The organism is Streptomyces sp. NPDC018263 (assembly GCF_055562575.1).
Window position 1 is genome coordinate 1 of sequence record NZ_JBVHFA010000007.1, and the last position, 56271, is coordinate 56271.

The 56271-nt window shown below is 71.2% G+C and carries 49 protein-coding genes and 4 pseudogenes (1 of these 53 only partly in view); 20 read left to right on the top strand and 33 right to left on the bottom strand.

Features of this window, described 5'->3' with window-relative positions; all coding sequences use genetic code 11:
• From ACZ3HQ_RS20465 to ACZ3HQ_RS20505, 9 genes and pseudogenes are all read right to left on the bottom strand, one after another.
• Nucleotides 1–212: pseudogene (locus ACZ3HQ_RS20465) on the bottom strand (hypothetical protein); the annotation flags it as partial.
• A 1924-nt stretch (nt 213–2136) separates the two neighbouring features.
• Nucleotides 2137–2295 (bottom strand): DUF6760 family protein, encoded by a 159-nt coding sequence (locus ACZ3HQ_RS20470; protein ID WP_467512834.1) that lies wholly within the window; start codon nt 2293–2295, stop codon nt 2137–2139.
• Complete coding sequence (locus ACZ3HQ_RS20475) at nt 2292–2789, bottom strand: zinc-ribbon domain-containing protein (protein WP_031183844.1); 498 nt, start codon at nt 2787–2789, stop codon at nt 2292–2294. Before ACZ3HQ_RS20475 ends, ACZ3HQ_RS20470 begins: the two co-directional genes overlap by 4 nt.
• Nucleotides 2786–3226 carry a phage tail protein gene (locus ACZ3HQ_RS20480; protein ID WP_030803419.1) on the bottom strand — a complete coding sequence of 147 codons (441 nt, stop codon included), beginning with the start codon at nt 3224–3226 and terminating at the stop codon, nt 2786–2788. Before ACZ3HQ_RS20480 ends, ACZ3HQ_RS20475 begins: the two co-directional genes overlap by 4 nt.
• A gap of 48 nt (nt 3227–3274) precedes the next feature.
• The gene (locus ACZ3HQ_RS20485; RefSeq protein WP_467512836.1) at nt 3275–4834 is read right to left on the bottom strand and encodes a phage tail sheath family protein; all 1560 of its coding nucleotides are present in this window, start codon (nt 4832–4834) and stop codon (nt 3275–3277) included.
• Between the two features lie 141 nt (nt 4835–4975).
• On the bottom strand, nt 4976–7021 hold the full coding sequence (locus ACZ3HQ_RS20490; RefSeq protein WP_467512837.1) for an ATP-binding protein: 2046 nt from the start codon (nt 7019–7021) through the stop codon (nt 4976–4978).
• On the bottom strand, nt 7018–7725 hold the full coding sequence (locus ACZ3HQ_RS20495; RefSeq protein WP_467512838.1) for a Pvc16 family protein: 708 nt from the start codon (nt 7723–7725) through the stop codon (nt 7018–7020). Before ACZ3HQ_RS20495 ends, ACZ3HQ_RS20490 begins: the two co-directional genes overlap by 4 nt.
• Entirely contained in the window at nt 7722–10934 is a 3213-nt protein-coding gene (locus tag ACZ3HQ_RS20500; protein WP_467512840.1) for a hypothetical protein, read from the bottom strand. The genes ACZ3HQ_RS20495 and ACZ3HQ_RS20500 overlap by 4 nt, the downstream gene beginning before the upstream one ends.
• A gap of 155 nt (nt 10935–11089) precedes the next feature.
• A complete protein-coding gene (locus ACZ3HQ_RS20505) occupies nt 11090–11800 on the bottom strand; it encodes a helix-turn-helix transcriptional regulator (RefSeq protein ID WP_467512841.1) in 711 nt (236 codons plus the stop codon).
• 216 nt (nt 11801–12016) lie between these two features.
• Between ACZ3HQ_RS20505 and ACZ3HQ_RS20510 the strand changes: the two genes are divergently transcribed.
• Nucleotides 12017–13375, top strand: a complete 1359-nt coding sequence (locus ACZ3HQ_RS20510) for a COG1470 family protein (RefSeq protein ID WP_467512843.1) — start codon at nt 12017–12019, stop codon at nt 13373–13375.
• A 287-nt stretch (nt 13376–13662) separates the two neighbouring features.
• Here the strand turns inward: ACZ3HQ_RS20510 and ACZ3HQ_RS20515 are convergent, their stop codons facing one another.
• Together ACZ3HQ_RS20515 and ACZ3HQ_RS20520 are read right to left on the bottom strand one after the other, a co-directional pair.
• Nucleotides 13663–15336, bottom strand: a complete 1674-nt coding sequence (locus tag ACZ3HQ_RS20515) for an eCIS core domain-containing protein (RefSeq protein WP_467512845.1) — start codon at nt 15334–15336, stop codon at nt 13663–13665.
• 196 nt (nt 15337–15532) lie between these two features.
• Nucleotides 15533–16156 (bottom strand): TetR/AcrR family transcriptional regulator, encoded by a 624-nt coding sequence (locus ACZ3HQ_RS20520; protein WP_467512847.1) that lies wholly within the window; start codon nt 16154–16156, stop codon nt 15533–15535.
• Nucleotides 16157–16301: 145 nt separating this feature from the next.
• Here ACZ3HQ_RS20520 and ACZ3HQ_RS20525 point away from each other — a divergent pair, with 145 nt between their 5' ends.
• Nucleotides 16302–16880 carry a hypothetical protein gene (locus ACZ3HQ_RS20525; protein ID WP_467512849.1) on the top strand — a complete coding sequence of 193 codons (579 nt, stop codon included), beginning with the start codon at nt 16302–16304 and terminating at the stop codon, nt 16878–16880.
• 214 nt (nt 16881–17094) lie between these two features.
• Here the strand turns inward: ACZ3HQ_RS20525 and ACZ3HQ_RS20530 are convergent, their stop codons facing one another.
• The 3 genes from ACZ3HQ_RS20530 to ACZ3HQ_RS20540 all read right to left on the bottom strand — a co-directional run bounded on the left by ACZ3HQ_RS20530 (nt 17095) and on the right by ACZ3HQ_RS20540 (nt 18684).
• A complete protein-coding gene (locus ACZ3HQ_RS20530) occupies nt 17095–17448 on the bottom strand; it encodes a hypothetical protein (RefSeq protein WP_467512851.1) in 354 nt (117 codons plus the stop codon).
• A 62-nt stretch (nt 17449–17510) separates the two neighbouring features.
• On the bottom strand, nt 17511–17915 hold the full coding sequence (locus ACZ3HQ_RS20535) for an FKBP-type peptidyl-prolyl cis-trans isomerase (RefSeq protein WP_467512853.1): 405 nt from the start codon (nt 17913–17915) through the stop codon (nt 17511–17513).
• A gap of 241 nt (nt 17916–18156) precedes the next feature.
• Complete coding sequence (locus ACZ3HQ_RS20540; RefSeq protein ID WP_467512855.1) at nt 18157–18684, bottom strand: 2'-5' RNA ligase family protein; 528 nt, start codon at nt 18682–18684, stop codon at nt 18157–18159.
• A gap of 207 nt (nt 18685–18891) precedes the next feature.
• Here ACZ3HQ_RS20540 and ACZ3HQ_RS20545 point away from each other — a divergent pair, with 207 nt between their 5' ends.
• Together ACZ3HQ_RS20545 and ACZ3HQ_RS20550 are read left to right on the top strand one after the other, a co-directional pair.
• Nucleotides 18892–20385, top strand: a complete 1494-nt coding sequence (locus ACZ3HQ_RS20545) for a purine-cytosine permease family protein (RefSeq protein ID WP_467512857.1) — start codon at nt 18892–18894, stop codon at nt 20383–20385.
• Between the two features lie 142 nt (nt 20386–20527).
• Nucleotides 20528–21016, top strand: coding sequence for a GNAT family N-acetyltransferase (locus ACZ3HQ_RS20550; RefSeq protein ID WP_467512859.1), 489 nt, complete (start codon nt 20528–20530; stop codon nt 21014–21016).
• Nucleotides 21017–21181: 165 nt separating this feature from the next.
• On the opposite strand, the gene ACZ3HQ_RS20555 is transcribed toward ACZ3HQ_RS20550, so the two are convergent.
• On the bottom strand, nt 21182–21691 hold the full coding sequence (locus ACZ3HQ_RS20555) for an alpha/beta hydrolase (RefSeq protein WP_467512861.1): 510 nt from the start codon (nt 21689–21691) through the stop codon (nt 21182–21184).
• A gap of 199 nt (nt 21692–21890) precedes the next feature.
• On the opposite strand from ACZ3HQ_RS20555, the pseudogene ACZ3HQ_RS20560 reads away from it, so the two are divergent.
• Nucleotides 21891–22734, top strand: a pseudogene (locus ACZ3HQ_RS20560) (helix-turn-helix domain-containing protein).
• Nucleotides 22724–23400, top strand: a pseudogene (locus tag ACZ3HQ_RS20565) (IS5 family transposase); the annotation flags it as partial. The pseudogenes ACZ3HQ_RS20560 and ACZ3HQ_RS20565, both read left to right, overlap by 11 nt.
• 103 nt (nt 23401–23503) lie before the next feature.
• On the opposite strand, the gene ACZ3HQ_RS20570 reads toward ACZ3HQ_RS20565, so the two are convergent.
• Entirely contained in the window at nt 23504–23965 is a 462-nt protein-coding gene (locus ACZ3HQ_RS20570; RefSeq protein WP_467512863.1) for a hypothetical protein, read from the bottom strand.
• A gap of 666 nt (nt 23966–24631) precedes the next feature.
• Between ACZ3HQ_RS20570 and ACZ3HQ_RS20575 the strand changes: the two genes are divergently transcribed.
• Nucleotides 24632–25195 (top strand): dihydrofolate reductase family protein, encoded by a 564-nt coding sequence (locus ACZ3HQ_RS20575; RefSeq protein ID WP_467512865.1) that lies wholly within the window; start codon nt 24632–24634, stop codon nt 25193–25195.
• A gap of 473 nt (nt 25196–25668) precedes the next feature.
• Here the strand turns inward: ACZ3HQ_RS20575 and ACZ3HQ_RS20580 are convergent, their stop codons facing one another.
• Nucleotides 25669–26289, bottom strand: coding sequence for a LysE family translocator (locus ACZ3HQ_RS20580; protein WP_467513534.1), 621 nt, complete (start codon nt 26287–26289; stop codon nt 25669–25671).
• Nucleotides 26290–26421: 132 nt separating this feature from the next.
• Here ACZ3HQ_RS20580 and ACZ3HQ_RS20585 point away from each other — a divergent pair.
• Nucleotides 26422–26679 (top strand): annotated as a pseudogene (locus ACZ3HQ_RS20585) (GNAT family N-acetyltransferase); the annotation flags it as partial.
• A gap of 72 nt (nt 26680–26751) precedes the next feature.
• On the opposite strand, the gene adh reads toward ACZ3HQ_RS20585, so the two are convergent.
• The 5 genes from adh to xylB form a co-directional block, all read right to left on the bottom strand.
• Complete coding sequence (gene adh / locus ACZ3HQ_RS20590) at nt 26752–28275, bottom strand: aldehyde dehydrogenase (protein WP_467512867.1); 1524 nt, start codon at nt 28273–28275, stop codon at nt 26752–26754.
• Between the two features lie 57 nt (nt 28276–28332).
• Nucleotides 28333–29667, bottom strand: a complete 1335-nt coding sequence (locus ACZ3HQ_RS20595; RefSeq protein ID WP_467512869.1) for a GAF domain-containing protein — start codon at nt 29665–29667, stop codon at nt 28333–28335.
• Nucleotides 29668–29744: 77 nt separating this feature from the next.
• Complete coding sequence (locus ACZ3HQ_RS20600) at nt 29745–30347, bottom strand: N-acetylmuramoyl-L-alanine amidase (RefSeq protein ID WP_467512871.1); 603 nt, start codon at nt 30345–30347, stop codon at nt 29745–29747.
• A 461-nt stretch (nt 30348–30808) separates the two neighbouring features.
• Nucleotides 30809–32017: an ROK family protein gene (locus ACZ3HQ_RS20605; RefSeq protein ID WP_467512873.1), complete on the bottom strand. Its 1209-nt coding sequence runs from the start codon at nt 32015–32017 to the stop codon at nt 30809–30811.
• Between the two features lie 104 nt (nt 32018–32121).
• Nucleotides 32122–33567 (bottom strand): xylulokinase, encoded by a 1446-nt coding sequence (xylB, locus tag ACZ3HQ_RS20610; protein ID WP_467512875.1) that lies wholly within the window; start codon nt 33565–33567, stop codon nt 32122–32124.
• A 159-nt stretch (nt 33568–33726) separates the two neighbouring features.
• Here xylB and xylA point away from each other — a divergent pair, with 159 nt between their 5' ends.
• Both xylA and ACZ3HQ_RS20620 read left to right on the top strand, forming a co-directional pair.
• The gene (xylA, locus tag ACZ3HQ_RS20615) at nt 33727–34893 is read left to right on the top strand and encodes a xylose isomerase (protein WP_130335433.1); all 1167 of its coding nucleotides are present in this window, start codon (nt 33727–33729) and stop codon (nt 34891–34893) included.
• Between the two features lie 190 nt (nt 34894–35083).
• The gene (locus tag ACZ3HQ_RS20620; protein ID WP_467512877.1) at nt 35084–35266 is read left to right on the top strand and encodes a hypothetical protein; all 183 of its coding nucleotides are present in this window, start codon (nt 35084–35086) and stop codon (nt 35264–35266) included.
• Nucleotides 35267–35293: 27 nt separating this feature from the next.
• On the opposite strand, the gene ACZ3HQ_RS20625 is transcribed toward ACZ3HQ_RS20620, so the two are convergent.
• Both ACZ3HQ_RS20625 and ACZ3HQ_RS20630 read right to left on the bottom strand, forming a co-directional pair.
• Entirely contained in the window at nt 35294–36163 is an 870-nt protein-coding gene (locus tag ACZ3HQ_RS20625; protein WP_467512878.1) for a hypothetical protein, read from the bottom strand.
• A gap of 128 nt (nt 36164–36291) precedes the next feature.
• Complete coding sequence (locus ACZ3HQ_RS20630; RefSeq protein ID WP_467512880.1) at nt 36292–36600, bottom strand: hypothetical protein; 309 nt, start codon at nt 36598–36600, stop codon at nt 36292–36294.
• 94 nt (nt 36601–36694) lie between these two features.
• On the opposite strand from ACZ3HQ_RS20630, the gene ACZ3HQ_RS20635 reads away from it, so the two are divergent.
• A complete protein-coding gene (locus ACZ3HQ_RS20635) occupies nt 36695–37594 on the top strand; it encodes an oxygenase MpaB family protein (RefSeq protein WP_467512882.1) in 900 nt (299 codons plus the stop codon).
• A 26-nt stretch (nt 37595–37620) separates the two neighbouring features.
• On the opposite strand, the gene ACZ3HQ_RS20640 is transcribed toward ACZ3HQ_RS20635, so the two are convergent.
• Nucleotides 37621–38220: a class I SAM-dependent methyltransferase gene (locus tag ACZ3HQ_RS20640; RefSeq protein WP_467512883.1), complete on the bottom strand. Its 600-nt coding sequence runs from the start codon at nt 38218–38220 to the stop codon at nt 37621–37623.
• A 173-nt stretch (nt 38221–38393) separates the two neighbouring features.
• Between ACZ3HQ_RS20640 and ACZ3HQ_RS20645 the strand changes: the two genes are divergently transcribed.
• From ACZ3HQ_RS20645 to ACZ3HQ_RS20665, 5 genes are all read left to right on the top strand, one after another.
• The gene (locus ACZ3HQ_RS20645; protein ID WP_467512884.1) at nt 38394–39167 is read left to right on the top strand and encodes an MHYT domain-containing protein; all 774 of its coding nucleotides are present in this window, start codon (nt 38394–38396) and stop codon (nt 39165–39167) included.
• A gap of 48 nt (nt 39168–39215) precedes the next feature.
• Nucleotides 39216–41729, top strand: a complete 2514-nt coding sequence (locus ACZ3HQ_RS20650; RefSeq protein ID WP_467512886.1) for a sensor histidine kinase — start codon at nt 39216–39218, stop codon at nt 41727–41729.
• Nucleotides 41726–42163, top strand: coding sequence for a roadblock/LC7 domain-containing protein (locus ACZ3HQ_RS20655; protein WP_467512887.1), 438 nt, complete (start codon nt 41726–41728; stop codon nt 42161–42163). Before ACZ3HQ_RS20650 ends, ACZ3HQ_RS20655 begins: the two co-directional genes overlap by 4 nt.
• A gap of 18 nt (nt 42164–42181) precedes the next feature.
• Nucleotides 42182–42595, top strand: coding sequence for a DUF742 domain-containing protein (locus ACZ3HQ_RS20660; protein WP_467512888.1), 414 nt, complete (start codon nt 42182–42184; stop codon nt 42593–42595).
• A 190-nt stretch (nt 42596–42785) separates the two neighbouring features.
• On the top strand, nt 42786–43388 hold the full coding sequence (locus ACZ3HQ_RS20665) for a GTP-binding protein (protein ID WP_031180290.1): 603 nt from the start codon (nt 42786–42788) through the stop codon (nt 43386–43388).
• Nucleotides 43389–43395: 7 nt separating this feature from the next.
• Here ACZ3HQ_RS20665 and ACZ3HQ_RS20670 read toward each other — a convergent pair whose 3' ends face one another.
• The gene (locus ACZ3HQ_RS20670) at nt 43396–43824 is read right to left on the bottom strand and encodes a PPOX class F420-dependent oxidoreductase (RefSeq protein ID WP_467512890.1); all 429 of its coding nucleotides are present in this window, start codon (nt 43822–43824) and stop codon (nt 43396–43398) included.
• A gap of 92 nt (nt 43825–43916) precedes the next feature.
• On the opposite strand from ACZ3HQ_RS20670, the gene ACZ3HQ_RS20675 reads away from it, so the two are divergent.
• Nucleotides 43917–44330 carry a roadblock/LC7 domain-containing protein gene (locus ACZ3HQ_RS20675; RefSeq protein WP_030803533.1) on the top strand — a complete coding sequence of 138 codons (414 nt, stop codon included), beginning with the start codon at nt 43917–43919 and terminating at the stop codon, nt 44328–44330.
• 124 nt (nt 44331–44454) lie between these two features.
• Nucleotides 44455–45393 (top strand): DUF6397 family protein, encoded by a 939-nt coding sequence (locus ACZ3HQ_RS20680; RefSeq protein ID WP_467512892.1) that lies wholly within the window; start codon nt 44455–44457, stop codon nt 45391–45393.
• Here ACZ3HQ_RS20680 and ACZ3HQ_RS20685 read toward each other — a convergent pair.
• Together ACZ3HQ_RS20685 and ACZ3HQ_RS20690 are read right to left on the bottom strand one after the other, a co-directional pair.
• Complete coding sequence (locus ACZ3HQ_RS20685) at nt 45380–46246, bottom strand: acyl-CoA thioesterase (protein ID WP_467512894.1); 867 nt, start codon at nt 46244–46246, stop codon at nt 45380–45382. The two genes, ACZ3HQ_RS20680 and ACZ3HQ_RS20685, sit on opposite strands and share 14 nt — an antisense overlap.
• Before the next feature lie 19 nt (nt 46247–46265).
• Nucleotides 46266–48779, bottom strand: coding sequence for a DEAD/DEAH box helicase (locus ACZ3HQ_RS20690; protein WP_467512895.1), 2514 nt, complete (start codon nt 48777–48779; stop codon nt 46266–46268).
• A gap of 145 nt (nt 48780–48924) precedes the next feature.
• Between ACZ3HQ_RS20690 and ACZ3HQ_RS20695 the strand changes: the two genes are divergently transcribed.
• The gene (locus ACZ3HQ_RS20695) at nt 48925–49719 is read left to right on the top strand and encodes a metal-dependent hydrolase (RefSeq protein ID WP_467512896.1); all 795 of its coding nucleotides are present in this window, start codon (nt 48925–48927) and stop codon (nt 49717–49719) included.
• A gap of 41 nt (nt 49720–49760) precedes the next feature.
• Here the strand turns inward: ACZ3HQ_RS20695 and ACZ3HQ_RS20700 are convergent, their stop codons facing one another.
• From ACZ3HQ_RS20700 to ACZ3HQ_RS20720, 5 genes are all read right to left on the bottom strand, one after another.
• Nucleotides 49761–50024, bottom strand: a complete 264-nt coding sequence (locus ACZ3HQ_RS20700; RefSeq protein ID WP_467512898.1) for a type B 50S ribosomal protein L31 — start codon at nt 50022–50024, stop codon at nt 49761–49763.
• Between the two features lie 42 nt (nt 50025–50066).
• Nucleotides 50067–50537 carry a DUF5709 domain-containing protein gene (locus ACZ3HQ_RS20705; RefSeq protein ID WP_467512900.1) on the bottom strand — a complete coding sequence of 157 codons (471 nt, stop codon included), beginning with the start codon at nt 50535–50537 and terminating at the stop codon, nt 50067–50069.
• 243 nt (nt 50538–50780) lie between these two features.
• On the bottom strand, nt 50781–52562 hold the full coding sequence (locus ACZ3HQ_RS20710; protein WP_467512902.1) for an ABC transporter ATP-binding protein: 1782 nt from the start codon (nt 52560–52562) through the stop codon (nt 50781–50783).
• On the bottom strand, nt 52559–54418 hold the full coding sequence (locus ACZ3HQ_RS20715; RefSeq protein ID WP_467513536.1) for an ABC transporter transmembrane domain-containing protein: 1860 nt from the start codon (nt 54416–54418) through the stop codon (nt 52559–52561). The genes ACZ3HQ_RS20710 and ACZ3HQ_RS20715 overlap by 4 nt, the downstream gene beginning before the upstream one ends.
• 208 nt (nt 54419–54626) lie before the next feature.
• Entirely contained in the window at nt 54627–55058 is a 432-nt protein-coding gene (locus tag ACZ3HQ_RS20720) for a MarR family winged helix-turn-helix transcriptional regulator (RefSeq protein ID WP_467512903.1), read from the bottom strand.
• 178 nt (nt 55059–55236) lie between these two features.
• Between ACZ3HQ_RS20720 and ACZ3HQ_RS20725 the strand changes: the two genes are divergently transcribed.
• On the top strand, nt 55237–56271 hold the 5' portion of the coding sequence (locus ACZ3HQ_RS20725) for an ABC transporter ATP-binding protein (protein ID WP_467513538.1). The gene runs 744 nt beyond the window's last position; the window shows 1035 of its 1779 coding nt (coding positions 1–1035); it begins with the start codon at nt 55237–55239; the stop codon falls past the right edge of the window.

Genomic DNA, 56271 nt, shown 5'->3' on the forward strand with positions numbered 1-56271 from the left:
GAGGTCGGGGTGGTGCCGGGGGTACGGGGGGCCGAGGTCGGGGTGGTGCCGGGGGTACGGGGGGCCGAGGTCGGGGTGGTGCCGGGGGTACGGGGCGTCGAAGTCGGGGCGGTGACGGGGGTGCGGGGTGCCGGGGCCGATGTGTTGCCGGGGGTGCGCGGTGCCGAAGTCTCCGTGGTGCCGGGTGCGCTGGGCGCCTGCCGGGTGGGCATGCCGGGGTGCGTCGAGGCTGCCGGGGGCTGGGCGGTACCGGGTGCGGGGGTTGGGGCGCCGGGACGTGCCGGGTTCTGATCGGTACGGGAGGTCTGGACGGTGGGCGTGACCGGGCGGGCGGGGATCAGGGGGACCGAGCCTTGGCCGGTGCCGGATGCGTCGCCGGGTGCGCTCGGACGTGCCGAAGCCGGGGACGCGGAGCCTTGGTCGGCGCCGGACGCCCGAGGGGTTGACGTGCCTGGACGCGCCGGGGTCAGGGGTACCGGGTTCTGGCTGACGCCGGGGGAGGCGGCCGGGCGGGCGGAACCCTGGTCGCTCGGCGCCGTGGCTGGGGATACGGCACTCCGCCGCTCCGGCGCTCCGAGGGTCGGCCGCTTGGAGGTGCGGGGCGTGGCCGGGGTCGCCGGGGCGCGCTGTGCCGTACGAGGCGTGTCGTCGGGTGCCGACGTACGGCGTGCGGGGGTGCCCTGGGGGCCGGTACCGGGTGCCTCGTGCGCGGGGGTGCTGGTCCGGGCCACGGTCAGGGGCGCCGAGTCGGCGGAGCCCCCGGCCGACGCGGATTCCGTGGTCGTACGGCGCTGGACCAGGGGGTCGGCAGGGGTGGGGGCGTGAGGCGTCGGCCCGCTGGAGGCGTCCGGCTGCCCGTCGCCCAACAACGGCTTCTGTGAGGGCGGTTGAGGTCTCGATGTGCTGGACCGCTGCACCGGGGCCCGGCCAGGCCGCTGCCGGCCGCCGGGCACATCGGCCGTGGGCGGCAGCTCCGCCAGCGGTGCGCCCAGACCCGTCCGGGTACGCGGAGCCGAGGGTGCGGCCCGGCGCTGGACGGCCTCGGTGGACGGCGCCTGCCGCTCCCCGGTCGAGGCTTCCGCCCGACTCTGGACCACAGGAAGCGCGGGCCCCGGAGTGTCCCCCTCCACCGCACCCTGCTTCATCGGCACAGCGGTGGGCGGGAGTTGGGACAGAGGCTCACCCAACGGCGGACGGCTCCCCTCGCGCCGCTGAACCGTGGCCTGCTCCGCCTGAGTGACCCGATCAGCCTGCCCTCGCGACTCAGGCGCGGCCACCTCGGGAGCGGCCATCGGTACAGGAGTCACCCGCCGCACAGGACCGACCGGCCGCCGGGCGACGACCAGCGAGCGGCCCACGGGAAGCGGACGCACGGAAGGGGCAATCGCGCGCCGACTCTCCGTACCGGAAGAAGCCGAACCGCTCTCGGTGCGCGAGCCGGTGCGGGTCGGCGTGACAGCCGGTGCCGCCCCGCCCGTACGCGGATCCACCACCGCGACGCGCCGCACCACGGGGAGCGCCTTCGGAGCCGCTGCGGCCGTCGCCCGCTGCACCGCAGGGAAAGCCGTCGATGTGAGCCCCCGCTGCTCCTCGGCCGAGTCGGCGCTCCCCCGCCGCCGTACCGCGGGCACGCCAGACGCCCCGGACTCGGCGCCCTTGCCGGACGGAGAGCCGGGACCCGCCGTACGCGCCGTCTGCCGGGGACGGCCGGCCACGACCCGCTCCCGCCGTTCTCCGGCCTCGGGCCCGGCCTCCTCGGGTTCCTCCCGCCGCACCGCACGCAACAGCAGTGGCCCGCCCCCGCTGAACGTCTCCCCGGACCCCGAAGCCGGCCGCGCGACACCCCGCACCAGACCGGCCGGAGCCGAAGGCAGCACCCCGTGCGCGAGCCCCGTGTCGAAGGACGGGTCGCGCCAGGCGGCCAGCCCCGCACGGAAGCCGAGCCCGTCGCTGACCGCCAACGGGGCGCGGGAAACCGTCAGTTCGGGCGTGGCAGCCGCACGCCAGCCGCCGTCCCAGCCTTCGGGCACGCCGACGCCGGCAGGCGCCCGCTCCACTGGTGCGGAGCCGGCGCTGCCGACGTTCCCGGCGGCGGGCGGTCGGGAACGACGTACCCTGTCTCGCCATCCCATGCGGTCAACCGCCTTCGTTCACGCGGGTGTTGATGCGGGCGATCTCGGTGACCCACTCCCGGCGCTCGGCATGGGTGAGGTCGAGGATCTCCTCACGGGTCCAGTGGAAGTGGTAGGCGACGTACGCGATCTCCTCCCGCAGCCGGGGGAGCGCGTACGTCACGATTCCCCCAGGCGCCCACCCGAGAGGTCCACCTCGAAGCCGCCCTCGCAGTGCGGGCAGGTGACAGCCGCGCGCGTGTGGCCCTCGCTGTTGACACGCCGGTAGAAGTCCTGGAGGAACGCGACGTCGGTCGCGTACATCCGCTCCACGATCCCCGCGTGCACATCGGTGACCGTGCCGATCCGGGTGATCACCTGGCTGAGCAGCACGACACTGAGGTACGCGGGGTTCTCCTTGACCCGCAGGTCGATCTGCGGGCGCAACTCGTCGCGGGCCGTGGCCAGCCGCATCGAGCCGTGCCGGTGCACGGTGCCCGCCTCGTCGACGTACCCGCGCGGCAGCTCGAACTCGAACTCCGTGCGCAGCGCGGGTTCCTGGCGCGGCGGCGCCGCGGGCGTGAACGGCTTGGACACCGCCTCCGCCTCGTCCTTCGCGGGAGCCGTCGCCTGGAGGATCTCGTCCAGGTTGCCCGCGGTCACCGTACGGCGCCTCATTCGACGATGATCTCCTCGAACACGATGGTCACGGACTCGGTGGCGGCCGACGACTCGCCCGCCTTGAGGGACGGGCCCTCCCACTTGGACGCCCAGCCCTGCATGAGCTGGATGCGCCGCACGGTCTCACCCGTGGAGTCCTTGATCTCGATGGTGAGGTTCTGCCGCGCCGTGTCCACCGCGCCGTTGTTCAGCGTCTCCTTGATCCAGGAGGTGAACTCGCTGCTCTGGTCGAGTCCCCGGGTGATCGTGATCTCGCCGGCCTGGCGGGCGCCCGGCTGCTTGCGGATGATCTGCTTGCCCTCGGAGCTGACCTGCCGGACCTCGACCACCTCCTCCTCGACGCTCAGGCCGCTGATCTCCTGGATGGATTCGACCAGGTAGCCGCCGAGCTGGACGCCGAAGATATGGGTGGAAAGAGCATCGCCCTCAGCCATGACTGTCTGTCACCTTTCTGGGTGGATAAGTGCCGGAAGCGACGGGGGTCACTCGTCGACGAGGCTGGTGCTGTCGGAGAACTGCGCCAGCCGGAACACCACGAACTCGGCCGGCTTGACCGGCGAGACACCGATCTCGCAGACCACGCGTCCCTGGTCGATGGACTCCTGCGGATTGTTGTCCCGGTCGCACTTGACGTAGAACGCCTCGGCGGCCGTCCGCCCGAACAGCGCGCCCCGGCGCCACTCCTCGGTGAGGAAGGCGCTGACGTTGCGCCGGATGCTCGACCAGAGCCGGTCGTCGTTCGGCTCGAAGACCACCCACTGGGTGCCGAGCAGGATCGACTCCTCCAGGTAGTTGAAGAGCCGGCGCACGTTCAGGTACCGCCACGCCGGGTCGGAGGAGAGGGTGCGCGCACCCCAGACCCGCACACCCCGGCCGGGGAAGGTACGGATGCAGTTCACGCCGATCGGGTTGAGCAGGTCCTGCTCGCCCTTGCTCAGCCGCAGCTCCAGGTCGACCGCGCCGCGGATCACCTCGTTCGCGGGCGCCTTGTGCACCCCGCGCTCGGCGTCGCTGCGGGCCCACAGGCCGGCGACGTGGCCGCTCGGCGGAACGGTGATGTTGCGCCCCGCGGCCGGGTCCAGCACCCGGACCCAGGGGTAGTACAGGGTGGCGTAGCGGGAGTCGTAACCCGCCTCGTCGTTGCGCCAGTTGCGGACCGCCTGCGCGGAGAGGCCGGGCGGGGCGTCCAGGACGGCGACGCGGTCGCCCATCTGCTCGCAGTGCGAGATGACGGCGAGCTGCACCGTGCGCAGGCCCTCGGCGTCGATGTCACCGCGCTGGTAGGCGCTCATCAGGTCGGGGACGGCGACCATCGTGATCTCGTCCACGCTCTCCAGGCCGGCGAAGCCGGTGCGCGCGTCGGCGTCACCGACGTACTCGGCCGGGTCCAGCCGGGCCACCTGGCCGGAGCCGGAAGGGGCGGGCGCGGCCGGGGCGTCCGGCACGGCGATCGTCTGCGCGGCCGGCCGGGTCTGGTTCCCGCCGCGCTGCTCGGTCACCTCGATCAGCTTCGAGTTGCGGGCCTGGGTGGGCAGGTAGCCCTTGACGTTCCGGCGGGTCGAGGCGTCGTAGGTCTCGGCCACCTGCTCGCCCTGGCGGACCAGGACGCGGAAGCGGTCCTCCGGCGGGTTCTCGCCCTCCGGGTCGGCGATCTCGATGGACACGCCGGTCACGCCGGGCTTGGCCGCGATCTGGAAGCCGCCCACCTCGACGGCGAGCGCCGCCTGCTCGCGCCGCGCGCCGTCACCGTTCCCGGCCGGGGCGGAGGAGTCCTCGGCGGAGCCGCCGATGCGCACCACGTAGGCGGAGCCGCCGCCGTTGGCGAAGTAGCCGTAGACGGAGTGCGGCAGATACGCGCCCTGCACGAAACCGCCGAAGATCCGGCTGTACTGGTCCCAGCTCGTCACCAGCGTGGGCTCGTGGAACGGGCCGTCCTCGGCGAAGCCGACGAACGCGGCGACCGCGGTGCCCACACCCTCGATCGGGCGAGCACCGGACTGCACCTCCTCCACGTAAACACCTGGGGTGAGGTACGTCGGCATGCTCGCTCCTTCACGGGTCCTGCGGTCCGGGTCTGCTTCACCCTTTCCCCGGACCCTGACCGGCGGCAGGGGACATCGGGCCCTGACCGGGGGCAGCCCGCCTGCCCGCACGGACGGACAGGCCGCACCGCGCGTGCACGGTCAGGCGGCCGTGACCTGCGCGAGCCAGGGACCGAACTCGGCGGCCAGCACCAGCCGGCCGAGCTTGCGGTACTCCTGCGCGACCGACTCCACGACCTGCCGCATCGTCAGCTCGTTCCCCGAATCCGCCGCGAGATACGCGGCCGTCACCGCACACGACCGGATCGAGCCGCCCGCCAGCTCGAAGCGGTCGGCGCAGAACTTCAGGTCGACGTCCGCCGCGCGCGGCAGCCGCCCGCCCAGACACCGCTCCCACAGCGCGAGCCGCTGCGCCGCGTCCGGGATCGGGAAGTCGGCCACCACGTCGAGCCGCCGGGTGAACGCCTCGTCCAGGTTGGCCCGGAGGTTGGTGGTCAGCACGGCGATGCCGTCGAAGGACTCCATGCGCTGGAGCAGGTACGCCGACTCGATGTTGGCGTGCCGGTCGCGGGCGTCCTTCACCTCGGAGCGCTTGCCGAAGATCGCGTCGGCCTCGTCGAACAGCAGCACCGCGTTGACCGCCGACGCCTCGGTGAAGATCCGCTCCAGGTTCTTCTCGGTCTCCCCGATGTACTTGTCCACCACGGTCGACAGATCGACAACGTAGAGATCCATGCCCAGGTCGGTGGCGACCACCTCGGCGGACATCGTCTTGCCGGTGCCGGACTCCCCGGCGAACAGTGCGATCACGCCCCGCCCCCGGCCCCCGCCCGGCCGCATCCCCCACTGGCCGAGCACCTGGTCGCGGTGGCGGGCACGTACCGCGAGTTCGTGCAGGCCGCGCAGGGTCCTCGGCGGCAGCACCAGGTCGTCCCAGCCGACCGCCGGTTCCACCCGGCGCGCCAGCCGGGCGAGCCCCGCGCCGTTCTGCGCCCGTACGGCGGCCCGTACGTCCTCCGCGCCCACCGGGCGCCCGGCCAGCACGGCCGTGCGTACCGCGGCGTCGGCCGCGCGTCGGAGCTGGCCCGAGTCGAGCCGGTGCGCGGCCACGGCACGCGCCAGGTCCGCACTCGCCGAGCCGTCCGGGGCCCCGGCCGCCTCCAGCGCGAACCGCCAGCGCACGGCCTGCTGTTCGGGCGAGGAGATGCCCACCGTGCAGGACACCGGGGTACGGGCGGCCCACGCCGGGTCCCACACCTGCGCGCCGTAGGTGAACAGCGGGATGCCGGACAGCGCCGCGCACACCGTGCGCAGCACGTGGGTCCGCTCGGACGGCTTGTCGGGGAGGTCGTCGAGCGGGCCGAGCACCACCCCGGCGCCGGTCAGCCGGGCCTCGCGGGCGGCGGCAGCGGCCAGTTGGGGCAGGTCACGGGTGTGCCGGGCCAGGGCGACCGCGTCCAGGACCAGTGGGGTGCGGCCCGCCTCCCGCAGGGCCGCGTCCGCCAGGCCCTCGGGGGCACCGCCGACTGCCCGCAGGTGCACATGCCCGGTGCCGCTGCGGACCCCGGCGGCGGCCCGCCGGACCAGCGCGGGGTCGGCGGCCGGGTCGGCCGTGTGCTCCCCGAGCACCGACCCCAGCCGGGCGTCCGGCGCGGTGTCGCCCAGCAGATGCGCGGTCACCCGGTCGGGCACCGCCAACACCCTTGAGAGCGGCGGCCGTTCCGGCTCCTGGACCTCCAGCAGTCCGCCCGCGAGCAGGGGAGCGCCGGGGGAGAGGCGGAAGCGGGCCGGGGAGAGCCCGGTGTGCCCGCACAGTTCGAGGGCGAGCCCGACCGTGGGGCGGCGCCGGGTGAGGTCGTCGTTCAGGTAGCCGTAGAGCTGCTCGAAGCGGGCGTCCACGTCCGGGGCCAGGGCGACCAGCAGCAGGTCCAGGTCGAGCGGGGTGAGGCCGAAGTCATGGGCCAGGCGGCCCAGGGGGGAGTCCTCCGCCGACGGTTCGGGCTCGGCGGCGGACGGCTCGGCGCGGGTGTCGAGGACGCGCTGGGCCGCCTCGGGGGTGAGGTACTGGCCCCGGTAGGGGTCGTCCGGGTCCGGGTCGACGGCCCGCCGCGCGGCGACGGCCTTGCGCACCCGCTCCTCCACGGTGTGCAGCCGCCGCCACAGCTCCGGTTCCACGGTGTGCGTCATGGCTGTCGGTCACCCCTCCTGCGGCGCCGGGCGGGCGCGGGCCGCCGCTCGCGGGACCCGCCGAAGCCCTCCCCTCCGGGGTCGTCGATCTCCGTGTAGCGCAGCCGGCGCGTCGACTCCGGCTCGTCCGGCGGGGAGTGGGGGACCGACCGGACGACCAGGCCCTCGGTGACCGGGGGCGCGGCCACCCGCTCGATGCCGGCCAGCGGGGCGCGTACCCGTACCCCGAGCGACGGCTTCAGCTCGCCGCCCAGCGCGGACCACACGTCGGAGGCGGCCGGGGCGTCCAGACCGGTGCCGCCCGCGTCCAGGCCCACGATCAGGCCGAGTTCGGCGAGCGTGCCGGTGAGCAGGTGCGGGGCGAGGGTGTCCGTGGACGCCAGGGTGGACAGCACCTGGGACAGCAGCCGGTGCTCGTCCTGCGGGCGGCTCGCCCACGCCGTGACCAGATAGGTCAGCTCGAACCAGCGGGCGGGCGAGCGGCGGGCGACGACGAAGCCGTCCTCGTCGTAGATCTCGCCCGCGCTGCTGTTGCGCCGTGAGTTGTCCTCCCGGATGTCGTACAGGAACGCGCACACCGTGGGCGCGCTGCGCCGGGCCGCCCAGTCGCTGGTCGGCGCGTCGAAGACCACCTCGACGCCCGACGCGGCAAGGCCGGACTCCTCCAGCAGGCCCCGCAGGGCCTCGTCGACCTCGTGGATCACCGGCGGGTCACCTCGTCCGGGGGCTGCACACTGCCGTTGACGACCAGGAAGTCCGTCTTCACCGGGGAGAAGCCGGGGCCGCTCGCGGTGATGGTGCGCGGGCCCGTCTGGTCCTTGAAGAGGATCAGGAGCTGCCCGATGAACGTGCCGTCCGGCAGCGGCACCGTCGGCGCGGCGGCGGCCGTGATGCCGGGCTTCCAGCGGAACCGGACCGGCACCCCCGGAGGGAAGTCCTTGCCGCGCACCGAGGGCACGAAGCCGGGCTTGCCGACCGGCGGCACGGCGACGATCTTGGGCTGGAGGACGCGCAGCCGCTGCCGGGCGGAGTTGTCGCCCCGGTCTGCGTCCGTGCCCGTGGTGGTCAGAGTGCCGGTGACCTCGGCGGTCAGCGCCCTCTTCGGGCTGAGCACCACCTGGAGGGTGCTGCGGGCACCGGGCGCCAGATCGGGCAGCGCGCACAGCCAGTCGGCGTCACAGCCCGGCGGGCGCCCGTTGTTCGGGATGCCCGAGGGCAGCCCGATGCGCAGCCGGAGCCCGGTGGCCAGGGCGTTGCGGCCGTTGCGCACGGTGTACGTGACGACCACGCGGCCGCCGACATAGCCGGGGTTCGGGTTCGCGGTGACCGTCACGCCCGGACCGGCCTTCGGCGCCGGGGGCTCCGGAACCGGCGGCGCCGGGGGCGCGGGCGGTACCGGGGGCGTGGTGGGCGGCGTTGGAGTGGGCGGGGTAGGAGTGGGCGGGGTCGGGCTCGGCGTCGGGTCGGGCGGCGCGGGCGCCTCGCGCACCGGGACCACCGTGCGGTCGGTGTTGTCACTCGGGTCGGGGTCGATCACCGCGCCGGTCACCGACCAGTCGAGGGGCTGGTCGCCGGGCGTGACCCCGGTGACGGTGACGGTCACCGGGACGGTGGCGCCGGGCGGCACCACGCCGAGGTCGCAGGTGAGGCCGCGCACGTCGCAGCTCCGGCCGGGCGCGGTCAGCCCGGTGACGGTCGCCCCGAGGGGCGGCGCCACGGTGAACCGGGTGCCGGGCGAGGCAGCCGGGCCCTGGTTCACGACGTCGACGCGGACGGTGCCGGTACGGCCGACGGTCACCTGTCCCGAGGTGTCCGGAGCCTGGACCGCCAGGTCCACGGACTGCTGCACCGAGGGCTCCTTCTGACGGCCCCCCAGCCCGGTGGTCAGCGGGGTCAGGGCACCCGACTCCACATCCACCCGGCTCAGCTTCTCCGGGCTGTTCGCGGCGAGTTCGGCACGCGAGCTGAACACCAGACCGGTGCCGTCGGCCGTCCAGGCGGCATCACGCGGCTGGAACGGGCCGGTGGCCGAGGCGTCCGGCAGCTCCCGGCCGCAGGCGCCCGGAAGACCGCGCCCGGCGGCCGGCAGCAGCACCCGGCAGTCGTCGCCCGACACCGAGGTGAGCAGAAGCCCGCCCTGCTGGTCGACACGGCCGCCGCCCGCCTTGCGGTTGAAGGCGATGGTCTGCCCGTCGGGCGAGAAGGCCGGGCTGTCGTCGATCACGTCGCAGACGCCGGGGCAGTCGGCGGCGCTGAGGTCGCGCTGCCGGTCGAGATGGTCGACCGGGACGGTCCAGATGTGCTTGTTGCCGCTGCCCCCGTTGATGACCTGCGTCCGGGTGAAGGCGAGGCGGGTGCCGTCCGATGACCAGGTCGGCTGGGCGTCGGTGCCCTGCGCCTGCCCGGCCGGCGGGGTGATCCTGCCCCGGAGCGCGCCGGTGGCCACGTCCGCGATGAGCACCTGGCCCGGCCCGGCCGCGTCGCCGGTACCGCCGGGCGAAGTGCGCCGGAAAGCGAGGGACTTGCCGTCGGGGGAGAAAGTCGGGTCGGTGTCCCAGTCCTTCGCGCCGCGCCCCGCCAGCGGCAGGGGCCGCGCGTTGGAGCCGTCCGCGTCGGCCAGCCAGATCCGCTCGATGCGTCCGGCGTCGGAGTCCTCGAACCGGGTCAGCACGATCTGCCGCCCGTCCGGGGTGTAGTTCTGCCGCTCCGTCCACGGGTCGGACCCGGCGGCGGGCTGGAACAGCGGGTCCTTCGCCGGGTCCGTGTTGGTGTCGGCCGCAGGGTCCTCGTTCAGGATCGTCAGCCCCAGGTCACGCGGGTCGGAGCCGTCGGCGCGGGCGTCCTGGAGGGTCACCACATGCGGTCCGGCGGCGGTGGTGCGGTCCACCACGGCGCCACCGCCGTCCACCGGTCCGAGCCAGGTGACCGTGCCGACCTCGCGGTCCTCGGTCAGGACGAGCGACCGGTTGGCGTCGTCGTCGGAGTGCACGACCGTCCTGAAGACGTGGTCGAAGTCGCCCTCGCACGTGCAGTCGCGGTCCGGGCTGAGGAACAGCACCTGGTTCCCGTCGGGCAACCAGGCTGCCCCGTGGGTACGCCAGCCTGCCTCCGTGGCCCCCAGCAGCGGGCCACCCTCGCCCGAACTCGCGTATACGTAGCGCAGCTTGGGGCCGTCGGCGTTGGTGGCCGTGTACGCGATGATGTCGCGCTTGCCGGCGGTGTCCAGCGGGTTCCACGCCGGTTCGCCGGCCGTGCCGTTCGCCGGACCGGTGACCCGGTTCGCGGTGCCGCCGCCGAGCGGGCGGACGTAGATCTGCTGCCCGACCAGGGGATCGGCGTCGCTGGAGTACGCGAGTCGCCCGCCGTCCGGGGACACCGTCGGGCACTCCTCGTCGGCCGGGGTGTTCGTCAGCCGGGTCAGGCCCGTGCCGTCGGTGCGCACCAGCCACAGGTCGCGCTGGGTGGCGCCGCCGGGGCCGCCGGGCTCGGCCGAGTCGAAGACGACCGACCGGCCGTCCGGCGTCAGCCGCGGGTGCGCCGCGTCCCGGCCGCGGGTCAGCTTGGTCACGGAACCGTCGGCGGCCCGGAGGTAGACCTGCGGGTTCCGCTCGTCCCGGCGGCTGGCGAACACCAGCCGGTCGCCCAGCGCCGAGGGTTCCACGTCGTAGTGGGTCGCGCCCGCGCCGAACAGCGGGGTGCTGGACTTCGTCGTCACCACCCGGCCCAGGCTGCGGTGCCGGGTGCCCGCGAAGGCGATCCGGGTCACCGCCGCGTCACCGGCGCGGGGGCGGGCCTTCGCCGTACCGGGACCGGCGGCCGCGGTCACCGCCAGCAGGGGGACCAGCAGCAGCAACGCCAGGCCGATCCGCTCCAGCGGGTACCGCCACCCGCCGGCCTTGTCCGTGCCCGTCACGGGCCCACCTCACCGTCCGCACTCCGCTTTCGCACAACCGTCCGCCATCCTGGGCGTCGCCGTCCCTGGTGCGGCAGGGCCGACGGGACGCTCCCGGGGGAAGCGGCGGAGGGGCTTTCGGGCAGTGTGCCGACAGCCGGTGGTCAGTACACCTGTCAGATCAAGCCGTTGCGCAGGGCGTAGCCGACCGCGTGAGCCCGGTTGCGGAGCTGCAGCCGGGTGATCACCTCGTGCAGCACGTTCTTCACGGTGCGCTCGGAGTACGAGGTCTTCCGGGCGATCTCCCCGGTGTCCAGGCCCTCCGCCACCAGCCGCAGCATCTCCGTCTCGCGGGGCGCCAGCGTGGACAGCGAGGCCGCCCGCGGGTCGAGCGGGGAGGAGCGCTGCATGCTGCCGACGTGGGTGAGGAGTTTGGCGAGCAGATCGCCGGGCAGCATGCCCTCGCCGTTGGCTATGGCGAGGACCAGGCGCAGCAGCCGGTCCTGGTCGGCCTCGGCGCGGCGGAGCACGGCGGCGACCCCGTTGTCGATGGCGCGCTGGAGAGCGTCACCCGACTCGAAGGTGCCGACCACCAGGCCGGTACGGGTCGCGGAGTTGTGGCGCAGCCGGTTGAGCAGCGCCGATGTCTCGTCGTCCACCGTGTCCACGGTGATCAGGGAGACCTGGGCGCTGTCGGCCGCCCCGGCCTCCACGAACTCGATCTCGGGGCGCTGGCGCAACTGGTGCACGATGCCGACGTAGAGGACGGGGTCGGGGGCGTAGACGGTGACGGACACCCGCTCGGTCCGCCGGGCCGAGGTGGTCCAGGGGGCGTTGTGGTGGGCGGCGGGCGCGGGAGGGTCGGCCTGAGGGCAGCTCGTGGTCATGAGTCCTGTTTCCATCGAACGTGTGGGGGTGGTGCGGCGCGCCGGTGGAGCAACGTGCGGGACCGAGCGGCGGAAGTCGGCCCGCGCAGGGTCTTCGAAGGTCAACTGGTGCTATCTCAAAGGGAGTAGAGGAGCGCTGTCCGGGGCACGAACGCTGCCCGCGGGCTTGCCCTCGCGTCTCTCCGAGGGGCAGGGGCCGCGTCATACGGTCACCGGGTGACGTCTCCAGCATCCACCCCCAGCCCCGGCGCGCCCGGTTCCGACATCCCCGCGGTGTCGGTGACGCCCGGCGGAACCGCCACCACCACCCTGACCGTCCGCAACGACAGCGACATCGTCGAGGCATACGGCCTCGAGGTGGTCGGCGACTGCGCGGCCTGGGCCACGGTGGAGCCCGCGCGCGTGTCCCTGTACCCGGGCACCTCCGAGACGGTGACCATCCGGCTCGAACCCCCGAGGTCCCCCGAGATCCGGGCCGGCGAGGTGCCGCTCGCCGTGCGCGTGCTGCCCACCGAGCACCCCGAGGCGGTACGGGTGCCCGAATCGACCGTACGGGTCGAGGAGTTCCGGGAGCTGCGCGCCGAGATCGCCCCGCGCCGCCGCCGGGGCTGGCTGCGCGGCCGGTACCGGCTGGCGCTGCGCAACGAGGGCAACACGCCCGTCACGCTGGGCTTCACGCCCGCCCAGCCGGGCGAGGAACTGCGCTTCACCGTCAAGCCCGCCGAACAGGCCCTGGAGCCCGGCGAGTCGGCGGAAGTGGCCCTGCGGGCCCGTATCGGCAGGCCGGTGTGGTTCGGCGCCCCCGTCACCTGGCCGTTCACCGTCACCGTGGCCGAGACGGCGGAGCCGGAGGCGACGCGGCCGGAGCCCGCGGACGCCGTCCGCACCCCGCTGGACGCCGAGTTCGTCCAGATCCCGGTCTTCCCCAAGTGGCTGCTCGCGGTGCTCGCCGCGCTGATCGCCCTGCTCCTCGCCTGGTTCACCCTGGTACGGCCCGCCGTGCGCAGCGCCGCTAAGGAGGCGGCCGACGAGGTCGTCCAGCAGCGGCCCACCCCCGGCGGCAGCGAGCAGGCCGGCCAGGGCACGGGGGCCGACGACGGGCGGCCCGGCACCGGCAGTGGCGGCGCGGGCAGTCAGCCGGGAACCGGCGGCGGCGGCGACGGCACGGGCACCGGGACCGGAACCGGCGACGGTGGCGGTGGCGGCGCGGCCGGGGGCGGCGGCCAGAGCTCGGCCACCATCGACGTGCAGACGGGCGGCGGCTCGGAGAAGACCGGCACCTACACGGTCCCCGCGGACAAGGTCTTCCAGGTCACCGACATCGTCGTGGCCAACTTCCAGGGCGACGAGGGGGTGCTGACCATCAACTTCGGTGACCGCAAGATCACGACGATCGCGCTGGAGACCTTCCGCAACCAGGACTATCACTGGGTCACCCCCATCAGGATCGCCGCGAACGACACGGTCACCGCTCAGGTCACCTGTGCCAAGCCGGGCACCCCTGCCACCGGCAGGCGGGCACAGGAGTGCCATGAGGTGCTCAATGTCAGCGGAGTGCTCAGCGACACCAGGTGACGTGGGCGTCGTGCCCATGCTCTTCGAGACGCGCCGCGATGCAAAGCCGCGACAGGGCCGGGCGTCCGGAAAACGGACCCCCGGCCCTGCCGGGCAAGTGCCCCAATTGCGCGACTATGTTCGAGTGTCTTGCCTGAATTTCTCTCGGTAACCGTGCGTAGGCGTCATTGAATACGAATCAAACTTGGCTGGATCTTCTCCAAGCACCGGAGCGGGGTGAGGGAGCAACGACGAGGCCGGCGTGAAGGCCGGCCGGCCCGCCGGCATCCACTCGCCCGAGGGACGGCTCAGGGGGAGGTCGACATCTGGTCGTCGGACCCCGTGTACTCGTCCCCGCTGCTCTGCGAGTCGAAGGTCATGGTCATGAACGGCTGCCCCGGCGACTGGGACCCCTCGGACATCTCCACGTCCGAACTGCTGGAGGAGCTGGAGTCGCTGTCCGGCGACGGACCCGGAGCGTCGTGCAGCGTGTAGGTGGCCTTGTCACCCGTACCGTGCTGGGTCACCAGGCCCGCCGCCACGTACCGTTCGAGCTGCTTCTTGCGGCGGTCGGCGGGGATGGCCGACTTGGACATGCCCGCCGCGTGCTGCTCGGCGGCATCGGCGGCCGGTGTTCCGCCCTGGGCGCGCGCGTCGTGGTAGTCGTTGTGCGAGAGCATGTCGGCCCGGTCCGCACCGAGCGCGAGCAGCACGAAATCGTCCATCTCCGCGTGCGTCAGGGTCTCGCCGGCACGGCGGTCCAGGTCGTCCATGGCCTTCTCGTAGAAGAAGAACAGGTCGCTCGGGTCGGCGCCGGACCGGATCAGGTCATTGGTGTCCGGCTCGTTGTTCCACTGCTTGTACGGCGCTCCGTCGTGGTAGACGTCGATCCGCGTCGGCACCATCACCGCACGGTGGTTGCCGCTCGCCGACGCGTAGTGCACCACGAAGCGCACGGTGCCCGCGTCGATGTCCGCGAGCGCCTGCTCCATGCGCCGCCACATGCCGGTGCCCTGGTTGAGGGACCACTGCGGGACGATGTTCCGGGGGTCGTCCACACCGCCGACCTCCAGACCCATCACATGCCCGCGGTCGTACCCCGCGCCACCGAACAGGTCCCGCCACACGTCCGCCTCACTGGGCACCTTCCACTTGTTGGCGGTCGCCTGCCCCTTGTACGCCTGCTGGAGCTTGCGCACCGCGATCGGGTTGGGTGCGGCGGGCCTGCCCTTGGTGCCGGTCTTGCTGACCGGGCCGCTCACCTCGTGCGGACGCTCGATCCGCAGGTTCTGCGCGGTCTCCGCCCCCTTCTTCGAGGGCGTGTAGTGCGAGACCTGCGCGTTCTCGAGGTCCATGGTCAGGGCCCGCTGCACCGTGTCCGGGTCCGTGCCCACGGCCCGCTGCACCGGCCCGGCCGCGCCACCGCCCTCCGGAACCGGGCCGGACATCACCCGGTGCGCGTTGGCCTCCGCCGCCCGCTCGAACCGGTCACCGGGGTCGGACAGGGCGAACCCGTGCCCCGAGTCGGTCCCGGACACCGGCCCCTGCCGCTGCTGCACGACGTGCGTCAACTCGTGCGCCAGGGTGTGCTTGTCACCACCCCCGCGCCCCAGGACGACATGGCTGCCCGCGGTGTACGCACGGGCACCGATCTCGGTCGCCGACCGCTCCGCGTCCGGCCCGCTGTGCACCCGCACATCCCCGAACCCGGTCCCGAACCGCGCCTCCATCTCGCCGCGCACCGAGGCGTCCAGCGGCCGCCCGGCCCCGCGCAGCACCCGGTTGACCGAGGACCGCTGCACGGCCGCTGCCGCCGCGGCGTTCCCGGCGGACCGCTGGAGCGCCGCGACACCGGCCGGACTCACCGCCCGGCCGGGCCCGGCGGGCCGCACGGCGTCCGTCCGGCCCCCGGACGCCGAACTCCGTTCCTCCGCCGAGTCGTTCCCGGCTTCCTGCCGGCTCCGCCGCTGGTGTGTCGCCATGTCCCGCCTTCCGTCGGTCTGGCCATGGTGCGCAACACGCACGGGGGACGCCAGGGCAGGTGAGGCACTTCGCGGGCATCGCCGATGCCCGAAAGGGGACCACGCCGCCGGCCGGCCGGAGCGTGTGGCCCCGCGCGAGGACGCGACCACGCGCTGAGCCCCGGCGCCGTACCTCAGGCCGGTCCTGTCCAGGCGGTCATGTGGCCGACGGGGCCGGGGAGTTGGGGTCAGGGGTCGGTGCCGTGCCCGTGCGCAGGAGACCCTCGATGCCGTCCAGGAACGTGTCGCAGATCAGCGCCGGGTCGAAGAGGCAGCCGGCGGCCATGGCGCCGTCCCGGAGCATGACGAAGTGCCGGCCGGTCACCTCGGCGGGAGAGCAGCCGGCGTCCTCCATGAGCTGCGTGGCGGTTTCCAGGAACCATTGCCGGTGGGCCAGCACGGCCTGGTGGACGGGGTGCGCCGGGTCGGGATACTCGGCCGCCGCGTTCAGGAAGGCGCAGCCGCGGAAGCCGGGGGACTGGATGCCCTCGGCGATGGACCTGCCCACGGCCCGGACCGTCTCGGCCGCCGGGAGACCCTGGGCCCGGATGGCGGCCACCTGTCCCCGGATGCCGTGGTCGGCCTGCTGGAGGTAGGCGAGGATCAGCTCGTCCTTGCCCTTGAAGTGCCGGTACAGCGTGGCGCGGGTGACCTTCGCCTCCGCGATGATCCGGTCAACTCCGACGGAGTGAATCCCCTCGGCGTAGAAGATCCGGGTCGCTGTGTCGAGCAGGCGCGCCCTGGCTTCGGACGTGCTCTTGCCTTCTGTGCCCGCGGTCATGGGGGCCACGGTAGCAGGCAGGGAGGGAGAACGTTCGGTCTTGACGGGGGGAGGGGGAGCCCCTTAGATGGACACAGGGAGACCGAACGTTCTCCCTCTTCTTCGACTTCTGGTGGAAGACCCGATTTCGCCGAAAGGGCATCCCATGGCCTCATCCCTCGCCGCCCCCACCAAGAGCGACACCGGGGCGCTGCGCCGCCTGTACTTCCTGCGCTTCGCATTCGCCACGGTATGGGCGGCCCTCGTGTTCGCCTCCGCCCACACCCTGAGCCCGCTCAGCGCGACGCTGCTCGTGATCTACCCCTTGTTCGACGTGGCGTGCGCGGTCATCGACATCAGGTCCGCCAGGGCGGCCCACGGACCGGTGCGCGGTCTCTGCGCGAACATCACGCTCAGCGCTCTCACCACCGCAGGTCTGGTCGCCGCAGCCGCATCAGGCATCCCGGCGGTCCTGCGGGTCTGGGGCGCGTGGGCGATCACCGCCGGAGCCGTCCAGTTGATCGTCGGCGCCCTGCGACGCCGACGCGGCATGGCGGGGCAGTGGCCGATGATCCTCAGCGGGGCCATCTCGACTCTCGCCGGAGCCTCGTTCATCGCCCAGGCCGGCAAGGCCGATGCCTCCTTGGGGGCGCTGGCCGGGTACGCCTTCCTCGGCGGGGTGTTCTTCCTGGTCTCCGCGCTCCGTCTGGGACGGGCCGACAGGTCCGGCCGAATCGCCGCGTGACGAGCCGGCGTCGGTCGCGGGGGAGTACCGGGAAGTGGCCGTACCGTCCGTCGGCAGGACCCCCACGACTCACGCCGCCCAGGGCCTGTTGCGAAAGTGGATCTTGTTCGTCGATGGTCACGTCCGGGGGGACGTGGGGATCTGACGAACGGGCAGCGGGGCGATTCCCGCACTGTTCCAGCCGCAGCGATCAATGAGTGGCTGTGACGGTGCTCTAACAGGACATCGGAAGCCATGCCAGCGCCTCACGCCAACCCTGGCGATCGTGCGCCCAGTCCATCATCACTTTGGCAATCGGCTCTGGGCCGATGACCTCACGTGGCCTCGGGACATGAGCCTGGAAGTGCTTGTCCGCGCTGCCTTCGCGGTACTCCACCTGGTAGCTCATGTCGTCATTCAGGTACACCTGCATGTAGTGCTGATCCACAGGCTCCAGGTCGAGCCTGCTGAGGATCACGAACCGGTGACTCAGGTTCATATCAGCCAACAGGTCGTGCAGGGCGTCCTCGCTCGGATCGTCCACAACGCGCCCGTCATCTTCGATTGCCCGCAGCACTGGTTTCACCATGCCCGCGACTGTACTGGCCTACCAGGATTCAGTCGCCCACCAGTGCACTTTCACAACACTCCTCAGGCGTTGCTCCACCCGGTCGTGGGGGAGTACGAGTCCAGCAGATCCACCACGAAGACCAGGGTGGAGCCCGCCGGGATCAAGGGCGACGGCGACTGATTGCCGTACCCGAGACGCGGAGGAACGATGATCTCGCGCCGACCGCCGACCCTCATCCCCCTCACCCCCCGGTCCCAGCCCTTGATGACCTTCCCGCTGCCCAGCGCGAACTTGTACGGCTCGCCCCGGTCCCAGGAGGCATCGAACTCCTTCCCGGACTCGAAGGTCACGCCCACATAGTGGACCCGGACCACCATGCCCGGCTTGACCTCGGCCCCGTCCCCGACGACCAGGTCCCGGATGGTCAGCTCGGCAGGAGCGGCGCCCTCCGGGACATGGACCTCGGGCTTCGTCAGTTCACTCACCGCAACCTCGTCACTCTTCGCCGAAAGCCGTCGGACGGACCGGCCGACCGTACGGACGCTCCACGTATCCACTGCTCACGCTACCGAGAATGCCGACCCGGCAGCGCGCCGGCCTGCCGGAACGCCACCGCGTACCGGCCGGCCGCGATCCGCTCCCGAGGCTTGGGTCGCGGTAGAGCTGTCGTGACGTTGCCGAGCGGCAAGCGCGGCCCGTACTCCCAGCCTTCGGGGTGAGTAGCGGTCAGATTCCGGTACCCGAGCCGGGCGGTGGCATGAGCCGCTCGACGGTCCGCCGCTCGGTGTCGTAGCTCCGCGCCTCGGTGAACGTCCCCTCCCAGGGCTCGGCCAGCTCGCTGGGCAGAAGTTCCGCAGGCCATGAGCCGGCCCCGGACCGTGTCCGCCCGAGGGTGAGATGGGGCACCCAGTTGCCCGGCTCGAACAGCGGATTCCCGCCCCCGGCCACCAGTTCCCACACCCGCCGCTGAAGCGCGGCCAGCCCGGCCTCGGGTACAACGCGCCACGCCAGTATCGAAGTTCGCCCCTCGAACCGCAGGGTCCCCTCCAGCCGCAACGGCAGGGGAAGCGCCGAAAGCGCCACCGCCGGCGCCTCCCGCGGCAGGTCGGGCGCGGTCGTCAGGGTGAGGTGCGGCCGATTCGTCGGATGCCGGTGCCCAGCCAGACTGGGCATTCCCGCCTCCGCGAGCCGCCCCCAGACATCCCGAACCCGCGCCTCGGATGCGTCGTCGAGCAGCAACTCCACTGTGCGCACAGGACCAGCGTAGGTAGCGGGCGAGGCGGCCGCCGCCAGGCCACCACCGATCCGGTATTCGGCGCTTCAGGCCGAGGGCCGGCTGCTGCTGATCATCCGCAGGGGCAAGCCGACCACCGCCGGTCGGCAGGGTATTGACAAATCATTCAGCGGGCCAGAGTCTGCATGGCAATATGCAGGGCGGTGGGTGAGCGCGGAGGGCGGACGATGGCCAGGGCAGGTCGTAACGAGCAGACGGACGCGCGCATCCCGGAGAGCCCCGGCCGAGCCGCCGGCGTGATCGAGCGGCACTCGATCGACGTGGTGCCGGACGGTGAGCGACACGGCCGGGCGTTCAGCCAGTTCACGCTCTGGCTCGGCGCGAACCTCCAGATAACCGCCATCGTCACCGGCGCCCTCGCCGTCGTCTTCGGCGGCGACGTCGTCTGGTCGCTCGTGGGCCTCGTCGTCGGCAACCTGCTGGGCGGCACCGTCATGGCGCTGCACTCCGCGCAGGGCCCGAAGCTCGGACTCCCCCAGATGATCCAGTCGCGAGCGCAGTTCGGCGTCCGGGGCGCCGCCGTGCCACTGCTCCTGGTCATCCTGATGTACATCGGGTTCTTCGCGAGCGGCAGCGTGCTCGCCGGCCAGGCCACCGCCCGGCTCACCCACACCGACGACACCACGGGCATCGTCGCCTTCGCCGTGCTCACCGCCGTCGTGGCCGCGATCGGCTACCGCGTCATCCACGTCGTGGGCCGAGTGGCGAGCGTCGTCTGCGCCGTCGCCTTCGTCTTCCTGGGCATCCGGCTGCTCGACCGCGTCGACGTGGGCGCGCTGCTCGGCGACGCCCACTTCTCCCTGCCGATGTTCCTGCTGGCCATGTCGCTGTCCGCGTCCTGGCAACTCGCCTTCGGCCCGTACGTCGCCGACTACTCGCGCTACCTGCCGCGCACGACCAGCGCCCGGGCGACATTCTGGTGGACGCTGTCCGGCTCGGCCCTCGGCTCCCAGTGGTCCATGACGTTCGGCGTGCTGGTGGCGGCGACGGCCGGGGAGAGGTTTCTCGACGACCAGGTCGGTTACGTCGTCTCGCTCGGCGGCGCCGGAGCGGCCGCATCGCTCCTCTACTTCGCCATCGCCCTGGGCAAGCTCACCATCAACGTCCTCAACACCTACGGCGGATTCATCTCCATGGTCACGGGGATCAGCGGCTTCCGCGGCCGGCGGACGCTGTCGCCGCGCGGCCGGGCCGGGTACATCGCCGTGATCATGGTGACCGGCACCGCGCTGGCCCTGCTCGGCAAGGACAGCTTCCTCGTCTCGTTCAAGGACTTCCTGCTGTTCCTGCTGACCTTCTTCACCCCCTGGTCGGCCATCAACCTCGTCGACTACTACCTGATCTCCCGCGAGCGCTACGACATCCCGGCCCTCTTCGACCCGAACGGCCGCTACGGCGCCTGGCGCGCCAACGCCCTGAGCGTCTACGCGGTCGGCGTCCTGGCCCAACTCCCCTTCCTCGCCACGTCGTTCTACACCGGCCCCCTCGTCGCACCGCTCGGCGGCGCGGACGTCTCCTGGATCGTCGGCCTCGCCGTACCGGCCACGCTGTACTGGCTGCTGGCGAGGTCCGACGGGCGCGCCATGGACCCCGCTCCGGAATCGGACGTGGCGGCGCGAGGCGACGAACTCGCCGCAACGCCGCCACCGGCCGACCGTTGACCCCTTCCGCTTGCCGTGGCACCCACTGTCTTGCCATGTCGGACACAAAACCGCAGGTCATGGCGTTCACGCGGTGCAGAACGCCTGCCCGGGCCGCCGTCCTCCGGCACGGAGGTACTCCCCGGTGCGAAATACTGTCCCGATGAGTCCACGCACTTCCTCGATCCGCCAGCCGGTCACGATGCGGAGGGCCGTGGCGGGGGATGCCAAACGGCTCACACGGCTCGTGCGTGGCTCAGGGGCCTACGAGGGCAAGTACGCAGCCGCAGTCGCGGGCTACCGGGTCGGTCCCGATTACATCGAGGCCCACCGCACCTTTGTGGCCGTCGGCGCCGACGAGCGCGGAGGCCGGGTCCTGGGGTTCTACTCGCTCGTCCTAGCTCCACCGGAACTCGACCTGCTGTTCGTCGCCGACGAAGCGCAAGGACGGGGTATCGGACGGCTGCTCGTCGCGCACATGCAGTCCGAGGCCCGTGCCGCCGGCATCGACCGTGTCAAAGTCGTGTCGCACCTCCCCGCCGAGGGCTTCTACCACCGCGTCGGTGCGGTACGGACCGGGACCGCGTTCGCGAACCCGCCCGCCATGCCGTGGGACCGTCCCGAATTCGAGTTTCGCATCCCTTCGGAATGACGCGGTCGCCGACCGGCGGGGCACCGGCTCCGCTCGCATGGCGTCCGGGAGGGGTTTGGCCTGCGTCTGACGCCGCTTGTCGAGCAGGTGTGCGGGATGCGGGCAGGCTGCTCGTGACAACCTTCAAGATCATCTCCCGTCCGTTGCCCCCACAGGCTCGCCGGCTCAGGCGAGGTGCTTGCTGAAGAACTCGACCAGCCTGGCGACGGCAGGAGTCACGTACTCGTCGCGGTCGTACAGGTCGACGTGGGTGGCGCCGTCGACGAGGAACAGTTCGGCGTTGCCGGGGCTGTCGGCGACGGCCTTCTCGGAGAACCCGCGGGTCACCGCCTCGGTACCGGCGATCATGAGCAGCGGGCGGGGCGCGATCCTGGCGACATCGGCGAAGGAGTCGAACTGGTCGAGGAGGTCCGCGCTGCGCACGACCACGTCACCCGTGGAGCGCGGGTGCATGCCGCGAGGCGTCTTGGAGTAGTCGACGAACTCGGCCGTCGGGGCGGGGGTGCCGGCGTCGGCCGTCTCGGGCAGCACGGCGAACGTCGCCGCGGGCTCGCCGGCGGCCTCGGCGCTGCGGAGGTTTCCGGAGTTCGCCACCATCTGCTGCCAGCCCTCGGGGTCGGCGCCGCGGAAGAAGCTGGGAACGTCCGTCCCGGACACACCGGCCACGGCCTTCATCCGGTGGTCGGTCTGAGCGGCCGTTGGCCGGGAAGCGGACGTCAGTCCTCATGTTCTGCTCCTGCGGAATCATGGGTGGCCGGCGATCTGCGGGCCTGTTCCCACTTTCCGGCCGGTGGCCCGGCGCAGGAAGGTCGCGTTGCTTCCTAGGAAGGATCTTTCCCAGGCAGAGCCTTCTCCTCGGTGCCATGCTGAAGGAATGGCTGGTTCCGCGCACCTTCGTGAGCTCGGTGAGTTCCTCAAGCACCGCCGTGGCGAACTCACACCCGCACAGGTGGGGCTCCCCGAGCGCGCGCACCCAGCGCCGAGTGCAAGGGCTGCGCCGCGAGGAGGTGGCCGAGCTCGCCGCGATCAGCACTGACTACAACGTACGCATCGAGCAGGGCCGGCTGGCACCGTCACCGCCGGTGCTCGACTCCCTCGCGCGGAAGCTGCGGCTGGACGGTGACCAGAGGACGTACGTGGAGGGACTGGTCGCCCAGGCCGCGCGGGCCGGGCACCGCAAGACGCCGCGTCGGTCCGCCCGCCCCAAAGCACACCCGCACCTGACCCGCCTGCTCGCCCAGCTCACCGGCACACCCGCCATCGTCTTCGGCCCGCGACTCGACATCCTCGCGTGGAACCCGCTGGCGGCGGAGCTGCTGTGCGACTTCGCAGCCGTGCCCGAACCCGAGCGCAACTACGTCCGCATGGTCTTCACCGACCCGGTGATGCGCGACATCTACCCGGAGTGGGAGGACGTGGCCCGCACCTGCGTCGAGGTCCTGCGGATGGAGGCCGGAACGAACCCGACCGACCCGGCCCTCACCGCCCTCGTGGGCGAGCTGGCCGTCGCCGACCAGCACTTCCGGGCCTGGTGAGCCGAGCACCGCGTCGCACACCAGGACTTCGGCAGCAAGCGCATCGCCCACCCCACCGTCGGCGAACTCACCCTCGACTGGGACACCTTCCGCTACGCCGGTGCCCCAGAACAGCAACTCGTGCTCTGGTCAGCCAACCCCGGCACTGCGGACGCGGAACGACTCGCCGCTGACCGCCCATAAGCGGCTGTTGCGTTGGGCGGTGGATGGCACGTGGGCCCGCGTCTTCGCTGCTGTCCTGGCGGTGGCGGACGCGGACGGCGACGTCGGGTGGGTGGTCTCGGTGGACTCGACAGTCTGCCGGGCCCATCAGGACGCGGCCGGCGCCCGCAATGGGTGACTCCGGCCGGGGCGAGCTGGCCGACCACGCGCTGGGACGCTCGCGAGGTGGCCTGAGCACGAAGGTTCATCTGGCTGCCGACTCCAACGCTCGTCCCCCGGCGATTGCGCTGACGGCTGGTCAGGCTGGTGACGCGCCCGCGATCACCGCGGTGATGGCCGACATCCGTGTACCGCGCTGCCAGCGCGGGCGGCCGCGGACCCGGCCGGACGTGGTGCTCGCGGACCGGGCCTACTCCTCGCGCGCGTCCGCGCTCACCTGCGCGAGCGGCACGTGCGGACGGTGATTCCACAGCCGGTGGACCAGGCCCGCACCGTCGGCGGGGCGGCTCGAACGGCGGGAGGCCGCCGACGTTCGACCCAGAGGCGTACAAGGGACGCAACAGCGTTGAGCGGTGCATCGCCCTGCTGAAGCAGTGGCGCGGTCTGGCCATGCGAACGGAGAAGCTCGTCATCGCCTACCAGAGGGCTCTCCACCTCGCCGCGATCCTCATCTGGGCCCGGCGATAGCTGCCGTCAGCGGTCGACCACCCACTCGCGTCCGCGGGCGAAGTGCCAGTACCGACGTGCTGCACGCACGTGGGGGCGGTGATCTCATCCGGGCGTCAGGTGGCTAATCCGTCTCGACGGGCAGGAGCGCCCAGGCGTTCTGGAGGGCGGAGTCGGAGGGCGCCAGTTCGAGCTCAGGCGGGAAGATCGTCTTCGACGACACCACCAGATGCAGGTCCTTGTCGGGGACACGGATGAAGTAGGGGGCCGGCTGCGGCACCTGCGGGGCCGGCTCGACCTTCCACTCACGGGTGGGGAAGTCACTCAACGGCCCCAAGATCACCCTCTCGCCCTTCTCCGGCTCCTTGTAACTCAGGGAACGCGAGGGGAAGAGCCGGGCGGGAACCTGGATGGCGCAAGTGCCGTCCTCCCGGACCTCCACGCTGAACTCTTGCTCCCGTTCCGGCGCAGCCCCGGGAGCCATAACGGTCACACCGTTTTCCCCGGCTGTGAGGACCCGCGCCTCGGGGCCGGTGGCGTCGGGCCAGCCGACGATTCGATAGACGCCGGAGGACAGGGTTCCCATGGATGACTCCTTTATTTAGTGATTGCTACGGCCGACTCAGGTCGACGGCCTCCTGCGGCGACGACCGGGCCGGACCGCAGATCGACCGGACCACCAGGCAACACTGCCGAAGCTCTGAAGATGCGCCCCAACACGGCAAACCACCCGAAGGCGGGAAACAATAAGGAGACACGCTCTAGGGCCGGATCGTGGGCGACTTTGGCGGCGGGCCGCCGCGGTGGCGGTGCTGAGGAGGTGTGGCCGCGTTTGTCGTAGCGAGTGGCGACCGCGCGGGACTGCTTGAGGCAGTTGCTCGCCCGCTCGACGGTGTTGCGCTTCTTGTAGCGGTCCTCATCGAAGCAGGGCGCTCGTCCGCCACATGCGCCTTTGTCCAGGCGGGCGGCCTGGTAGTCGGACTTCTCCGGGACGGTGTGGGATTTCCCCCGCCGCAGGCACGCGCGGATGGAGACGGTTCGGTAAGCCTTGTCGGCCGTCAGGCTGTCTGGCTTCTTGCGTGGCCGTCCCAGGCCAGGTCTGGACAGCCGGGATCTGGGAACGGCCGCAGCCGTTACCGCTCGGCATTCGTCAGATCACCGTGCCCCCTGCCAGTCTCAGATCGCGCACCGATGAGTTTCCCGTGCCGCGCCGGTCCGTGCGTGTGCGACCGACTCCCGGAAGGCTGACGCCATGCGGAAATTGACCTACGGCATGAACCTGACCCTGGACGGCTACATCACCGCTGCCGGCGACGACATCGGCTGGAGCGTGCCGAGTGACGAGCTGTTCCAGTTCTGGTCAGATCGGGTGCAGGCGACCGACCTGTCGCTGTACGGGCGCAAGTTGTGGCAGACGATGAGCTCCTACTGGCCGACCGGCGACCAGCAGCCCAACGCGACCCCCGCGGAGATCGAGTTCGCGCGCCGCTGGCGGGACATGTCGAAGGTGGTGTTCTCCTCGACGATCGACGAGGTCGACTGGAACACCCGCCTGGTAGCCGGCGACGCGGTCGCCGAGATCACCCGGCTCAAGGCCGAGGGCGACGGCCCGATGGACATCGGCGGCGCGACGCTCGCCGGTGAGGCCATGCGGGCCGGGCTGATCGACGAGTACGTGCTGGTGACCGCGCCGGTCCTGGTGGGCGGCGGCACACCGTTCTTCACCGCGCTGGACAACTGGGTGAACCTGAAGCTGGTGGAGACGCGGGCGTTTCCGTGCGGCGTGATCCTGACCAGGTACGAGACGACGCGCTGAGCGTCCCGCCCGGCAGTCACGGCCCATGCTCCGCCCGTGACGTCGGCGTGGCGACCCGCATCAGCCGGAGGAGCAACTGGCCGGCCGGGCCGAGACGAAGACGGCCCCCGCGGGGCGGCTGTGGGGGCATTGGAGCGGCATCGCCCTCACGCCTCGCGCTTCCACGCTGGGGCATGCGTGGCCGGCCGGCCGAGCGCCCGAGCGCGGATCAGTCATGACCGGTACGGCGACGCGGGGGCGTGGGCAGGAGTCAGGGATGGTCGAGGTCGCCGCCGGCGGGGGAGAGGGCCCAGTCGAGCGCGAGGCCGACGAGGCCTCCCAGCCGCGCTCGCCGCAGGTGCAGCGACTGCGGCCGTCGAAGAGCTTGTACGCGCAGATGGCCTCCGAGCGCAGTGGTGGAGCAGTTACGAGGGAGCCGGGCGCCCCTGCAACACCCGGTAATCATCGGCCCCGTGCGGCCGGGGACGGGGCCGTCAGCTTTCTACGGCCATCCGGATGCCGAGAACGAGTAGGACACCGCCGGAGATCTGTTCGAGCCGCTTGCGTACGTTGGCTCGGGCAATGACCTTCTTCAGCCGGCCGACGAACCATACGTACAGTCCGTAATAGCCGATCTCGTACACCGCCCAGACGGCCGCCAGTCCGATCATGGTGGCAAGGTGAGGCGCGCTTGCGGGCACGAACTGAGGCAGGAAGGACATCGCGAAAACCGCGGCCTTGGGGTTGGCGAGGTTGAGCAGCAGACCTGAACGGTATGCATTCCATCCTGTGCGGTATGCCGGAGCCTCGTGTTCGGCTTCCTCGCCCTGCCCTCGGTGGGCATGCACCAGCGTCTTGACGCCGAAGATGATCAGAACCGAGGCGCCGGCGATCCTCATGACGTCATAGGCCAGTTGAGATGCCGCAAGCAGTGCTGTGAGTCCAAGTGAGGCGACGACACCCCAGAGAAAGACACCGCTCTCGTTGCCCAGCACAGTGAGCAAACCAGCGCGCCTGCTGCGCAGGGACTGCTGAATGATCAGCATGGTACTGGGGCCGGGCGAGGCCGCGACCAAAGTGCAAGCGCCGAGGAAGGCCAGGAGGGTACTGAACATCCGCCTATCGTCGATCTCGTGACTGGTCGTGTCCACAGTTCAGACTCAAAGAGCGGTGGGAGGCGCGGGTAGCTACGAGAAACGCGCGGCTAAGAGTTCCCGGCCGTGCATCTTGCGCGGGCGGCCATTACCCGACGCTGCGTCATCGCGCAGGCCGAGGTCGGATCGCCAGGCGACCACTTCCTGTCGGCGCGCGGTTTCACGAAGGCCCTCACCATGAGGTGCTCCCGCTTGCCGTTCGCCGACGCGGACACCACCACCCTCGACCGCACCATCGAGCGCCCGCATCCCGGCTACCGGCTGATGTCATGTCAGGGAACCGTTCCCGACGGCCTCGCCGAAACGTTCGCCGCCTCGCGTCGCGCCATGGACGACATGCCCATGGACGACCTTTAGCCGCTGACGGACGGGCCGGACCGGGACATCACCTCGTCCGGCCCGTCCATGTTTTAGATAGACGGCCTAGAAGAACCCAAGTTTCTTAGGGCTGTAAGAGCAGAGGATGTTCTTCGTCTGCTGGTAGTGCTCCAGCATCATCTTGTGGTTCTCCCGGCCGATCCCGGACTGCTTGTAGCCGCCGAAGGCCGCGTGGGCCGGGTAGGCGTGGTAGCAGTTGGTCCAGACGCGGCCTGCCTGGATGGTGCGGCCGGCGCGGTAGGCGGTGTTGATGTCACGAGTCCAGACGCCCGCGCCGAGGCCGTACAGCGTGTCGTTGGCCAGCTTCATCGCGTCGTCGAAGTCGTCGAAGGAGGTCACCGAGACGACCGGGCCGAAGATCTCCTCCTGGAAGATCCGCATGCGGTTGTCGCCCTCGAAGATGGTCGGCTGGACGTAGTACCCGCCCTTCAGCTCGCCGTCGTACTCGACGCGTTCGCCGCCGGTGAGCACCTTGGCGCCCTCCTGACGGCCGATGTCCAGGTAGGAGAGGATCTTCTCCAACTGGTCGTTGGACGCCTGCGCGCCGATCATCGTGTCGGTGTCGAGCGGGTGCCCCGGCTTGATCTGCTGGGTGCGGGCCACAGCCGCCTCCAGGAAGTCGGTGTAGTGGCCGCGCTGGACGAGCGCCCGGGAAGGACAGGTGCACACCTCGCCCTGGTTGAGCGCGAACATGGTGAAGCCCTCGAGAGCCTTGTCCCGGAAGTCGTCGTCGTGCGCCCACACGTCGTCAAAGAAGATGTTGGGGGACTTGCCGCCCAGCTCCAGTGTCACCGGCTTGATGTTCTCGGAGGCGTACTGCATGATCAGCCGCCCGGTCGTGGTCTCCCCGGTGAACGCCACCTTCGCCACCCGGGCACTGGAGGCCAGCGGCTTGCCCGCCTCCGCCCCGAAACCGTTGACGATGTTGAGCACGCCTGGCGGCAGCAGGTCGGCGACCAGGCTCATCCAGTAGTGGATGGACGCCGGGGTCTGCTCGGCGGGCTTGAGGACGACCGCGTTGCCCGCCGCGAGCGCGGGCGCCAGCTTCCAGGCAGCCATCAGGATCGGGAAGTTCCACGGGATGATCTGTGCGACCACTCCGAGCGGCTCGTGGAAGTGGTACGCCACGGTGTCGTCGTCGATCTCGCCCAGCGACCCCTCCTGCGCGCGGATCGCCCCAGCGAAGTAGCGGAAGTGGTCGATGGCCAGGGGGATGTCCGCGGCCAGCGTCTCGCGGACCGGCTTGCCGTTCTCCCAGGTCTCGGCCACCGCCAGCGACTCGAGGTTCGCCTCCATGCGGTCGGCGATCTTCAGCAGGATGTCCGAGCGCACCGTCACCGACGTACGGCCCCAGGCGGGCGCGGCCGCGTGCGCCGCGTCGAGGGCCCGCTCGACGTCCTCCGCGGTACCGCGCGCGATCTCGGTGAACGGCTGCCCGTTGACCGGCGACGGGTTGTCGAAGTACTGCCCCCGCGCCGGCGGCACGTACTCCCCGCCGATGAAGTGGTCGTAGCGCGGCTGGTAGGAGACGATCGAGCCCTCAGAGCCGGGCGTCGCGTAACGGGTCATGCTGGTGTGCCTCCCGGTGCAGCGCTGCCCGCCATTGGGCAGCTCCCGTCGTGCACGCTAGACGGGCGGACGTTGCGAATATGTTGCACGGCTGGTCACCCAGGGTGTCTGACGGATCTGAGGGCGCCGGCTCGGTATCCCCGGCACCGCCAGCTCGGCCTCCAGCGCCGCGACGCGCGCCCGCACCGAAGGGGTCGGTCGCACGGCTGCCAGGGCCCGCCAGGCCGACAGGTCGTGCTCACCCCACGGAGCGTGGACCCAGTCCGCCAGCAGATCCGGGTCGCCGCGGGTGATCAGTGCCGTGCGCAGAGCCCCGGCGAGCCGATGCCGCAGCCGCACCACAGCCGGCGCCTGAGAGTTCGGCAGGAGGGGACCGCGATAGGCCCGTACGGCGGCCGTGAGTGAACCCGCTTCCAACTGCCGCTCCACCAAGGCCGCGTCACACTCGACCGGCACGGAGAGCCGATAGGGCCGGGACGCCAGCAGTCCTGGCGGCAGCAGCGGGCGCAGCCTGGCCAACTCGGCGCGCAAGGTCACCGGTGTCACCGACTCGTCCGCGTACAGCGCGCACAGCAGCTCGTCCCCGGTCATGCCCTCTGGATGGCGGGCCAGGAGCACGAGAACCTCGCTGTGCCGACGGCTCAGCCGGATCCGGCGCCCGCCGTCCGGACGCAGTTCCGCCTCGTCCCGGCCCAGCACGCTCAGCGTGACCGTGTCCTCCGCCTGCCGGGGCGGAGTGAGCAGGCTGAGCTGTGACTCGGCCGCGCGTGCCACCGCCTGCACGAAGCCCAGGCTGTGCGGATGTGCCAGACCGTCCCCTCCGGTGATGTCGACGGCCCCCAGAACCCGGCCGGTGTGCGGATCGTGGATCGGCGCGGCGGCGCAGGTCCACGGCTGAACCCGCCTTATGAAGTGTTCCGCAGCGAAGACCTGCACCGGCCGGTCCACCGCCACCGCCGTACCGGGCGCGTTGGTCCCGACAGCCGCCTCCGACCAGCGCGCTCCGGGCACGAAGTTCATCCGGTCCGCCCGCCGCAGCGTCGTCGGATGGCCCTCGACCCACATCAGCCTGCCGTGCGCGTCGCACACCGCGAGCAGATGCGAGCCGTCGGCGGCGAACGTGCCCACCAGCTCCCGGACCAACGGCATGACCCGGGCCAGCGGATGCTCGGCGCGGTATGCGCCGAGGTCGTCGTCGGTCAGCTCCACGCTCGCGGTGCCGTCCGGCCCCACGCCGGCCCGCGCGCTGCGCCGCCAGGACTCGGCCACCACCGGCCGGACCGGACGCGGAACGGTGCCGACGGTCGTGAAGGTCTCATGCGCCCGGCGCAGCGCCCGCGCTCTTTCGTCTGGGTCGGCTCCCGGCTCCAGAGCCACCCACTGATCGGTCAACTCGTCCTCCCTGCCAGGGAATCAACTGGGCCATCGTCACGCGCGGCTCCGCTGCGGACAACCAGGCCGACGTGAGGTCAGGAGAAATTGACGAGTCTGATGTAGCGGACCCAGTCCCAGTTCACCCCCGGGTCGGTGTGATCGGTGCCAGGCACCTGGTAGTGGCCGATGATGTGCTCCCTGTCCTTCGGGATGCCGTACTTGTCGCACACCGCGGCCGTGAGTCTCGCGGACTGCTCGTAGAGCGCGTTGGTGAAGTAGGCCGGCTGGTCCACCCAGCCCTCGTGTTCGATGCCGATGCTCCGGGTGTTGTAACCCCAGTCCCCCGCGTGCCAGGCGATGTCCGCCTCCCGGACGCACTGGGCGACGTGGCCGTCCGCCGAGCGCACGAGATAGTGCGCGGACACCTTCTTGTCGGGGTTCCGGAAGATGGCCAGGGTGCTGGTGTAGGTCTCCTGGGTGACATGGATGATCACCCGGTCGATCCTGTAAGCCGCCGGCCGGCTGGACACCGTGTAGTTCCCGCTGCTCGCGGGCTGCCATTCGCCGGGCGGGTAGTCGACCGCCGTCTGCGCGGCCGCCTGTGGGCCGGGGAGGAGCGCATAGGGGACCGCGGCGAGTGCCGCGCCCTTGAGGATGCCGCGTCGGGTGAGGTGGGTACGGGGCTGGTTCGTCTCCATCGTCGGCTGCCCTTCAGCAGTATGGGGGTGTCATCTGCCGTGCCTCAGCCGGCAGTTGGGTGGCACTCAGGCATGCGCCGTTGCCCCGATACGGGCGGGGCGCGCGCAGCTCAGCGAAACCCTGTACGTATGACCGACACAGTGTCAGCTCCGGTCAGCGGGAACCGGGAATGGTCGTGGTGGTGTCGGTTGTGGCGTCGTGCGCCGGTCGATTCCGCGTACATGTATCCCCCGGTGCATGTGTCAGATGGTGCTGAGCAGGTGTGCGGCCTGCACTTCCGCCGTTGAGGTCCGGCGGTTGCGGCTCGCGTGAATCACGGTACGGCGCGGGGGAGTTGGGCAGAAGGGTGAGCGTCGAGTCCGTGGACAACTGGCGGATTGTGGATATCTCGGCCACCCGTTCGAGGGACTTCGGGTGTCGGTGGGCGTGGCGGCTTTCGCCACGGGCATCCGCCGAAGTGTCAGGGCCGTTCCGCCACCATCGCCGGATCATCCAGCACGGCCCGTACCACCGAATGCGCGGCACCGAGCAACGGACCTTCCGGCCCCAGCTCGGAAACCGCGACAGGACATGCCGGACCGGCTGTGCGGCTGCGCAGCTCACGTTGCAGAGAGGGGACAAGCCATGGTGAGAGCGCCGCCAGTGCGCCACCCAGGACGACCGTCTCGGGGTCCAGGAGATTGACTGCTCCGGTCAGGGCGATGCCGAGCGCTGTACCTGCCTCACCCAGCGCCGAGCGGACGTCCTCGTCGCCCGCTTCGGCCCGTTCCGCGAGCACCCCCATCACGTTCTCGCGGGGTTCGATCCCGGCCGCCCGCAGTACGGCCTCCTCTCCGGCGTACTGCTCCAGGCAGCCGCGACCCCCACATGGGCAGGGCGGCCCGTCCGGCCGGACCGGGACATGGCCCAGTTCGCCGGCGAAGCCACGGGTGCCACGGAGCAACTGCCCGTTCACGACGATCGCCGCGCCGATGCCGATCTCCGCAGACACATGGAGGAAGTCGGCCGTCGGGCCGGCGCCGAGCCACAGCTCCGCCAGCGCGCCGAAGTTGGCCTCGTTGTCCACGGTCAGTGGCACCCCGCCGGGCAGCACGCTACCGAGGTCGGTGTCGTGCCAGCCGAGGTTGGGGGCGCGCACGACCGTACGGCCGTCGCGGGCGATCAGCCCAGGGACGGCGACCGCGAGCCCGGCGATCCACAGGCCGTCCTTCTCCACCTCGGCCGTGACCTGCTGGAGGAGCGGGGTCAATTCCTCGGCCACGGCTTCGGGGGAGCGACCGCGATGCGCGCCGTGCCGCAGGGCCCGCGCACGAACCACGCCGCGCAGGTCGACCGCGCACACCGCCAGATGATCCACGCCGATCTCCGCCCCGAGCCCCGCCGGGCCGCGCCCGCTCACCGCGAGCGCGGAGCCGGGCCGGCCCACCCGGCTCGGTCGTTCGGGGCCCAGTTCCTCTAGCAAGTCCCAACGGATCAGCTCGTCCACGAGGGACGACACGGCCGCCCGCGTGAGACCGATGCGGGAGGCGACCGTGGCGCGCGACAGTGGGCCGTCCGAGCTGACGGTGCGCATGACCCGAGCCAGGTTGCGGCGGCGCATGCCCTGCTGGGTGTCCGGCAGGGCGCGTCCGCTCCCCGTCCCTCGGCTGTCGTTCGGCGGTGCGGTCATGCCTCCGTCGATCCTCGATGTCCGTGGTCTGTGAGCGGCTTGTGGTTCGGTCGCTCGCTGCTGGATCTGGTGCGCCACCCTCTGGGCAGCCCAGGGGTGCGGGGTCAGAGGGAGTCCGGACCCCGCTCCAGCAGCGGGGACGCGTCGGAGAGTACCCCGGCGATCCGGTTCAGGGCTTCGTCGTCCCGTTCCACGGCGTCCAGGACCCGTCCGTCCGTCGTGTTCCAGCGGCGGGCGACGGCCGCCGGGTCCTCACCGGTCAGCAGCCCTGCGGCCTGCGCTGCCGCGCCGAGCGCCACCAGTTCCTTCGCTTCGGGGATCTGTACCGGCCGCCCGGACAGTCGGCGCACCGTTTCCTGCCAGGCGGTGCCGCGGGCGCCGCCGCCGATGAGCAGCAGGGGAGCGCTGCGGTCGGCGTCCTCGTCGAGAACCAGGTCGAGTGCGCCGAGCAGCGAGTGCACCGCTCCGTCATAGGCCGCCTGGAGCACCTGGCCGGCGGTCGTGTCGTGGCGGAGACCGTGGAGGAGACCCGAGGCATGGGGCAGATTGGGGGTGCGTTCACCGTCGAGATACGGCAGCAGGGTGACGGAGGTGCCGGGCTCCACGGCCTCCCGGTCCAGCCCCAGCAGGGCCGCGACCCGGTCCACGGCGAGGGTGCAGTTCAAGGTGCAGGCCAGCGGCAGCCAGTCGCCGTGCGCGTCGGCGAAGCCCGCCACCGTGCCGGTCGGGTCCGTGGGACGGTGCTTGGAGACCGCGTACACCGTGCCCGAGGTCCCGAGGCTGAGCACCGGAGTGCCGGGCCGCAGGCCCAGGCCAAGGGCGGCGGCAGCGTTGTCCCCCGTACCGGGCGCCACCAGCGTGCCCTTGGAGAACGGCAGGTCATGGCCGTCGCGTACGGTGCCTGCCACCTCGCCGGGCCGCACCACCCGGGGCAGCAGCGCCGGGTCGAGTCCCACGTGCGCGAGGGTCTCCTCGTCGTAGGACTCCGTCGCGGACGCCCACCAGCCGGTGCCGGAGACATCGCCGCGGTCGGTCGTGCCGAGTCCGGTGAGGCGCTCGGTGAGGTAGTCATGGGGGAGCCGCACGGCCCTGGTGGCGCGGACCGCGTCCGGCTCGTGCTCCGCCAGCCACGCCCACTTGGTCACCGTGAACGACGCGCCCGGCACGCTGCCCGTGCGCTCAGCCCAGGCGTCCGGGCCGCCCAACTCTTCCACGAGTCGGCGTGCCTGCGGCGCCGAGCGGACGTCGTTCCAGAGGAGCGCGGGACGCACCGGCTCGCCGTGCGCGTCGAGCGTGACCAGGCCGTGCTGCTGGCCGCCGATCGACACCGCCGCCGCCTCGTGCGCCGCGTCGCCGCACTGGCGCAGCGCCTCGCACAACGCGTCCCACCACTGACGCGGATCGCTCTCGCGCCCCACGCCCGATGTCACCGTGTGCGCGGCCTGGCCGCTCGCCACCACCCGCCCGGTGGACGCGTCGACGACCAGTGCCTTCGTGGACTGGGTGGACGTGTCCACACCGACGACGAGCGGACCCTCGGCTGCTGACATCGGGCTCTCCCTCTTCCGCGGCGTCATCGACCGGCAGCGACGCCGTTCATCGATGGCGCCCCGGCGTCGAGGACATCGGGTCTCTTTCCAGAGGCGCCTTCGCATACTAATTTGTAAACGGCCATGACGAAATAGTCGTACGCATCAAGGAGCCGCGGCATGAACTACCAGCCCACCCCCGAAGACAAGTTCACCTTCGGCCTGTGGACCGTCGGCTGGCAGGGGAGGGACCCGTTCGGCGACGCCACCCGCCGCGCCCTCGACCCGGTCGAGTCGGTGCAGCGCCTGGCCGAGCTCGGCGCCCACGGCGTGACCTTCCACGACGACGACCTGATCCCGTTCGGCGCCTCCGAGACAGAGCGCGAGTCCCACATCAAGCGCTTCCGCCAGGCACTGGACGCGACCGGCATGGCCGTGCCGATGGCGACCACCAACCTCTTCACCCACCCCGTCTTCAAGGACGGCGCGTTCACCGCCAACGACCGCGACGTGCGCCGCTACGCGCTCCGCAAGACGATCCGCAACATCGACCTCGCCGCCGAACTCGGCGCCAAGACCTACGTCGCCTGGGGCGGCCGCGAGGGCGCCGAGTCCGGCGGCGCCAAGGACGTCCGGGCGGCGCTGGACCGTATGAAGGAGGCGTTCGACCTCCTCGGTGAATACGTCACCGCCCAGGGCTACGACATCCGCTTCGCCATCGAGCCCAAGCCGAACGAGCCGCGCGGTGACATCCTGCTCCCCACCGTCGGTCACGCCCTCGCCTTCATCGAGCGCCTGGAGCGCCCGGAACTGTACGGCGTCAACCCCGAGGTCGGGCACGAGCAGATGGCCGGGCTCAACTTCCCGCACGGTATCGCGCAGGCGCTGTGGGCGGACAAGCTCTTCCACATCGACCTCAACGGCCAGTCGGGCATCAAGTACGACCAGGACCTGCGGTTCGGGGCCGGTGACCTCCGGGCCGCCTTCTGGCTCGTCGACCTCCTGGAGAGCGCCGGCTACGAGGGGCCCCGGCACTTCGACTTCAAGCCGCCGCGCACCGAGGACCTCGACGGCGTCTGGGCTTCGGCCGCCGGGTGCATGCGCAATTACCTCATCCTGAAGGACCGCGCCGCCGCCTTCCGTGCCGACCCGGAAGTGCAGGAGGCGCTGCGCGCGTCGCGGCTGGACGAGCTGGCCCAGCCCACGGCTGCCGACGGCCTCGACGCCCTGCTGGCCGACAGCTCGGCCTTCGAGGACTTCGACGTCGACTCCGCCGCGGCGCGGGGCATGGCCTTCGAGCGGCTCGACCAGTTGGCGATGGACCACCTGCTCGGCGCCCGCGGCTGACGGGATCACGCGTGGCCAGTCCGCAGCGGCGGGTCACGCGCGTCCTGCGGTGGCCTTCGACCTGGGTCTCAGGGGTTCCTCAGGGTCGGCTTCAGGGATGTCTCAGGGGCGGCGGCCGGAACCGTGAGGCGCTGGGGACCGTTTCCCATGCAGAGAGCGGCAGTGGGTCGTGACGTAGGAGGCGGAGTTCATGTCCAGAAACGCGAAGATCGCCGTGGGTGGCGTGGCGGTCGGGTTGATCCTGTTGTTCTGGCTGCCCTGGTGGGCGGCGCTTCTGATCATCGTGGGCGTGCCCGCCGCGGCGTACCTGACGTTGGACCCCTCCCAGCGGCGCAGGCTGCGCCGGGTGGCGCGCAAGGAGATAGGCCGCTGAGGCCCTTGGGCGGCGCTTCGCGCTGAGTCACAGCGGACGTACGGCGATCTTGTCCAGCCCGTCCAGGAGGCCGGGTAGCTCCGGGCCCCGTCCCACGGGGATGACCTCGCCGGGTTCCGCGTCGAGCAGGATGAACGCGATGTCGTCGGTGCGGGCCACGATCGACCAGCCGGGACCGTCGGCGCGCAAGGTCCGCGCGTCCCCGGGGGCGAACGACGAGCGAACACGTCCGAGGGGCGGCGGGGCGTCGATGTAGGCGCGTGCCTCCGCGAGCACCCGGCGGACGCCAGGACGGCCGGGCTTGGCCGTACCTTCAGCCTCGGTCACGGTCTGCGGTGCTGCTTCGGTCTCCGCGGCGGGGACCTCGGTTCCGGAAGCCTGCGTGTTCGTCAGGACGTCGGCGTCATCGAGCCGTCCGCGCCATTCGGCCCACTGGAGCGCTATCTCGTCGGCGCCGAGCCGCCGCTGGGCCGGCCCCCAGGTGCTGGTGTCGGGCGGGGTGAGAGGAGGTGGGTCCGTGGCCTCGGTGGCCGGGTCGTGCGGGGCCGGTACGTCGGGTGCGGCGACGGCCAGCGCCAGGGGCCAGCCGGGCAGCGCCGCCACGAGCGTGCGCTCGTCGGGGGACAGCTCGTACTCCATGCCGCAGTCCCAGGAAGCGATCGCCACCGCCACCAGGGACACGTCGTTGATGACGGCCGTCCACCGGGCTCCGTCTCCGTCCTGCCCGAGAACCAGGCCGTACCCCTCCTCGAGCGGATGGAGGCCCAGCGCCGCGCAGGCCGCTGGATAGTCGTCACCCAGCACGCTCGGGAACTGCGCCGGTGTCAGCAGCACCGCCGTCAATACGTACAGCGCCTCGTCAGCGGCAGACACGGGTGCATCGTCCGACCCGGCCATCTCAGCCTCCCCAGTGGTTCGTCCGTCGGCGCGCACCCTAGTGCGCGGGGGAGAGGCTTGTCACGAGTCCGCGCACCGGGCGGAGCTGCGGTTTTCCTGCCGGACAGGGGCGAAACACCCTCTGGTCGTCAGGAGTCTCCTCCGTCCGCCGGCAGGCCCAGCAGATCCCGGGCCACCGCCCGAGGGGTCGTGGAACGCTCGCGAGCGAGAGCGACCACGGCCCGACTCGCCAACTCGCCCACACCGAAGGAGAGTGCCTCCGGTGACACCCACGACGACGCCTCTTCGACTCCGTCCTGGTCGTCCCGCGCGCGGGCCGCAACGTAGGCGGCCGCGGCTTCGAACAGGTTGTGCCCACGCTGCTTCTGTTCGGCGGGTTCCTTCCCGTGCGGGGAAGTACCCAGCCTGGCGGCGTACTTGCGCACCATGTCGAACATGCGAACCGCCTTTCCCCGATCCGGGGCCCGCTCATCACACATGTCTCGTTACTCAAAGTAGAGTCGGAACTTCCGCGACAGAAGGGGGCTCCCGGTGAAACGCTTCGAGCGGCTCGACCAGATCCGGCGGATGGACCCGGTGGCCGACGCCCCGGAGATCTACCGGCTCAGTGCCGCGTTCGAATTCCCCTGGGACTACACACGAGCGCTGGAACTGGCCCTCTACCGCACCTACGCCGTCCCCGCCATCGGCCGGCTGCTCGCGGAGACGGCCGAACTGACCGACCGTGCACAGCGGCGGTACGACGACACCGCCCTGCTTCTCGACGCGGTCATGGAGCACGGCTTCGCCGCCCGCGAAGGCCGTACCGCGATCCGGCGCATCAACCAGATGCACCGCAGCTACGACATCAGCGACGACGACATGCGCTACGTGCTGTCGACCTTCGTCGTCATGCCCAGACGCTGGATCGACACCTATGGCTGGCGGCGGCTGTCCCGGCACGAGATCGTCGCCACCACCGAGTACTACCGCACCCTCGGGCGCCACATGGGCATCCCCGACATCCCGGAGACGTTCGACGAGTTCGAGGCTCTCCTCGACGTCTACGAGAAGGAGCACTTCGCCTGGGACGAACGGTCCCGGCAGGTGTCCGACGCGACGCTCGACCTCATGGTCTCCTGGTACCCCGGCCCGCTCGCACCGCTGTTGAGGACGGCGACTCTCGCCCTCCTCGACGAGCCCTTGCTGCGTGCCTTCCGCTACGAGGCGCCGAGCGCGACCGCCACCTCCCTGGTACGCCGTGCCGTAAGGGCCCGCGGACGACTGGTCAGGCTGCTGCCTCCGCGCCGCGCCCCGCACTTCGCCCGCCAGAACTGGGAGATCAAGAGTTACCCGAACGGCTACCGCACCGCCGATCTGGGCACGCACCCGGTGCCGGGAATGGGCGGCTGCCCGGTGAGGCAGGTGAAGTTGACCGACGCGGTGGACTGAGGCGAGCAGCCGCAGCCGGTCCGGCCTCAGGACTCGCGAACCGCCAGCGCGAGGAAGTAGCCGGGCTCGTCGACGTACGACGTCATGCGCCACCCGGAACGCGCCAGGAGAGGACCCAGGTTGGCCTCGGCCCGCAGGTCCTGGGGTGTGAGCTGCCTGCCCTGACGAGCGGCCAACGCGGCCCGGCCGATGGGGTGGAACAGCGCCAGCGTGCCCTCGGGCCGCACCACGCGGGCCAGCTCGCGCAGGTTCTCGCCCGGCTCAGGAAGGTGGGCGATCAGACCCGCCGCGAAGACGGCGTCCAGGGACTTTGTCCGCAGGGGCAGAGCCGTGACGTCCGCGAGCAGTAGGGCACCCTCCCGGTCGCGCCCCGCCTGCGCGGCGGCCTGGAGCATGGCCGGGGTGAGATCGGCGCCGATCACCGTCCCGGACGACCCCACGGCGGCGCGCAGCGACGGGAGCGCGCGGCCCGTGCCGCACCCCGCGTCGAGCACCCGCTCGCCCGCGTCCAGCCCCATCTCGGACACCGCCGCCGCATAGGCGGGCCCGTCCTCGGGAAACTTGCTGTCCCAGTCCGCCGCCCGCGCGGTGAAGAACTCCTGCACGTGTGTGTGGTCGTCACTCATACTCCGATGATCTCTCACCGTCCCCGTTGACGCCGCGCGCACATGGATAGGCCGCGAGGTGGTCCTTTCACCGCAACTCCACGTCATGTTCGGACACCCGCTGTGTCAAGTTGTGACGGCTTTCGAAACGCGCCCCCTATGTACGCCCCTGCCCCGGCTAGCGTCCGTGGGCCATGGGACACCTTGACCACGCGGCCTTCGGCTGGCTCACCCCCGCGCTCTCGTATGCGATGGCCTGCATCGGCGCCGCACTCGGCCTGCGCTGTACCGTGCGCGCGCTGGCCACGACCGGCCGGGCCCGCCGCAACTGGCTGATCACGGCCGCCTCGGCGATCGGGACCGGCATCTGGACCATGCACTTCGTGGCGATGCTCGGCTTCCGCGTCAGCGGCACCGACATCCGCTACGACGTGCCCCTGACGATCCTGAGCCTCGTCGTCGCCATGGTCGTCGTGTGCGCGGGCGTCTTCGCCGTCGGCTACAGCAAGGACCGCAACCGTGCCCTCCTGCTCGGTGGCCTCACCACCGGCCTCGGCGTCGCCAGCATGCACTACCTGGGCATGGCCGCCGTCCGGCTGCACGGGGACGTGACCTACGACCCCGTGCTCGTCGGGCTGTCCATCGTGATCGCGGTGGTCGCCGCGACGGCCGCGCTCTGGGCGGCCCTGAACATCAAGTCCCCGCTCGCGGTCACCCTCGCCTCCCTGGTCATGGGGGCGGCGGTCAGCAGCATGCATTACAGCGGCATGTTCGCGGTGAGCGTCCAGGTCGACCCCTCCGGCGCGACCCTGCCGGGCGCCACGGCCATGCAGTTCATCTTCCCGCTCGCCGTGGTCCTCGGCTCCTACCTCTTCATCACCTCGGCCTTCGTCGCCCTCTCGCCCTCGGCGGACGAGCGCCAGGCGTCCGCCACCGCCCAACGGCCCGTCGAAGGCGCCGCCCGCTAGCGGAGACCCCGCCCGAGAGCCCCGACCCACTGCCCGAGCGAGGAGGCCATGCGCCCACCCCGTAGCACCCCGAAGGCCGGACCACCGGCGCAGTCCCCGATCCCGCCGCGCGGCCGGCGCGCCCACGCCGGGCCCCCGGCCGACGAGGGGCCCGAGGCGTACCTCGACATGGCACCGGACTACGCGCCCCCGCGCGCGAGTCGCTGGCACATGCGCCCCCGGACCGTTCGCGCCAAGGTGGTCTGTCTCCTGATGGTGCCGGTGGTCTCGCTCCTCGCGCTGTGGGCGTACGCCACCGTGACCACCGCTCAGGACGTGGCCAAACTGCGCCAGTCCCAGCAGGTCGACGCCGAGCTGCGTACGCCCGTCGCGGTCGCCGTCGCCGCGCTGCAAGCCGAACGGGCCGCCGCCGTGCGATACGCCGCCGGACCGGACGCGGCACGCGCGAACGACCTTCGCGGGCTCGCGGCCACCACCGACCGGGCGGTGGCGAAGCTGCGACTCGGTGACGACAGCACCGTCGCCGCCGGACAGCAGCTCCCCGCGGGAGTCGGCAGCCGTCTGGAGACCTTCGTCGGCGGTGTCGAGCAGCTCCGCCCACTGCGCAACGCCGTGCTGGGCCGCGAGGCGGACTGGTCGAAGGCGTACGACCGGTACTCCAGGACCATCGACGCCGCGTTCGCCGTGGACGGAGCGCTCTCCGGTATCCAGGGGGCCGACGCCGGTTCCGACGCGCGCGTGCTGCTCGAATTCTCCCGGGCAGCCGAAGCGCTGGCCCAGGAGAACGCCGTCCTCGGCAGCACGCGCCCGGACGACACGCTCGGCGGCCGGCGCATCCTGCTGCTGGACGGTGCCGTCGCCAACCGGCGCGCCCTCACCCAGGTGGCCGTCGCCGACCTGCCCGCTGCCCAGCGCGCGGCCTGGAACCGCGTCGCCCACAGCAGTGCCTACCTCGCCCTCACCACCTCCGAGGACCGCGTCCTTGCCGCCGGCTCCGGCGTCAAGGGGGTCGACACGGCACCCGGTTCGGCGTGGGCCACCGCCCACGCTCGCGTGCAGGCCGACATGAGCAGCATCGCGGCGGACACGAGCCGGGCGGTCGCGGGCCGCGCCGACCCGTTCGCGCACGGCGTGCTGAGCCCGGCCGGCGCCGCCGTGCTCTTCGGCCTGGCCGCGGTCGTCGCCTCGCTGGTGATCTCGGTCCGGATCGGCCGCGCGCTCGTGATCGAGCTGGTGAGTCTGCGCAACGACGCTTTGGACATCGCCCGCCGTAAACTCCCGACGGCCATGCGGAAACTCCGGGCCGGTGCGGAGATCGACATCCGGGCCGAGGCGCCCGCCGGACCACCCGCCGAAGACGAGACCGGACAGGTGGCGGAGGCCCTGACGACGGTGCACCGGGCCGCCCTGCACGCCGCGGTCGAACGTGCCGAACTCGCCAGCGGCATCTCCGGGGTCTTCGTCAACCTCGCCCGTCGCAGCCAGGTGCTGGTCCACCGACAGCTCAGTCTGCTGGACAGCATGGAGCGTCGCTCCGACGACCCGAACGAGCTGAGCGACCTGTTCCGGCTCGACCACCTCACCACGCGCATGCGGCGCCACGCCGAAAGTCTGATCATCCTCTCCGGAGCCGCACCCGGCCGGGCCTGGCGCATGCCGGTGTCCCTGACCAACGTCGTCCGCGCGGCCGTCTCCGAGATCGAGGACTACGCGCGCGTCGAGGTCCGTCAGCTCCCCGAGGCGGCCGTCATCGGGGCGGCCGTGGCCGACCTCACCCACCTGCTGGCGGAACTGGTCGAGAACGCCGCCCAGTTCTCACCGCCCCACACGCGCGTGCGCGTCTCCGGCGAACCGGTCGGCAACGGCTATGTCCTCGAGGTCGAGGACCGGGGCCTCGGCATGAGTGCCGAGACGCTCGTGGAGGCCAACCGGCGCATCGAGCAGTCCGAGGCACTCGACCTCTTCGACAGCGACCGCCTCGGCCTCTTCGTGGTCAGCAGACTCGCGGCCCGCCAGGGCATCAAGGTGCACCTGCGCACCTCCCCGTACGGCGGTACCACCGCGGTCGTGCTGCTGCCCACCGCCCTGGTCCACCAAGGAACCGCGGAGCAGCCCGCCGAGCCAAACCCGGTACCTCAGGAGCGGGAACCTGAGTACGCGCGCGTGCCCGAGGTGCCCGCCCCTGCCGCGGTGACCACCCCGACCGAGCGACCCGCGCTGGCCGTCACCGTGCCACCGCCCGCCGAACCCGCCCCCGACACCCCGCCTCCCGGAGTCACCACCTTGAGGCCCCACCGCCCGCCCACCGACTCCGATACCTCGGACGACCTCCCACGCCGCGTGCGCCAGGCGAGCCTCGCACCCCAGCTCCGCAAGGAGCGCCCCGCCGAACCGGCAGCGGACCCCGAACCATCCGGCGACGAGGGACGCACCCCGGAAGTCGTGCGGGACCACATGGCGGCCTACCGCGACGGCTGGGTGCGCGGCGGCGGCCGCCGTCCCGGCCGCGTCGCACCAGCGCCCGCAACGGGCAGCGAAAGCACCGAAGGAGAACCGGCATGATCCAGGAGCCGAACACGACCGCGAACCAGCGATCCGGCGAACTCGACTGGCTTCTGGACGACCTGGTCAGGCGGGTGGGCGAAGTACGCCACGCCGTCGTGCTCTCCAACGACGGCCTGGCTGTCGGCGCCTCCACCGGCCTCGGCCGCGACGACGCCGAACATCTCGCCGCCGTCGCCTCCGGCTTCAACAGCCTGGCCAAGGGCACCGGACGCCACTTCGGCGCGGGCGGTGTCCGGCAGACCATGGTGGAGCTGGACGACGCCTTCCTCTTCGTGGTCTCCGCCGGCGACGGCTCCTGCCTCGCCGTCCTCACGGCCGCCACCGCCGACATCGGCCTGGTCGCCTACGAAATGGCACGCCTGGTCAGACGCGTGGGCGAACACCTCTACGCGGCACCGCGCATCGCCTCACGGCCGCCCGCGGCAGGCTGACCGGGAAGGCCGAAACGGATGACCGAGAACCCACCGGGCGACCTCCGCGACGAGGGCAGCCAGTGGTACGACGGCGAGGCCGGGCCCCTGGTGCGCCCCTACGCCATGACCGGCGGCCGCACCCAGCCAGGCCCGACCGGGGTGCCCTTCGACCTCATCGCACTGGTCACCCTCGACCCCGCCGCGCCGGTAATGGACGACGGCAGCGCGCTCGGCCCGGAACACCGGACGCTGATCCAACTGTGCCGCACCGAGACACAGTCGGTCGCGGAACTCGCGGCCGACGCGGACCTGCCCGTCGGCGTGGTCCGCGTACTCCTGGGCGATCTGCTGGAACTGGGCTGCGTCACCGTCAGCCGCCCGGTGCCGCCCGCGCATCTGCCGGACGAGCGGATTCTGCGCGAGGTCATCGAAGGGCTGCGGGCCCTGTAGATGAACGTCCACGACCGGCCTGGCGCCTCTCCGGCCACCGTTCCGCACGCTTCCGGTGATCGATCGGCCGGAAGTCAGTCATATCTGGTGCTTTTCAGTCCGAACCCCCGAGGCGGTGTCGAAGTTGTCATGATGCTGACCTCACGCCCGAGCACGTCGACCGCAGCCGGCCCTCCCGAGAGAAGTGATCATGGCCTCTGAGCACGTCGAAGCCGCCGACGACATCTCCGCCCTGGCGCTGAAGATTCTGGTGGCGGGGGGATTCGGCGTCGGAAAGACCACGCTGGTCGGCTCCGTCAGCGAGATCCGGCCGCTGCGCACCGAGGAACTGCTCAGCGAGGCGGGCCAACTGGTGGACGACACCGACGGCGTGGACCACAAGGTCACCACCACCGTGGCGATGGACTTCGGCCGCATCACCATCCGCTCCGGCCTGGCGCTCTACCTGTTCGGCACACCGGGACAGGACCGCTTCTGGTTCATCTGGGACGAACTCTCGCAAGGGGCTCTCGGAGCGGTGGTCCTCGCCGACACCCGCCGCCTGGAGGACTGCTTTCCGGCGGTCGACTACTTCGAGCACCGGCGCATCCCGTTCGTCGTCGCCGTCAACTGCTTCCCAGGCGCACGCCCCTACGGCGCCCACGACGTCTCACGCGCCCTCGACCTGGACCAGGGCACGCCGGTGGTGCTCTGTGACGCACGCGACCGCGACTCCGGCAAGGAAGTGCTGATCCGCCTCGTCGAGTACGCCGGGCGCATGCACACCGCCCGGCTTCTCGACTCGGTGAGCTGAGGCCGCCTCAGTCCGCGAGGTTTTGCACGGCCACCACATGGTCGATGTGCACCCTCACCAGCAGTTCACCCGGAACGCCGTTGCGGGCGCCGAACTCCTCGGCGCGGTCCTCGCCCATGTACCGCGCGGCGATCCGGGTGGCCCACCGGTGGATCTCGTCCAGATCCTCGGACACCCGGGCCTGACCGTTCAGCACCACGAACGAGAACGGCGGCCGGTCGTCGTCCACGCAGAGCGCGACCCGCGGGTCACGGGCGAGATTGCGCCCTTTCACTGTCTCCTCACCGGTGTTGAAGACCAGCTCGTCACCGTCGAGCAGGAACCAGATCGGGGCGATATGAGGGCTTCCATCGGCCCTTACGGTTGCCAGCTTGCCGGTTCGGGTGCCGTGCGAGACGAATGCCCGCCATTCCTCGTCGGTCATCTTGTGTGCCATGAGCCCATCCTGCTTGCCCGGACGCCGGAGGTGGGGAAGGCTTGCGGAAAGCTCCTCCAGCCAGGGGGAGAGGCCACACGGGGAGAACGAACATGGCGCAGAACCAGGGACTGGGTTGGCTCCTGGACGATCTCACCCAGCGCGTGGACCACGTGCGGCACGCGCTGGTGCTCTCGAACGACGGACTGGTCACCGGGGCGAGTACCGGACTACGGCGCGAGGACGCGGAACATCTGGCGGCCGTGTCCTCCGGACTGCACAGCCTCGCCAAGGGCTCGGGGCGCCACTTCGGCGCGGGCCGCGTCCGGCAGACCATGATCGAGTACGACGACGCCGTACTCTTCGTCACCGCGGCCGGCCCCAGCAGTTGCCTGTGCCTGCTCAGCGGTGCGGAGGCGGACATCGGTCAGATCGCCTACGAGATGACCCTGCTCGTGAACCGGGTCGGCGAACACCTCGGCGTGAATGCCCGGCAGCCCGAACACTCGCCGGTGTCCGAACTCTGACCTGCGGATTCGGGAGTCCGGAGGGTTATCCACAGGCCCGACACGGATTGCATAGAAATGGCTACGGTGTGTGCACGGCGAACGCGCAGGGCGTGAGCCGACCACTCCACGGGGGAGCACAGCCATGCCGGGAACCACCATCGCAACCGTGACCACCCTGACCCCGGAGCGCCCCGCGCTCTGCGCACCGAGCCGCGCCGCCCGGGAACTGGGTCTCACGCGCTACGAGTTCGACCTGGCCGTCGAGCTGGGCCGCATCCGCACCGTGTCCGACGGAGGAAGCGGCGGCCGACGGGTCGCCCGGACCGAGATCACCCGCCTCCAGACGCAGCCCGGCTTTCCCCGGACACTCCGCGAGCGGGTACGGGTGGTGGGCACCAAGGAGGGCGCCTCGCTGATGGGCGTCTCCGAAGGCAGGTTCGCCAGGCTCGCCCGCCTCGGACTGCTGGTGCCGGTGCGCTTCTACCTCAACCGGTACCGAGCCGTGGTGTGGCTGTATCTCGCCGAGGAACTGCGGGAATTCATGGCGAATGGTGAGCACACCGATCTGATCACGGGCAGGACGCCCGAGACACTCAGGAGCCAGTTGACGGCCGGGCTCGACCTGCGCCCGAGGAACTGGCGGGGGCGTCACCTCGGATTCCTGCTCCGGCAGGCCGAAGACCCCTGGGTGCGAGCCGGAGCCATCGCCGCCTTCCTGCCGGGCGAGGAGATCGCGAAGATCGTCAAAATCCCTTATGAACGGGCCAGGTTGGACCGCCTGGGGCCCACCCTGCCCGAACACGGCGCGCCTGGCTCACCCTCCGCGCTCCTCGCCGAGCAGATCATGACCGCGCAGGACGCGGACGAGATCGCCTGGCTGAGCGCGGACCTGGCGCGGCAGTTGGAGGCGACGCGGGCCCCTTGGGCCGCGACATGCTCCGACGCCCCGGTCTCTCCGCTGCCGCGAAGCGGTCACGCGGCCGGAGCCAACGGCCCGCGACCGCACCGGGGGCTGCTGACCTGGCTACGCCGCAGAAGCCCCCGGAGCGCACCGGCCGGCCATCACGCTAGAGAGACCTGAACAGGCCCTCCTGGACGACCGACACGAGCAGTTGCCCGTGCACGTCGTAGATGCGCCCGCGTGCCAGGCCGCGGCCGCCGATGGCGATCGGGGACTCCTGGTCGTACAGGAACCACTCGTCGGCGCGGAACGGACGGTGGAACCACATGGCGTGGTCCAGCGACGCCATGTCGAAGTTCCGCTGCCCCCACAGCGGTTCCACCGGAATGCGGACCGCGTCGAGCAGGGTCATGTCGCTGGCGTAGGTCAGCGCGCAGGTGTGGATCAGCGGGTCGTCGCCGAGCGGCCCGACCGCCCGCATCCACACCGCGCTGCGCGGCTCGGCACCCTCGATCTCGTCCGTATTCCAGCGCAGCCGGTCGACATAGCGGATGTCGAAGGGCTGGCGGCGCGCCATCAGTTCCAACTGCTCCGGGAGCGCGCCCAGATGCTTCCGGATCTCCTCGGCGACGGGCGGCAGCGACTCCGGGTCCGGCACCACCCGGGCGGGCGGAAGCTGGTGCTCGAACGGTCCTTCCTCAGGCTTGTGAAAGGAGGCGGTCAGATTGAAGATCGTGCGACCCTGCTGCACGGCCGTGACCCGGCGCGTAGTGAACGAGCGTCCGTCACGGACCCGCTCCACCTGGTACACGATCGGCACGCCCGGCCGGCCCGGACGCAGGAAGTACGCGTGCAGGGAGTGCACGGGGCGGTCGCCTTCGGTGGTGCGCCCCGCGGCGACCAGCGCCTGGCCCGCCACCTGGCCGCCGAAGACCCTCTGGAGGGACTCCTGCGGGCTGCGGCCGCGGAAGATGTTGACCTCGATCTGCTCCAGGTCGAGCAGATCGACCAGGCTCTCGGCCGGATTCGTCATCGGTGGGTTTCTCCTGTGCTCACAACTGGCCGACATCGGTGACACGGACGACCGCACGGCCCTCCGCGTCGGAAGCGGCGAGATCGACTTCCGCGCTGATGCCCCAGTCGTGGTCACCATTCGGGTCGTCGAAGATCTGACGGACGCGCCACAGCTTGTCCTGCGGCTCCTCCTTGATCACCAGCAGCTTCGGGCCGCGGGCGTCGGGGCCGGTTCCGAGGTCCTCGTACTCGTCCCAGTACTTGTCCATGGCCTCGCCCCACGCGTCCGCGTCCCAGCCGGAGTCTGCGTCCATCTCGCCGAGTTCGTCGACCTGGTCCAGAGCGGCCAGCTCCACGCGGCGGAAGAGGGCGTTGCGGACGAGCACGCGGAAGGCGCGGGCGTTGGTAGTGACGGGCTTCACCTCGTCGGCCTTCTCCTGGGCCTCCTCGGCGGTCATCACCTCCGGGTTGGCGAGCTGCTCCCACTCGTCCAGGAGGCTGGAGTCGACCTGGCGGACCATTTCACCGAGCCACTCGATGAGGTCCTGGAGATCCTCGGACTTCAGGTCGTCCGGGATCGTGTGGTCCAGGGTCTTGTAGGCACTGGCGAGGTAGCGCAGCACGATGCCCTCGGTGCGGGCCAGCTCGTAGAGGGAGACCAGTTCCGTGAAGGACAGGGCGCGCTCGTACATGTCGCGGACGACCGACTTGGGCGACAGCGGGTGGTCGCCGACCCAGGGGTGGCTCTTGCGGTAGGTGTCGTAGGCGTGGAAGAGCAGCTCTTCCATCGGCTTGGGGTAGCTGATGTCCTGGAGCCGCTCCATGCGCTCCTCGTACTCGACACCGTCCGCCTTCATCAGGGCCACGGCCTCGCCGCGTGCCTTGTTCTGCTGGGCGGCCAGGATCTGGCGCGGGTCGTCCAGGGTGGACTCGACGACGGACACCATGTCGAGGGCGTAGGACGGCGACTCGGGGTCGAGGAGTTCGAAGGCCGCGAGCGCGAACGTGGACAGCGGCTGGTTGAGCGCGAAGTCCTGCTGGAGATCGACCGTGAGACGGACGATGCGGCCCTCGGCGTCCGGCTTGTCGAGCTTCTCGACGATGCCGCCGTCCAGCAGCGAACGGTAGATGGCGATCGCCCGGCGGATGTGCCGGAGCTGCTGCTTGCGCGGCTCGTGGTTGTCCTCCAGCAGATGGCGCATGGCCTCGAAGGCGTTGCCCGGGCGGGCGATCACCGACAGCAGCATGGTGTGCGTCACCCGGAACCGCGAGGTCAGGGGCTCGGGCTCGGACGCGATCAGCTTCTCGAAGGTATTCTCCGTCCAGCCGACGAAGCCCTCCGGAGCCTTCTTGCGCACCACCTTGCGGCGCTTCTTCGTGTCGTCCCCCGCCTTGGCGAGGGCCTTCTCGTTCTCGATCACGTGCTCGGGCGCCTGCGCGACGACGAGTCCGGCGGTGTCGAAGCCGGCGCGTCCGGCCCGTCCCGCGATCTGGTGGAACTCGCGAGCACGCAGCGTGCGCACCCGGTTCCCGTCGTACTTCGTCAGGGCGGTGAACAGCACCGTGCGGATGGGCACGTTGACGCCGACGCCGAGCGTGTCCGTGCCGCAGATGACCTTCAGCAGCCCGGCCTGGGCCAGCTTCTCCACCAGACGCCGGTACTTGGGCAGCATGCCGGCGTGGTGGACGCCGATGCCGTGCCGTACGTAGCGGGACAGGTTCTGGCCGAACTTGGTGGTGAAGCGGAAGTTGCCGATCAGCTCGGCGATCCGGTCCTTCTCCTCGCGGGTGCACATGTTGATGCTCATCAGCGCCTGCGCGCGTTCCACGGCCTGCGCCTGCGTGAAGTGCACGATGTACACCGGAGCCTGCCTGGTCTCCAGCAGCTCGGTGAGCGTCTCGGTGAGCGGGGTGAGGCGGTACTCGTAGGAGAGCGGTACCGGACGGGTGGCCGAACGGACGACCGCGGTGGGACGCCCGGTGCGGCGGGTGAGGTCCTTCTCGAAGAACGACACGTCACCGAGCGTGGCCGACATCAGGATGAACTGCGCCTGCGGCAGCTCCAGCAGCGGGATCTGCCAGGCCCAGCCCCGGTCGCCCTCCGCGTAGAAGTGGAACTCGTCCATCACGACCTGGCCGATGTCGGCGTCCTTGCCGTCCCGCAGCGCGATGGACGCCAGCACCTCGGCCGTGCAGCAGATCACCGGCGCGTCGGCATTGACGGAGGCGTCGCCGGTCAGCATGCCCACGTTCTCGGTGCCGAAGATCTTGCACAGCTCGAAGAACTTCTCCGACACCAGGGCCTTGATCGGAGCGGTGTAGAAGGTGACCTCGTCACGGGCCAGCGCCGCGAAGTGCGCGCCGGCGGCGATCATGCTCTTGCCGGAACCGGTGGGCGTCGAGACGATCACGTTCGCCCCGGACACGACCTCGATCAGCGCCTCTTCCTGGTGGGGATAGAGGGTGAGGCCGCGATCCTGGGCCCACGACTCGAAGTTTTCGTACAGGGCGTCGGGGTCGGCGGTCCGCGGGAGCTGATCGATGAGGGTCACGACCCCATCTTGCCTGCCCATGCCGTCAACCGGGGAATCGGCTGCGGACGTCAAGATCATGGAGGCTACGCTATGTCGCCGACGGAGCATCAGCACCGCAGGTCAACTGGACAGCGGCACACGAGGAATGGGGCGGGACGCGGCCATGATGGGACCAGCACACTCACTGTCGGGGGCCGCGGCCTGGCTTGGTGTCGGAGCGGCGGCCGCCGCCTTCGGGTACCCGATGCCCTGGCCGGTCCTGCTCGTGGGTTCCCTGGTCTGCGCGGGCGCTGCCCTCGCCCCCGACCTGGACCACAAGGCGGCCACCATCTCGCGGGCCTTCGGACCGGTGTCCCGCTGGATCTGCGAGATCGTCGACAAGCTGTCGTACGCCGTCTACAAGGCCACCCGGAAGCCGGGAGACGCGCGCCGAACGGGCGGTCACCGCACGCTCACGCACACCTGGCTGTGGGCGGTCCTGATCGGGGTGGGCAGCTCCGTAACAGCGATCACCTGTGGCCGCTGGGGCGTCCTGGCCATTCTGTTCGTGCACATGGTGCTGGCCATCGAGGGTCTGCTCTGGCGGGCGGCACGTGGTTCCAGCAGCGATGTGCTGGTCTGGCTGCTCGCGGCGACCAGCGCCTGGATTCTGGCCGGGACGCTGGACAAGCCGGGTCAGGGTGCCGACTGGCTGTTCAGCGAGCCGGGCCAGGCGTACATGTGGCTGGGGCTGCCGGTGGTGCTGGGGGCCCTGGTCCACGACATCGGCGACGCGCTGACCGTCTCCGGATGCCCCGTCCTGTGGCCCATCCCCGTCGGCCGCAAGCGCTGGTACCCGATCGGGCCGCCGAAGGTGCTGCGCTTCCGGGCGGGGAGCTGGGTCGAGCTGCGCGTGCTGATGCCCGCGTTCATGCTGCTCGGCGGAGTGGGCGGCGCGGCGGCGCTCAACTTCATCTGATCCGTCGCATTCATCTGGTCCGTCGGGCGGACCGCTCCCCGTCAGGCGCCCGTGTCGGGGCGCTGCCCTCCGTACCGGCGCTCGAACCGGTCGATGCGGCCCTCGCTGTCCAGCGTGCGTGCCTTGCCGGTGTAGAAAGGGTGGCTCTCGGACGAGATCTCCACATCGATCACCGGGTACGTCTCGCCGTCGTCCCACTCGATGGTCTGCTCGCTGCCGGCGGTGGACCGGGTGAGGAAGGCGTAGCCCGCCGAGCGGTCGCGGAAGACGACCGGACGGTACGCGGGCTGTTTGTCCTGCTGCATGGCGGCTCCTCGCACGAATCGGTGGGGCGGGAGGCTTCCGGATCAGCCGGGGAGGGAGTCCTCGTCGACGATGTGGACGGCGGCCTCCTCGGCGGATGCGGCGGCGCCGTCGATGCCGACGTCCGTGGCCACGAGCGCGCTCTCGTCGTCCTCGTGCGCGCCCTCGTCGGGAGCCACCAGGCGGCCGGAGCGCCGGAGGCCGACCTCGTTGTCGATCAGTTCGCCGTCGGTGTCCTCGACGTCGCCCAGGCCGTCGCCGTCGGGGGCGGCCGCATCGGGCAGCTCCTCGGCGAGCCGCTGGTCGAGGGTCTCGCCGGCCGCGCGTTCCGCCGCCGTCACCCCGTCGTGCTCGACCGCCCAGGGCCGCTCGGGAGGGGACCAGCCCCGGTCGAGGGGATCGTCGACACCGTCGACGTCCAGCGTGTCCTCGACGTCGAGCACCCCCGAGTCCTCCTGGATCTCGTCGGTGTCGGGCTGGTAGACGTCGTCACCCCATCCGTCGGCGCTGTTCACGTAGACCTCCATCCGGTAAGCACGACCCGACGCCGTGAGAACGGGCGCGGGCCCATCGGCACACACGACCCTGCTGTCCCACGGAACGGCCGGGAAAACGTCCCCCGGATTCCGGGTCCGGTGCCTTCATCCAGCCTTCCACCCCGGTTCGGGACCGCGCAACGGCAACGCTCGGTAGTGGGGGAGAAGCGGCCGCCGACCCGCTACACCCCCCAGCTCCGGCCGGGCCCGGTGGACCGTCTCTCACCCGTGCCAGGAACGCCAGAGCGCCGCGTAGGCCCCGTCCGCCGCGACCAGGTCCTCATGGCTGCCCAGCTCGCTGATGCGGCCGTTCTCGACGACCGCGATCACGTCGGCGTCATGAGCGGTGTGCAGACGGTGGGCGATGGCGACCACTGTGCGTCCGTCGAGGACCCGGGACAGCGAACGCTCCAGGTGACGGGCGGCGCGGGGATCGAGGAGAGAGGTCGCCTCGTCCAGCACCAGCGTGTGCGGGTCGGCCAGCACCAGCCGGGCCAGTGCGATCTGCTGGGCCTGCGCCGGAGTCAGCGGCAGACCACCGGAACCGACCTCGGTGTCCAGCCCCGCTTCCAGCGCCCGTGCCCAGGTGTCCGCGTCGACCGCGCCCAGTGCCGCCCACAGCTCGGCGTCGCGCGCCTCGGTGCGGGCCAGCAGAAGATTGTCGCGCAGGGAGCCGACGAAGACGTGATGCTCCTGGTTGACGAGGGCGACATGCGACCGGACGCGTTCGGCCGGCATCCCGGACAGCTCGGCGCCGCCCAGGGTGACATGGCCGGCCCGAGGCGCGTAGACACCGGCGAGCAGCCTGCCCAGCGTGGACTTGCCCGCGCCCGAGGGGCCGACCAGCGCCAGCCGGGTGCCCGGCGCGACCCGCAGGGAGACTGCGCGCAGCACGTCGACGCCCTCGCGGTAGCCGAAGTGCACCCGGTCGGCGTCCACGTCCCGCCCGTCCGGCACCAGCGAGGCGTCACCGGCGTCCGGCTCGATGTCCCGTACCCCGACGAGCCGGGCCAGTGACACCTGGGCGACCTGCACCTCGTCGTACCAGCGCAGGATGAGATTGATCGGGTCGACCAGCATCTGGGCGATCAGCGCGCCCGTGGTGAGCTGCCCCACGTCCATCCAGCCCCGCAGGACGAAGACACCGCCGACCATGAGGACGGAACCCAGCACGATGATGTGGACGGCGTTGATCACGGGGAACAGCACCGAGCGGAGCCACAATGTGTACTGCTCCCAAGCGGTCCATTCCTTGATACGCCGGTCCGAGAGAGCGACCCGGCGAGCGCCGAGGCGGTGGGCCTCGATCGTGCGGCCCGCGTCCACGGTCTCGGCGAGCGAGGCGGCGACGGCCGCGTACCCGGCGGCCTCCGAGCGGTAGCCGGAGGGGGCGCGCCTGAAGTACCAGCGGCACCCGGCCACCAGCACCGGCACCGCCAGCAGGACGGCGGCCGCGAGCGGTGGGGCCGTGGCGACGAGGCCGCCGAGCAGCAGCAGCGCCCACACGACACCGATTGCCAACTCGGGAACCGCCTCCCGCATGGCGTTGGACAGACGGTCGATGTCGGTGGTGATGCGGGAGAGCAGGTCGCCCGTCCCGGCCCGCTCCAGCACACCCGGAGGCAGCCGGACCGAGCGGACGAGGAAGTCCTCGCGCAGATCGGCCAGCATCTGCTCGCCGAGCATCGCCCCGCGCAACCGCACTTGCAGCGTGAAGAGCGCCTGTACGACCGACGCGAGCACGAAGAGGCCGATGGTCAGGCCCAATTGAAGGTGGGAAGCCCGGTCGGCGACCCGTTCGACCAGGCCGCCGAGCAGGTACGGGCCCACCATGGAGGCGACGACCGCGATGGTGTTGACGCCGATGAGCAGCAGGAAGGCCCGGCGATGGCGGCGGAACAGCTCCGACACGTAGTCGCGCACGGTCGATGCCGCGCCGACCGGCAGGGTGGTGGCGGTCGTCGGGGCCGCTGGATCGTAGGCCGGTGGCGCTACGCCGATCATGCGCTTTCCTCGATCTCTTCGAGCGGTTCGAGAGCGCCCAGGAGAGCGGCTCCGTCGGAGGTGCCCTGCCGTTCCCGTGGGGGAGGCGGGGGCGAGGTGTCCTTGGCTGCTGTCTCGCGCTGCTCGTCCTCGGTCTCGCGCGTGACGACGGCGCGGTACCGGGGTTCGGTGCCGATCAGCTCGCGGTGTCCGCCGGTCGCCGCGACCTCGCCCTCGTGGAGGAAGACGACGCCGTCGGCGCGGTCCAGCAGCAGCGGTGAGGAGGTGAGCACCACGGTCGTGCGGCCCGAGCGCAGCCGGCGCAGCCCGTCCGCGATCCTCGCCTCGGTGTGCGAGTCCACGGCGGAGGTCGGTTCGTCCAGCACCAGGACCTCCGGATCGGCGACGAGGGAACGGGCCAGGGCGAGACGCTGGCGCTGGCCGCCGGACAGGGAGCGTCCGCGCTCGGTGATCCGCGTGTCCATCGGGTCCGACGCGTCGAACGACCCCTGCACCAGGGCGTCCAGTACATCCGCGCACTGGGCGGCCGCCAGCGCGTCCTCAGCGCGTACGGCACCGGAGGCGGGTACGTCGAGGAGCTCGCGCAGGGTGCCGGACAGCAGCACCGGGTCCTTGTCCTGGACCAGGACGACGGTGCGGGCCTGGTCCAGAGGAAGCTCGTCCAGCGGCACTCCGCCCAGCAGTACCGACGGGCCGGGGTCGGCGGCGTGGCCGCCCAGGCGATCCGCGAGCCGCCCTGCCAAGTCGGGGTCGCCGCACACCACCGCGGTGAACCCGTGTGCGGGCGCGCGGAGGCCGGTGGCCGGATCGAACAGGTCGCCGCGCGGCATCTCGGTCGCGCGTGAGCCTTCGGTGTCCGTGAGGCGTTCCAACGACAGCACCCGCGCGGCCCGTTGGGCGGAGGGCCGGGAGAAGGAGTACGCCATGGCGATCTCCATGAAGTGCCGCAGCGGATAGTTGACGATCATGACGGCGCTGTAGACGGTGACCAGTTCACCGACCGTGATCCGGCCCTCGCGGGCCAGTTGGACACCGCGCAGGACGACCACGATCAGCAGCAGGCCCGGCAGCAGTACCTGGAGGGCGGAGATGACCGACCACATCCGGGCGCTGCGTACGGCGGCATGGCGTACCTCCTGCGAGGCGCGGCGGTAGCGGTCGAGGAACAGCTCCTCGCCACCGATGCCGCGCAGTACCCGCAGGCCCGCGACGGTGTCCGAGGCCAGCTCGGTCGCGCGGCCGGCCTTCTCTCGCTGGATGTCGGCCCGGCTGGTGGCCCTCGGTAGCAGGGGCAGTACCGCGAGCGCGACCACCGGCAGGCCCACGGCGACGACCACGCCCAGAGCCGGCTGGTAGACCAACAGCGCGACGCAGACCGCGACGACCGTCAGCGCGGCCGCGGTGAAGCGGGACACCGCCTCGACGAACCATCCGAGCTTCTCCACGTCACCCGTCGACACGGTGACCACTTCACCCGCCGCGACCCGTCGGGTCAGCGCGGACCCTAGGTACGCGGCCTTGCGTGCCAGGAGTTGCTGGAGGCGGGCGGCCGCCGTGATCCAGTTGGTGACGGCGGCGCGGTGCAGAAAGGTGTCGCCCAGCGCGATGGCCGTACCGCACAGCAGCATCAGGCCACCCGTCAGGGCGAGTCGGCCGGCGGATCGGTCGACGGCCGCCTGGACGGCCAGGCCGACGCAGAAGGGCAGGGCGCAGACCGAGGCGAAGTGGAGCATGCCCCACAACAGCGCCCTGCACTGCCCGCCCAACTGGTTGCGGCCGAGCCACCACAGCAGGCGGGGACCGGACCGCGCGTCGGGTACGCCTGGATCTGAGTACGGAAGGTCTTGGATCTGCATGGCGTCCCAGTGGCTCGTGTCACGGAAGGGCATGCTGCGGCGGCACCCGGAGGCGGCGGCGAGCCGTGAAAGGTTCGCCTTGCGCGGAGGTGAATTTCAAACGGTTTTTCCGGTGTGGCACGACCCGCACCGGGTTCCGGCCAGGCGCCGCAGCCCCGCTACGCCCGGGTCATCGGGGTAGGGGAACGGGGATTCACCGCGTCGGGATCTACCCGTCGACCAGGGTGTCCAGCAGGACACCGAGCACCTGCCGCTCTTTCTCGGTGAGCGGGGCGAGGATCTCCTCGGCGGCGGAACGGCGTGCTCCGTGCAGTTCGCTCAGGGTGGCGCGGCCCTCGTCCGTCAGCTCGATCCGGGTGACTCGCCGGTTGGAGGGGTCCGGCACCCGGCGCACCTTTCCGTGCGCTTCGAGGCCGTCGACCAGGGTCGTCACCGCACGGGGCACCACTTCGAGGCGCTGGGCGAGGTCGGCCATGCGCGGCGGCGAGTCGTAGTGCGCGAGCGTGCGCAACAGGCGGGACTGGGCGGGAGTGACGCCCAGATCACGCCACTCGAGATGGCGCTTCTGGATGCGGTGCACCCGGCGGGTCAGCCGTAGCAACTGCTCGGCGAGCACGCCCTCGGGGTCTGGGGTCGTCATGCGGGAACAATATCAGGACCCCGTTCATTGTGAGTATGGGTAACAATGAGCTATGCTCATCGAGCCAGAGTCGGCCGCCCGTCGGTCCGGCCCTTCTCGCTTTCCTAGGAGTCCTTTGAACCACGAACGAGAAACGTCCTGGACGCCGCCACCCGACACCGTGGAGCAACCCCGGCAGGTGCGCCGCATCCTCGAACTCTTCCGTCCCTACCGTGGCCGGCTCGCCGTCGTCGGCCTGCTGGTCGGCGCCTCCTCGCTGGTGTCGGTGGCCACCCCCTTCCTCCTGCGCGAGATCCTCGACGTCGCCATCCCGCAGGGCCGCACCGGACTGCTGAGCCTGCTCGCGCTCGGCATGATCCTCAGCGCTGTCCTCTCCAGCGTCTTCGGCGTCCTCCAGACGCTGATCTCGACCACCGTCGGCCAGCGCGTCATGCACGACCTGCGCACCGCCGTCTACGGCCGCCTCCAGCGGATGTCCCTCGCCTTCTTCACCCGCACCCGCACCGGCGAGGTGCAGTCCCGCATCGCCAACGACATCGGGGGCATGCAGGCCACCGTCACCTCCACCGCCACCTCCCTGGTCTCCAACACCACCAGCGTGGTCGCTACGATCGTGGCGATGGTCGCCCTGGACTGGCGGCTCACACTCGTCTCGCTGGTGCTGCTCCCGGTGTTCGTGTGGATCAGCCGCCGGGTCGGCGACGAGCGCAAGAAGATCACCACCCGGCGGCAGAAACAGATGGCCGTCATGGCCGCCACCGTCACCGAGTCGCTGTCCGTCAGCGGCATCCTGCTCGGTCGCACCATGGGCCGCAGCGACTCCCTGACCGCCGGCTTCGCGGAGGAGTCCGAGCGTCTGGTCGACCTGGAGGTCAGGGCGAGCATGGCGGGCCGCTGGCGCATGGCGGTGATCACCATCGTCATGGCGGCGATGCCCGCGTTCATCTACTGGGCGGCGGGTCTGGCCCTCCAGTTCGGCGGCCCCGGAGTCTCGCTGGGCACGCTGGTCGCCTTCGTCTCGCTCCAGCAGGGTCTCTTCCGGCCCGCCGTGAGCCTGCTGTCCACCGGCGTCCAGATCCAGACGTCGCTCGCGCTCTTCCAGCGCATCTTCGAGTACCTCGACCTGCCCATCGACATTACCGAGCGGGTGGACCCCGTCCACCTCGACGAGATCAAGGGCGAGGTCCGCTTCGAGGGGGTCGAGTTCCGGTAC

Coding starts and splice junctions, on each gene's coding strand:
- ACZ3HQ_RS20605 (WP_467512873.1), bottom strand. CDS start 32,017: ATGACCGCACCGCCGAACGACAGCCGAGGGACGGGGAGCGGACGCGCC.
- adh (WP_467512867.1), bottom strand. CDS start 28,275: ATGACCCGTTACGCGACGCCCGGCTCTGAGGGCTCGATCGTCTCCTAC.
- ACZ3HQ_RS20600 (WP_467512871.1), bottom strand. CDS start 30,347: ATGGAGACGAACCAGCCCCGTACCCACCTCACCCGACGCGGCATCCTC.
- ACZ3HQ_RS20520 (WP_467512847.1), bottom strand. CDS start 16,156: ATGACCGCGGGCACAGAAGGCAAGAGCACGTCCGAAGCCAGGGCGCGC.
- ACZ3HQ_RS20710 (WP_467512902.1), bottom strand. CDS start 52,562: ATGATCGGCGTAGCGCCACCGGCCTACGATCCAGCGGCCCCGACGACC.
- ACZ3HQ_RS20550 (WP_467512859.1), top strand. CDS start 20,528: ATGAGTCCACGCACTTCCTCGATCCGCCAGCCGGTCACGATGCGGAGG.
- xylB (WP_467512875.1), bottom strand. CDS start 33,567: ATGTCAGCAGCCGAGGGTCCGCTCGTCGTCGGTGTGGACACGTCCACC.
- ACZ3HQ_RS20625 (WP_467512878.1), bottom strand. CDS start 36,163: ATGGCCGGGTCGGACGATGCACCCGTGTCTGCCGCTGACGAGGCGCTG.
- ACZ3HQ_RS20555 (WP_467512861.1), bottom strand. CDS start 21,691: ATGAAGGCCGTGGCCGGTGTGTCCGGGACGGACGTTCCCAGCTTCTTC.
- ACZ3HQ_RS20620 (WP_467512877.1), top strand. CDS start 35,084: ATGTCCAGAAACGCGAAGATCGCCGTGGGTGGCGTGGCGGTCGGGTTG.
- ACZ3HQ_RS20660 (WP_467512888.1), top strand. CDS start 42,182: ATGACCGAGAACCCACCGGGCGACCTCCGCGACGAGGGCAGCCAGTGG.
- ACZ3HQ_RS20570 (WP_467512863.1), bottom strand. CDS start 23,965: ATGGGAACCCTGTCCTCCGGCGTCTATCGAATCGTCGGCTGGCCCGAC.
- ACZ3HQ_RS20480 (WP_030803419.1), bottom strand. CDS start 3,226: ATGGCTGAGGGCGATGCTCTTTCCACCCATATCTTCGGCGTCCAGCTC.
- ACZ3HQ_RS20490 (WP_467512837.1), bottom strand. CDS start 7,021: ATGACGCACACCGTGGAACCGGAGCTGTGGCGGCGGCTGCACACCGTG.
- ACZ3HQ_RS20700 (WP_467512898.1), bottom strand. CDS start 50,024: ATGCAGCAGGACAAACAGCCCGCGTACCGTCCGGTCGTCTTCCGCGAC.
- ACZ3HQ_RS20530 (WP_467512851.1), bottom strand. CDS start 17,448: ATGGTGAAACCAGTGCTGCGGGCAATCGAAGATGACGGGCGCGTTGTG.
- ACZ3HQ_RS20485 (WP_467512836.1), bottom strand. CDS start 4,834: ATGCCGACGTACCTCACCCCAGGTGTTTACGTGGAGGAGGTGCAGTCC.
- ACZ3HQ_RS20670 (WP_467512890.1), bottom strand. CDS start 43,824: ATGGCACACAAGATGACCGACGAGGAATGGCGGGCATTCGTCTCGCAC.
- ACZ3HQ_RS20630 (WP_467512880.1), bottom strand. CDS start 36,600: ATGTTCGACATGGTGCGCAAGTACGCCGCCAGGCTGGGTACTTCCCCG.
- ACZ3HQ_RS20720 (WP_467512903.1), bottom strand. CDS start 55,058: ATGACGACCCCAGACCCCGAGGGCGTGCTCGCCGAGCAGTTGCTACGG.
- ACZ3HQ_RS20515 (WP_467512845.1), bottom strand. CDS start 15,336: ATGGCGACACACCAGCGGCGGAGCCGGCAGGAAGCCGGGAACGACTCG.
- ACZ3HQ_RS20575 (WP_467512865.1), top strand. CDS start 24,632: ATGCGGAAATTGACCTACGGCATGAACCTGACCCTGGACGGCTACATC.
- ACZ3HQ_RS20675 (WP_030803533.1), top strand. CDS start 43,917: ATGGCGCAGAACCAGGGACTGGGTTGGCTCCTGGACGATCTCACCCAG.
- ACZ3HQ_RS20665 (WP_031180290.1), top strand. CDS start 42,786: ATGGCCTCTGAGCACGTCGAAGCCGCCGACGACATCTCCGCCCTGGCG.
- ACZ3HQ_RS20645 (WP_467512884.1), top strand. CDS start 38,394: ATGGGACACCTTGACCACGCGGCCTTCGGCTGGCTCACCCCCGCGCTC.
- ACZ3HQ_RS20715 (WP_467513536.1), bottom strand. CDS start 54,418: ATGCAGATCCAAGACCTTCCGTACTCAGATCCAGGCGTACCCGACGCG.
- ACZ3HQ_RS20650 (WP_467512886.1), top strand. CDS start 39,216: ATGCGCCCACCCCGTAGCACCCCGAAGGCCGGACCACCGGCGCAGTCC.
- ACZ3HQ_RS20505 (WP_467512841.1), bottom strand. CDS start 11,800: ATGACCACGAGCTGCCCTCAGGCCGACCCTCCCGCGCCCGCCGCCCAC.
- ACZ3HQ_RS20545 (WP_467512857.1), top strand. CDS start 18,892: ATGGCCAGGGCAGGTCGTAACGAGCAGACGGACGCGCGCATCCCGGAG.
- ACZ3HQ_RS20475 (WP_031183844.1), bottom strand. CDS start 2,789: ATGAGGCGCCGTACGGTGACCGCGGGCAACCTGGACGAGATCCTCCAG.
- xylA (WP_130335433.1), top strand. CDS start 33,727: ATGAACTACCAGCCCACCCCCGAAGACAAGTTCACCTTCGGCCTGTGG.
- ACZ3HQ_RS20695 (WP_467512896.1), top strand. CDS start 48,925: ATGATGGGACCAGCACACTCACTGTCGGGGGCCGCGGCCTGGCTTGGT.
- ACZ3HQ_RS20525 (WP_467512849.1), top strand. CDS start 16,302: ATGGCCTCATCCCTCGCCGCCCCCACCAAGAGCGACACCGGGGCGCTG.
- ACZ3HQ_RS20655 (WP_467512887.1), top strand. CDS start 41,726: ATGATCCAGGAGCCGAACACGACCGCGAACCAGCGATCCGGCGAACTC.
- ACZ3HQ_RS20580 (WP_467513534.1), bottom strand. CDS start 26,289: ATGTTCAGTACCCTCCTGGCCTTCCTCGGCGCTTGCACTTTGGTCGCG.
- ACZ3HQ_RS20640 (WP_467512883.1), bottom strand. CDS start 38,220: ATGAGTGACGACCACACACACGTGCAGGAGTTCTTCACCGCGCGGGCG.
- ACZ3HQ_RS20680 (WP_467512892.1), top strand. CDS start 44,455: ATGCCGGGAACCACCATCGCAACCGTGACCACCCTGACCCCGGAGCGC.
- ACZ3HQ_RS20685 (WP_467512894.1), bottom strand. CDS start 46,246: ATGACGAATCCGGCCGAGAGCCTGGTCGATCTGCTCGACCTGGAGCAG.